Annotated in this window: 57 protein-coding genes, 1 other RNA gene and 1 pseudogene (2 of these 59 cut by a window edge); 31 read left to right on the top strand and 28 right to left on the bottom strand. The window is 40.1% G+C overall.

Annotation, left to right across the window (positions count from 1 at the left end; all coding sequences use genetic code 11):
- Positions 1-796 carry the 3' end of a phenylalanine--tRNA ligase subunit beta gene (gene pheT / locus ACQQ5U_RS01800; protein WP_437395230.1) on the top strand. 1619 nt of this gene lie to the left of the window's left edge, so 796 of the gene's 2415 nt are visible here — the last part of the coding sequence; the start codon falls outside the window, past its left edge; the stop codon is at positions 794-796.
- Here pheT and ACQQ5U_RS01795 read toward each other — a convergent pair whose 3' ends face one another.
- A complete protein-coding gene (locus tag ACQQ5U_RS01795; RefSeq protein ID WP_437395229.1) occupies positions 797-1327 on the bottom strand; it encodes a fasciclin domain-containing protein in 531 nt (176 codons plus the stop codon). It abuts the gene before it with no gap.
- A gap of 214 nt (positions 1328-1541) precedes the next feature.
- Here ACQQ5U_RS01795 and ACQQ5U_RS01790 point away from each other — a divergent pair, with 214 nt between their 5' ends.
- The gene (locus tag ACQQ5U_RS01790; RefSeq protein ID WP_437395228.1) at positions 1542-2261 is read left to right on the top strand and encodes a hypothetical protein; all 720 of its coding nucleotides are present in this window, start codon (positions 1542-1544) and stop codon (positions 2259-2261) included.
- On the opposite strand, the gene ACQQ5U_RS01785 is transcribed toward ACQQ5U_RS01790, so the two are convergent.
- On the bottom strand, positions 2258-3886 hold the full coding sequence (locus tag ACQQ5U_RS01785) for an ABC-F family ATP-binding cassette domain-containing protein (RefSeq protein WP_437395227.1): 1629 nt from the start codon (positions 3884-3886) through the stop codon (positions 2258-2260). The genes ACQQ5U_RS01790 and ACQQ5U_RS01785 overlap by 4 nt on opposite strands.
- Before the next feature lie 173 nt (positions 3887-4059).
- Between ACQQ5U_RS01785 and ACQQ5U_RS01780 the strand changes: the two genes are divergently transcribed.
- On the top strand, positions 4060-5448 hold the full coding sequence (locus ACQQ5U_RS01780; RefSeq protein WP_437395226.1) for a TlpA family protein disulfide reductase: 1389 nt from the start codon (positions 4060-4062) through the stop codon (positions 5446-5448).
- A 54-nt stretch (positions 5449-5502) separates the two neighbouring features.
- Here the strand turns inward: ACQQ5U_RS01780 and fsa are convergent, their stop codons facing one another.
- From fsa to ffs, 3 genes are all read right to left on the bottom strand, one after another.
- Entirely contained in the window at positions 5503-6159 is a 657-nt protein-coding gene (gene fsa, locus ACQQ5U_RS01775) for a fructose-6-phosphate aldolase (RefSeq protein WP_437395225.1), read from the bottom strand.
- Between the two features lie 38 nt (positions 6160-6197).
- A complete protein-coding gene (locus ACQQ5U_RS01770; protein ID WP_437395224.1) occupies positions 6198-7007 on the bottom strand; it encodes an SDR family oxidoreductase in 810 nt (269 codons plus the stop codon).
- A gap of 24 nt (positions 7008-7031) precedes the next feature.
- Positions 7032-7130: signal recognition particle sRNA small type (gene ffs, locus ACQQ5U_RS01765), an RNA gene on the bottom strand.
- Positions 7131-7228: 98 nt separating this feature from the next.
- Here ffs and ACQQ5U_RS01760 point away from each other — a divergent pair.
- The 8 genes from ACQQ5U_RS01760 (at position 7229) to ACQQ5U_RS01725 (ending at position 14144) form a co-directional block, all read left to right on the top strand.
- Positions 7229-8272 (top strand): glutaminyl-peptide cyclotransferase, encoded by a 1044-nt coding sequence (locus ACQQ5U_RS01760; protein WP_437395223.1) that lies wholly within the window; start codon positions 7229-7231, stop codon positions 8270-8272.
- Positions 8272-8661, top strand: coding sequence for an acyl-CoA thioesterase (locus ACQQ5U_RS01755; protein WP_437395222.1), 390 nt, complete (start codon positions 8272-8274; stop codon positions 8659-8661). Before ACQQ5U_RS01760 ends, ACQQ5U_RS01755 begins: the two co-directional genes overlap by 1 nt.
- Before the next feature lie 467 nt (positions 8662-9128).
- Positions 9129-9863 (top strand): LytR/AlgR family response regulator transcription factor, encoded by a 735-nt coding sequence (locus tag ACQQ5U_RS01750; protein WP_437395221.1) that lies wholly within the window; start codon positions 9129-9131, stop codon positions 9861-9863.
- A gap of 135 nt (positions 9864-9998) precedes the next feature.
- Positions 9999-10175, top strand: a complete 177-nt coding sequence (locus ACQQ5U_RS01745) for a hypothetical protein (protein ID WP_437395220.1) — start codon at positions 9999-10001, stop codon at positions 10173-10175.
- Positions 10176-10297: 122 nt separating this feature from the next.
- Positions 10298-10423, top strand: a complete 126-nt coding sequence (locus ACQQ5U_RS01740; RefSeq protein WP_437395219.1) for a hypothetical protein — start codon at positions 10298-10300, stop codon at positions 10421-10423.
- Positions 10424-10514: 91 nt separating this feature from the next.
- A complete protein-coding gene (locus tag ACQQ5U_RS01735; RefSeq protein ID WP_437395218.1) occupies positions 10515-12599 on the top strand; it encodes a tetratricopeptide repeat-containing sensor histidine kinase in 2085 nt (694 codons plus the stop codon).
- A 34-nt stretch (positions 12600-12633) separates the two neighbouring features.
- On the top strand, positions 12634-13302 hold the full coding sequence (locus ACQQ5U_RS01730; protein WP_437395217.1) for a histidine kinase: 669 nt from the start codon (positions 12634-12636) through the stop codon (positions 13300-13302).
- 179 nt (positions 13303-13481) lie between these two features.
- Complete coding sequence (locus tag ACQQ5U_RS01725; protein ID WP_437395216.1) at positions 13482-14144, top strand: hypothetical protein; 663 nt, start codon at positions 13482-13484, stop codon at positions 14142-14144.
- An 18-nt stretch (positions 14145-14162) separates the two neighbouring features.
- Here the strand turns inward: ACQQ5U_RS01725 and glyA are convergent, their stop codons facing one another.
- The gene (gene glyA / locus ACQQ5U_RS01720; RefSeq protein ID WP_437395215.1) at positions 14163-15437 is read right to left on the bottom strand and encodes a serine hydroxymethyltransferase; all 1275 of its coding nucleotides are present in this window, start codon (positions 15435-15437) and stop codon (positions 14163-14165) included.
- A 250-nt stretch (positions 15438-15687) separates the two neighbouring features.
- Between glyA and ACQQ5U_RS01715 the strand changes: the two genes are divergently transcribed.
- A complete protein-coding gene (locus ACQQ5U_RS01715; RefSeq protein WP_437395214.1) occupies positions 15688-16872 on the top strand; it encodes a hypothetical protein in 1185 nt (394 codons plus the stop codon).
- Positions 16873-16950: 78 nt separating this feature from the next.
- On the opposite strand, the gene ytxJ is transcribed toward ACQQ5U_RS01715, so the two are convergent.
- Positions 16951-17340: a bacillithiol system redox-active protein YtxJ gene (ytxJ, locus tag ACQQ5U_RS01710; protein ID WP_437395213.1), complete on the bottom strand. Its 390-nt coding sequence runs from the start codon at positions 17338-17340 to the stop codon at positions 16951-16953.
- Between the two features lie 142 nt (positions 17341-17482).
- Here ytxJ and clpB point away from each other — a divergent pair, with 142 nt between their 5' ends.
- The 5 genes from clpB (at position 17483) to ACQQ5U_RS01685 (ending at position 23883) form a co-directional block, all read left to right on the top strand.
- Entirely contained in the window at positions 17483-20083 is a 2601-nt protein-coding gene (gene clpB / locus ACQQ5U_RS01705) for an ATP-dependent chaperone ClpB (RefSeq protein WP_437395212.1), read from the top strand.
- Positions 20084-20244: 161 nt separating this feature from the next.
- A complete protein-coding gene (locus tag ACQQ5U_RS01700) occupies positions 20245-21558 on the top strand; it encodes a gluconate:H+ symporter (RefSeq protein ID WP_437395211.1) in 1314 nt (437 codons plus the stop codon).
- Positions 21559-21570: 12 nt separating this feature from the next.
- On the top strand, positions 21571-22038 hold the full coding sequence (locus tag ACQQ5U_RS01695) for a RidA family protein (RefSeq protein WP_437395210.1): 468 nt from the start codon (positions 21571-21573) through the stop codon (positions 22036-22038).
- Between the two features lie 8 nt (positions 22039-22046).
- A complete protein-coding gene (locus ACQQ5U_RS01690; RefSeq protein ID WP_437395208.1) occupies positions 22047-23111 on the top strand; it encodes a dipeptidase in 1065 nt (354 codons plus the stop codon).
- Positions 23112-23286: 175 nt separating this feature from the next.
- A complete protein-coding gene (locus ACQQ5U_RS01685; protein ID WP_437395206.1) occupies positions 23287-23883 on the top strand; it encodes a TetR/AcrR family transcriptional regulator in 597 nt (198 codons plus the stop codon).
- Between the two features lies 1 nt (position 23884).
- On the opposite strand, the gene ACQQ5U_RS01680 is transcribed toward ACQQ5U_RS01685, so the two are convergent.
- Positions 23885-25336 (bottom strand): PorP/SprF family type IX secretion system membrane protein, encoded by a 1452-nt coding sequence (locus ACQQ5U_RS01680; protein WP_437395204.1) that lies wholly within the window; start codon positions 25334-25336, stop codon positions 23885-23887.
- 71 nt (positions 25337-25407) lie between these two features.
- On the opposite strand from ACQQ5U_RS01680, the gene ACQQ5U_RS01675 reads away from it, so the two are divergent.
- Positions 25408-25932, top strand: coding sequence for a SixA phosphatase family protein (locus tag ACQQ5U_RS01675; RefSeq protein WP_437395202.1), 525 nt, complete (start codon positions 25408-25410; stop codon positions 25930-25932).
- Here the strand turns inward: ACQQ5U_RS01675 and ACQQ5U_RS01670 are convergent.
- Positions 25929-26672, bottom strand: coding sequence for a DUF6503 family protein (locus ACQQ5U_RS01670; RefSeq protein ID WP_437395200.1), 744 nt, complete (start codon positions 26670-26672; stop codon positions 25929-25931). The two genes, ACQQ5U_RS01675 and ACQQ5U_RS01670, sit on opposite strands and share 4 nt — an antisense overlap.
- A gap of 80 nt (positions 26673-26752) precedes the next feature.
- Here ACQQ5U_RS01670 and smpB point away from each other — a divergent pair, with 80 nt between their 5' ends.
- Positions 26753-27214, top strand: a complete 462-nt coding sequence (gene smpB, locus ACQQ5U_RS01665; protein WP_437395198.1) for an SsrA-binding protein SmpB — start codon at positions 26753-26755, stop codon at positions 27212-27214.
- Here smpB and ACQQ5U_RS01660 read toward each other — a convergent pair.
- Positions 27211-27852, bottom strand: coding sequence for a protein-L-isoaspartate(D-aspartate) O-methyltransferase (locus tag ACQQ5U_RS01660; RefSeq protein WP_437395196.1), 642 nt, complete (start codon positions 27850-27852; stop codon positions 27211-27213). The genes smpB and ACQQ5U_RS01660 overlap by 4 nt on opposite strands.
- Positions 27853-27966: 114 nt before the next feature.
- Here ACQQ5U_RS01660 and ACQQ5U_RS01655 point away from each other — a divergent pair, with 114 nt between their 5' ends.
- From ACQQ5U_RS01655 to ACQQ5U_RS01610, 10 genes and pseudogenes are all read left to right on the top strand, one after another.
- On the top strand, positions 27967-28932 hold the full coding sequence (locus ACQQ5U_RS01655; protein WP_437395888.1) for a Gfo/Idh/MocA family protein: 966 nt from the start codon (positions 27967-27969) through the stop codon (positions 28930-28932).
- Between the two features lie 54 nt (positions 28933-28986).
- Complete coding sequence (locus tag ACQQ5U_RS01650; RefSeq protein WP_437395194.1) at positions 28987-29874, top strand: 3-hydroxyacyl-CoA dehydrogenase family protein; 888 nt, start codon at positions 28987-28989, stop codon at positions 29872-29874.
- 6 nt (positions 29875-29880) lie between these two features.
- Positions 29881-31116: a DUF1015 domain-containing protein gene (locus tag ACQQ5U_RS01645; RefSeq protein ID WP_437395192.1), complete on the top strand. Its 1236-nt coding sequence runs from the start codon at positions 29881-29883 to the stop codon at positions 31114-31116.
- Positions 31117-31122: 6 nt separating this feature from the next.
- The gene (locus ACQQ5U_RS01640) at positions 31123-31782 is read left to right on the top strand and encodes a YggS family pyridoxal phosphate-dependent enzyme (protein ID WP_437395190.1); all 660 of its coding nucleotides are present in this window, start codon (positions 31123-31125) and stop codon (positions 31780-31782) included.
- 13 nt (positions 31783-31795) lie between these two features.
- Positions 31796-33127, top strand: coding sequence for an exonuclease domain-containing protein (locus tag ACQQ5U_RS01635; protein WP_437395188.1), 1332 nt, complete (start codon positions 31796-31798; stop codon positions 33125-33127).
- 3 nt (positions 33128-33130) lie between these two features.
- A complete protein-coding gene (locus ACQQ5U_RS01630) occupies positions 33131-33985 on the top strand; it encodes an ion transporter (protein ID WP_437395186.1) in 855 nt (284 codons plus the stop codon).
- Positions 33982-34911 carry a tRNA (adenosine(37)-N6)-dimethylallyltransferase MiaA gene (gene miaA / locus ACQQ5U_RS01625; protein ID WP_437395184.1) on the top strand — a complete coding sequence of 310 codons (930 nt, stop codon included), beginning with the start codon at positions 33982-33984 and terminating at the stop codon, positions 34909-34911. Before ACQQ5U_RS01630 ends, miaA begins: the two co-directional genes overlap by 4 nt.
- Positions 34898-35389: a gluconokinase gene (locus ACQQ5U_RS01620; protein WP_437395182.1), complete on the top strand. Its 492-nt coding sequence runs from the start codon at positions 34898-34900 to the stop codon at positions 35387-35389. Before miaA ends, ACQQ5U_RS01620 begins: the two co-directional genes overlap by 14 nt.
- Before the next feature lie 6 nt (positions 35390-35395).
- A pseudogene (locus tag ACQQ5U_RS01615) lies at positions 35396-35916 on the top strand (GntP family permease).
- Between the two features lie 14 nt (positions 35917-35930).
- Positions 35931-36686 carry a GntP family permease gene (locus ACQQ5U_RS01610; RefSeq protein WP_437395180.1) on the top strand — a complete coding sequence of 252 codons (756 nt, stop codon included), beginning with the start codon at positions 35931-35933 and terminating at the stop codon, positions 36684-36686.
- 46 nt (positions 36687-36732) lie between these two features.
- Here the strand turns inward: ACQQ5U_RS01610 and ACQQ5U_RS01605 are convergent, their stop codons facing one another.
- The 13 genes from ACQQ5U_RS01605 to ACQQ5U_RS01545 all read right to left on the bottom strand — a co-directional run bounded on the left by ACQQ5U_RS01605 (position 36733) and on the right by ACQQ5U_RS01545 (position 49125).
- Complete coding sequence (locus ACQQ5U_RS01605; protein ID WP_437395178.1) at positions 36733-37449, bottom strand: response regulator transcription factor; 717 nt, start codon at positions 37447-37449, stop codon at positions 36733-36735.
- A gap of 10 nt (positions 37450-37459) precedes the next feature.
- Complete coding sequence (locus tag ACQQ5U_RS01600) at positions 37460-39049, bottom strand: sensor histidine kinase (RefSeq protein ID WP_437395176.1); 1590 nt, start codon at positions 39047-39049, stop codon at positions 37460-37462.
- Positions 39050-39113: 64 nt separating this feature from the next.
- On the bottom strand, positions 39114-39707 hold the full coding sequence (gene coaE / locus ACQQ5U_RS01595; protein ID WP_437395174.1) for a dephospho-CoA kinase: 594 nt from the start codon (positions 39705-39707) through the stop codon (positions 39114-39116).
- Positions 39704-40621 carry a CdaR family protein gene (locus tag ACQQ5U_RS01590; protein ID WP_437395172.1) on the bottom strand — a complete coding sequence of 306 codons (918 nt, stop codon included), beginning with the start codon at positions 40619-40621 and terminating at the stop codon, positions 39704-39706. The genes coaE and ACQQ5U_RS01590 overlap by 4 nt, the downstream gene beginning before the upstream one ends.
- Before the next feature lie 42 nt (positions 40622-40663).
- Positions 40664-41671, bottom strand: coding sequence for a glycosyltransferase (locus tag ACQQ5U_RS01585; protein WP_437395170.1), 1008 nt, complete (start codon positions 41669-41671; stop codon positions 40664-40666).
- A gap of 55 nt (positions 41672-41726) precedes the next feature.
- The gene (locus tag ACQQ5U_RS01580) at positions 41727-42539 is read right to left on the bottom strand and encodes an enoyl-ACP reductase FabI (RefSeq protein ID WP_437395168.1); all 813 of its coding nucleotides are present in this window, start codon (positions 42537-42539) and stop codon (positions 41727-41729) included.
- A gap of 73 nt (positions 42540-42612) precedes the next feature.
- A complete protein-coding gene (gene recN, locus ACQQ5U_RS01575; protein WP_437395166.1) occupies positions 42613-44265 on the bottom strand; it encodes a DNA repair protein RecN in 1653 nt (550 codons plus the stop codon).
- Between the two features lie 46 nt (positions 44266-44311).
- Positions 44312-45202 (bottom strand): DUF4835 family protein, encoded by an 891-nt coding sequence (locus ACQQ5U_RS01570; RefSeq protein WP_437395165.1) that lies wholly within the window; start codon positions 45200-45202, stop codon positions 44312-44314.
- On the bottom strand, positions 45195-46400 hold the full coding sequence (coaBC, locus tag ACQQ5U_RS01565; RefSeq protein ID WP_437395164.1) for a bifunctional phosphopantothenoylcysteine decarboxylase/phosphopantothenate--cysteine ligase CoaBC: 1206 nt from the start codon (positions 46398-46400) through the stop codon (positions 45195-45197). The genes ACQQ5U_RS01570 and coaBC overlap by 8 nt, the downstream gene beginning before the upstream one ends.
- 3 nt (positions 46401-46403) lie before the next feature.
- Complete coding sequence (locus tag ACQQ5U_RS01560; RefSeq protein ID WP_014034748.1) at positions 46404-46730, bottom strand: DNA-directed RNA polymerase subunit omega; 327 nt, start codon at positions 46728-46730, stop codon at positions 46404-46406.
- A 24-nt stretch (positions 46731-46754) separates the two neighbouring features.
- Complete coding sequence (locus tag ACQQ5U_RS01555) at positions 46755-47588, bottom strand: outer membrane protein assembly factor BamD (RefSeq protein WP_437395163.1); 834 nt, start codon at positions 47586-47588, stop codon at positions 46755-46757.
- Positions 47589-47696: 108 nt separating this feature from the next.
- Positions 47697-48587 (bottom strand): 4-hydroxy-tetrahydrodipicolinate synthase, encoded by an 891-nt coding sequence (gene dapA / locus ACQQ5U_RS01550; RefSeq protein ID WP_437395162.1) that lies wholly within the window; start codon positions 48585-48587, stop codon positions 47697-47699.
- Positions 48588-48591: 4 nt separating this feature from the next.
- Positions 48592-49125 (bottom strand): DUF6913 domain-containing protein, encoded by a 534-nt coding sequence (locus tag ACQQ5U_RS01545; RefSeq protein ID WP_437395161.1) that lies wholly within the window; start codon positions 49123-49125, stop codon positions 48592-48594.
- Between the two features lie 112 nt (positions 49126-49237).
- Here ACQQ5U_RS01545 and ACQQ5U_RS01540 point away from each other — a divergent pair, with 112 nt between their 5' ends.
- Positions 49238-49954, top strand: a complete 717-nt coding sequence (locus ACQQ5U_RS01540; RefSeq protein ID WP_437395160.1) for a 5'-nucleotidase C-terminal domain-containing protein — start codon at positions 49238-49240, stop codon at positions 49952-49954.
- Positions 49955-50866, top strand: coding sequence for a metallophosphatase (locus tag ACQQ5U_RS01535; RefSeq protein ID WP_437395159.1), 912 nt, complete (start codon positions 49955-49957; stop codon positions 50864-50866).
- 123 nt (positions 50867-50989) lie between these two features.
- Here the strand turns inward: ACQQ5U_RS01535 and ACQQ5U_RS01530 are convergent, their stop codons facing one another.
- From ACQQ5U_RS01530 to prmC, 5 genes are all read right to left on the bottom strand, one after another.
- The gene (locus ACQQ5U_RS01530) at positions 50990-52426 is read right to left on the bottom strand and encodes a BspA family leucine-rich repeat surface protein (RefSeq protein WP_437395158.1); all 1437 of its coding nucleotides are present in this window, start codon (positions 52424-52426) and stop codon (positions 50990-50992) included.
- Between the two features lie 295 nt (positions 52427-52721).
- The gene (locus ACQQ5U_RS01525; protein WP_437395157.1) at positions 52722-54638 is read right to left on the bottom strand and encodes a BspA family leucine-rich repeat surface protein; all 1917 of its coding nucleotides are present in this window, start codon (positions 54636-54638) and stop codon (positions 52722-52724) included.
- 215 nt (positions 54639-54853) lie between these two features.
- Complete coding sequence (locus ACQQ5U_RS01520) at positions 54854-55147, bottom strand: hypothetical protein (protein WP_437395156.1); 294 nt, start codon at positions 55145-55147, stop codon at positions 54854-54856.
- Positions 55144-57144 (bottom strand): NAD-dependent DNA ligase LigA, encoded by a 2001-nt coding sequence (gene ligA, locus ACQQ5U_RS01515; protein ID WP_437395155.1) that lies wholly within the window; start codon positions 57142-57144, stop codon positions 55144-55146. The genes ACQQ5U_RS01520 and ligA overlap by 4 nt, the downstream gene beginning before the upstream one ends.
- A protein-coding gene (gene prmC / locus ACQQ5U_RS01510) for a peptide chain release factor N(5)-glutamine methyltransferase (protein ID WP_437395154.1) crosses the window boundary here: on the bottom strand, positions 57141-57671 show its 3' portion. It continues 387 nt past the right edge of the window; 531 of the gene's 918 nt are visible here — the last part of the coding sequence; the start codon falls outside the window, past its right edge; the stop codon is at positions 57141-57143. The genes ligA and prmC overlap by 4 nt, the downstream gene beginning before the upstream one ends.

The following is a 57671-nucleotide window of genomic DNA, read 5'->3' as shown; positions in this document are numbered from 1 at the left end:
AAGTGCTGTACAGATGCTGAATCCATTGAGTTCGGATTTGTCCGTTTTAAGGACCTCCATGTTGCATTCTGGTCTACAGACCGTAAGCTATAACCACAACAGACAAAAAACGGACCTTAAACTGTTTGAGTTTGGGAAAACGTACCACAAGATTGATGGCAAACACAAAGAAAAACAACATTTAGCGATTTTCATTTCCGGGGAACGCACCCAGAGTAGTTGGGCCGTAGCCTCAAGAAAATCTGATTTCTTTTACTTAAAAGGAATTGTAGCCAATGTTTTCGAACGCTTGGGTGTTCAAGGTATAGATACAAAACCTCTAACATCGGATATCGATTATGCCGAAGGGATTTCCTATGTTAAAGACAATAAGGAATTGGCTTCTTTGGGATTGGTTGGCAAAAGTTCCCTAAAGCGCTTTGATATTAAACAGGAAGTTTTTTATGCCGATTTGGACTGGGATGCTATTTTGGAGTCCATTAACACTAAGAATATGGTATTCCAAGAAATTCCAAAATTCCCAGAGGTAACAAGGGATTTTGCTTTGTTGCTAGATGATTCTATTTCTTTCCAAAAAGTGTATGACATTGCATGGAAAACAGAGAAAAAACTACTTAAAAAGGTAAACTTGTTTGATGTCTATACGGGTAAAAACCTTCCTGAAGGTAAAAAATCCTATGCGGTAAGCTTTACTTTAATGGACGAAAAGAAAACGTTGACTGATAAGCAAATCGATAAGATAATGGGCAAATTATTGGCTCAATATCAGAAGGAATTGGGAGCGGAACTTCGCTAATCACATTTGAGTGGGCAAAATAACACTATCAATTTCGTGAATCACACCATTATTTTTTAAGTTCAGGTCGGCGGTTGTGATTCTTGCCGTATTACCCACAGGGTCGGTAAGTACAATATCGGAACCATCCAAATGGGCATTTAATTTCTTACCCTGGACCGTTGTAAAGCTTGCTGTTCCATTGCCCCTGGACATGGCTCGCAATATTCGAGAGGCAGTTAATTGACCAGCAACAATATGGTAAGTCAATAAGGATTTCAACGCACTTTTGTCCTTGGCGTTGAGCAACTCAGTAATTTTATTGTTTGAAAACTTTTCAAAAGCCGCATCAGACGGAGCAAAAATGGTGAAAGGACCCGATTTCTCGAGCAAAGCACCAAGTTCTGTAGCATTTACAGCATTCAACAATATACTATGATTATCTAATTTACCTGAATTATACGATAAAGAGTTAGACGAGTTTTGAGCAGTTAAGTAAACGGAAAAGACCAAACAAAGGCCAAGTAGGATTTTAGTTATGGGGGTTCTCATTATGCTATGGTCAACTTTTGGGACTTTTCTTTAAAGTATAATTATACGATTAACTGCCAAAAACGTCGATAAGATACATCTTTTTTGTAGACATGTCTCCATTTTTTATGGGGCCAATTTTCATTTAACATAATCTTAACATCTGGTTTTTATGACAAATGTCATAATCAAGAATTCAAATCCTTAAATTTGAGTGGTTTACTAAGAATGCAACATGATTTTAAAAGGAACAAACATTGAACTCAAGCTTCAAAAAATTAAAAAAAAGAAGTCTAATAGTGAACATATTCTAGCTGAAGTCCAACAAATATTAAATGAAGATTCCTTAAAAGAAGAGAGAATTGCCGATCAATTGGGTTCAAAAAAGAGCTTTTCGGGCAATGATTTCAATTTTGAGCTGCTCGAAACCGATAATATCTTTCATATTGATCAAATAAAAGAGATTTGTATCGATTACCGGTTGCGCTTCTTGAACAGTTCTTTTTTTAAGGGTGAAATTCCCCAAGAGGCCATTTCCAAAATCAAACATTTGGAAGCTGCCCACAAAACAGAACTCAAGGGATTTAAAGTAATGGCACCCTCCAAGCTATTCAAATTGGAGGATAAGGATGACCCCTTGCTCTTTGCCCCTATCGGAAACGATTACTACTACTTGATCCATAAATGGGGCAACGACCTTCACCCCTTACGAAAACTCCTTGCATGGCCTTTTAAAAATGTGGCTAACTTGGTTTTCGTGGTTCTCCTGATCAGTTACTTTGTAACACTTATGGTTCCCGAAGGCTTGTTCTCCAAAAAAAGCTCTACTGCGGAGTTTTGGATCATCTACTTTTTTATGTTCAAATGCTTAGCATCCATTGTTATTTTCTATGGATTTGCATTGGGCAAAAACTTTAATCCAGCCATCTGGAAAAGCAAATACTTTAACGCTTAAGCGGTAACGGCGTACATTTTTTCGCGCTGCTCCTTAATGGACTTATCGGACATATAATCGTCAAAGCTCAAATAGCGGTCAATGGCACCGTTCGGCGTTAGCTCAATGATTCGATTAGCTACCGTATTTACAAATTCATGATCGTGGGTAGTTAGTAGAATGGTGCCCTTAAAGTTTTTCAATGAATTGTTGAAAGCCGTGATACTTTCCAAATCCAAGTGGTTGGTAGGTTCATCCAACATTAAAACATTGGCTCTGAGCATCATCATACGACTGAGCATACAACGTACTTTTTCTCCTCCAGAAAGCACGGTACATTTTTTAAGAGCCTCTTCACCGCTAAAAAGCATTTTTCCCAAGAAACCTCTGATGTAAACCTCTTCTCTTTCCTCTTCAGTTTTGGCCCATTGGCGTAACCAATCCACTAGATTAATGTCATCTTTAAAAAATTCCGAATTATCCGCGGGCAAATAAGATTGTGTGGTGGTTACTCCCCATTGAAACTTGCCACTATCGGGTTTAACTTTATCGGCAATAATATCGTAAAAAGCTGTTGTAGCTCTGGAGTCTTTCGAAAGGATGGCTACTTTATCACCTTTGGCCAAGTTGATGTTCACATCTTTGAACAGCAAATCACCATCTTCTGAAGTTGCAGATAGTTTTTCGACATTCAAAATTTGATCCCCTGCTTCGCGCTCACGGTCAAAAATAATCGCCGGATATCTTCTACTTGAAGGTTTTATATCCTCGATTTTTAATTTGTCCAACATCTTTTTACGGGAAGTGGCCTGTTTACTTTTCGCAACGTTCGCGCTAAAACGCTGTATGAATTCATTGAGTTCCTTGGCCTTTTCTTCTGCCTTTTTGTTCTGCTGGGCTCTTTGTCGGGCAGCCAATTGGCTACTCTCGTACCAGAACGTATAGTTTCCTGAGAACAAGTTGATTTTTCCAAAGTCGATATCTGCAATACTGGTACAAACGGCATCCAAGAAGTGTCTGTCGTGAGAAACCACGATTACCGTATTATCGTAGTTGGCCAAGAAATTTTCCAACCAGTTTATGGTGTCATAATCCAAATCGTTGGTAGGCTCATCCATGATCAACACATCGGGACTACCGAACAAGGCTTGTGCCAAAAGTACCCGAACCTTTAGTTTGGAGTCCAAATCGGCCATATGGGTATAGTGAAGGTCTTCTGTAATCCCAAGATTGGATAACATCGCTGCAGCATCACTATCTGCATTCCAACCGTTCATTTCTTCGAACTTCACCTGTAACTCCCCTATTTTTTCTGCATTTTCATCAGTATAATCAGCATACAGGGCATCAATCTCCTTTTTTATTTCAAACAAAGGCTTGTTCCCCATAACCACGGTTTCCAAAACAGGATACTCATCGTAAGCATTGTGGTTCTGTTCCAAAATGGACATTCGTTTGCCTGGTTCCAAATGCACATGGCCCGAAGTAGCATCAATCTGTCCAGATAATATTTTTAAAAACGTGGATTTTCCCGCTCCATTAGCGCCAATGATGCCGTAACAATTCCCTTGAGCAAAGGTTACATTAACCTCATCGAACAAAACTCTTTTGCCAAACTGTACGGATAAATTCGATACTGATAACATGCAACTATCTTTATTTTTTTTGCAAAAATAGTTAAATACGATTCGTAATTCTAATTTAATAGTGCATATTTAAACGATGGAAAAACACGGTTTAACAACATTTAACTACACCTTAACAAGTTTAGCTTTAGGGGTTGCTTATTTTTGGTAGACAAATGAATCGTTCCCTTTATATGGTAAGATTTTTACTCGGCCTCACCTTATTATCATCTCTTGTATCGTGTTCTGATTCTTCGAACAAGGGTTCTTCTGTATTTTTTGGTGGTGAAATTGTAAATCCGACTAGCGATTATGTGGTGCTCTATCACAATGATTCCTATGTGGACTCCGTAAAGCTCGATAATAAAAATCGTTTTTCTTTTCAACTTGATGCTATTCCGGATGGCCTTTATCACTTTGACCACACTCCTGAACTACAATATGTATACTTGAGCCAAGGAGACAGCCTTCTGGTGCGCCTGAATACGGTTGAATTTGATGAATCTTTGGTTTATTCGGGAAAAGGAAGTGAAATCAATAACTTTTTAATGGAGGTTTTCTTGGAGAATGAAAAGGAAGAGGTCATTATTGATGACTTTTACGAACTTCCCCCAGAAGATTTTAGCAAGAAAATAGATTCTTTACACGCTCTAAAAGTTGAAAATCTTAAAGAGCTTGCTATGGATATTGTTTTTACACCTAGAGCATTGGCCATGGCGGAAGCATCCATAGATTACAACACCTACATCAATAAAGAAAAATATCCGTTTTACCACAAGAAGCAAACAGGCGAGGAAACTATTCATAAACTTGGAGATGATTTTTATGGCTATCGTAAAAACATAGACCTTGATAATAAAGATCTAACCTACTTTAGGCCATACTTCGATTTTATGAAGTGGCACTTTGGGAACATGTCTTATATGGCCTGTTTGGAAAATTGCGCCAACGATAAGAAACCGGTAACTGACCGATTGCATTTTAACAAGCACAAACTCGCTCTTGTAGACAGCATAGTGAAACAAACAGAGCTTAGGGACATACTTTTTAGAAACATAGCCATGGATTATTTACTAAGGGAACATAACCCAAGTGAAGAGGCCTCCGTTTTTATCGATAAGTTTAAATCGCTCTCCACCAACAAGGAGCACCAAGAGGAGATCGACCTTTTATATAGCGGCATAAAAAACCTACAACCAAATACCACGGTTCCCAATATTTCGGTTAAGAATTTTGATGATGAAGAGGTTTCTTTAAAAGATCTGGCCAACAACAAAAAAAGTACCGTGTTCTATTTTTGGACTGCTGATCAGAAGAGACATTTCATCAACGTTAACAAACACATTACCTCTCTAGAAGAAAAATATCCGCACTACAACTTTGTGGGCATCAATTTGAGGACCAATTTCACGCAATGGAAGCAACTCATGGATGAGTACAAATTGGACAAGAACAAGCAGTTTTTCGGAGAAAACTTTAAAGAGCTACAAATGGCCATGATTATTGATGGACTCAACAAGTGTGTTATCGCAAAAGACACTATTGTAGTTGATGGTTTTGCCAATCTTTACACTTCTCTATAAAAAAAGCCCCGAATTTACATTCAGGGCCTTTCCAAAATTATATCTATTCTTTCTTTAAGAATTTCCTTTTTTGTAATCTTCCAAGAATTTGGCAAGACCAATATCCGTTAATGGGTGCTTTAAAAGTCCTTCAATAGATGACAAAGGTCCAGTCATCACATCGGCACCGAGCTTAGCACAATCAATCACGTGCATGGTGTGACGGATTGATGCAGCCAATATTTCTGTTTCAAATCCGTAGTTATCATAAATCAAGCGGATTTCTGAGATAAGGTTAAGACCATCTGTGGAAATATCGTCCAATCTTCCCAAGAAAGGGGAAACATAAGTGGCTCCTGCTTTGGCTGCCAAAAGTGCCTGACCTGGCGAAAACACCAAAGTACAGTTGGTACGGATACCGTTATCTGAGAAATATTTTAATGCTTTTACACCATCCTTGATCATGGGGACCTTCACTACAATTTGCTCATGCAGCTCGGCCAATTCCTCTCCTTCTTTTATCATTCCGGCAAAATCGGTGGCTACAACTTCGGCAGAAACATCACCGTCAACAATATTGCAAATATCCACGTAGTGCTTTAAAATATTATCCTTTCCTGTAATACCTTCTTTGGCCATAAGGGAAGGGTTGGTGGTAACACCATCCAACACGCCCAATTCCTGGGCTTCCTTAATTTGGTCAAGATTGGCAGTATCAATAAAAAACTTCATTTCTAAGTATTTATAATTGGTTTGTAAGAAGTGTAAAATTACAACTTATAATGGTTGAGCAGTAATTTTTCGTAGACTTTGTCTGGTAATATTTTCTTCAACCTGAGGGAAAATTTTTGCAAAAATGCCCCTACCGGGTTGTGTACTTTGGGATTTTTTTGATTGATAATTTTATGTACTGCCTCGGCCACTTGAATAGGGTCTCCCCCACTGTCCACATCGTCATTAATGGCTTTAAGGGTCTGTGAATACTTTTCCTCGTAAGCCGAACCTTCAATTACTGGGGAGTGATATCTACCTGAAGCTATATTGGTGGCAAAATCACCAGGGGCAACATTGGTTATAGTTACACCAAAATCTTTGGTTTCCATACGCAAGGCCTCCGTAATGAGGCCCAGAGCACCTTTGGTGGCAGAATAAAAACCACGGTATGGCAATCCCATATACCCTGCAATGGAGGTAATATTGATTATGGCTCCACCGCCCTGCTTCCGCATTTGGGGCAAAACCGCCTTCATTACATGTATGGGGCCATGGAAATTGGTATCGAACACATGGAGGATTTCCTCGTGAGGGGTTTCCTCAATAGGCCCGGTAATCCCAACTCCAGCATTATTGATCAACACATCCAATCTTCCTTCGTGAGCAATTACTTGGGATACAGCATTTTGAATGCTATCAACATCCTTAACATCCAATGGAACAAGTTCAAAGTTGTCGAAATCGGGATAGTTTTGTGGGTTTCGTGCAGTACCGTAGACGGTAAATCCCTTTGTGGTCAAATACGTTCCGATGGATTTACCAATACCTGAAGAACCACCGGTGATCAGTACAATTTTTTTATCCATGATCATCTGATTTTTGGGTACAAAAAAAGGCAAGCTACCTACATCGCACCGCTACGACCACATACCCTTGCTGCGTTCCCGCCCTGGGGGATTCTGCAGGAGCTGGTCGTGTAGGACTTGCCGACTGCAAATATACGACCTTTTAAATTTGTGACAATCCCAATTCATTCTTAATTTCGGTGTTTTAGGATTAACAATTTATGATACAAGCAATAAGAACAATGGGCAAACTTTTTTCTATAACCGGGGCTTTGCTCTTTTTTTTGGGCTGCGGGGGAAGTGCCGACCCGGCCAAGCATTTTTCCATTCAATTGGAAAACAAAGCCATACAACAAAATCAACAAGTGGGTGTGGCGTTAAAAAACAAAAAAGACATTGGGATTTCGGATCTTCATTATTATTTGGATGGAAAGGAATTGCCCGTAGAAAATGGAAAAATTACCATGGATGTGCCCACGTTGGGAAACAAAACCTTGGTGGCCAAGTTCAATATTGAAGAGCAAACTGTGGAAGTTGAGAAAAAAATACGTGTTTTGGCCCCTTCTTCGCCAGAAGTGTACACCTATGAGATTATCAATAGCTATCCACATGATACAGGCGCTTACACCCAGGGATTGGAGTTCCACGGTGGGACACTTTATGAGAGCACTGGAAAGCGAGGCGCTTCAACAGTACGAAAGGTGAATTTTGAGACCGGCGAGGTCCTTCAACAAATTGACATGGACGATTCTGTGTTCGGTGAAGGTATCACTATTATGAATGGTAAACTTTACCAACTCACCTGGCAAAGCGATATGGGGTATGTTTACGATATTTCCAATATGGAAAAGATAAAAAACTTTACCTATGGTGAAAGCCGAGAAGGCTGGGGGCTCTGCAATGATGGTAAAAAAATATTCAAGAGTGATGGTACCGAAAAAATATGGTTCCTAAATCCAGAGACCTTGGAAGAACAAGGTCATATTGAAATCGCAACGAACAAATCCATCTTTAATAATGCGAACGAATTGGAATATGTGGAGGGAAAAATCTATGCCAACGTATACCAAAAAGAAAGTATGATGATCATTGATGCAACTTCCGGGGCAATTGAGGGGGTCATCAACTTTGGGGGATTAAAAAGCAAGATAAACAAAGGTCCTGAATGGGACGAAAGCAATTCCGTGCTTAATGGAGTGGCCTATCATCCAGAAAGAGAAACCTTTTTTGTTACCGGTAAAAACTGGGACAAACTCTTTGAAGTGAAAATCCTAAAAAAGGACTAATGAAAACCTACTCGGAAGTTTTTGATGTCGTCCCGGATGATTTGGATGACCTAAATCATGTAAATAATATTAGATATGTAGAATGGATTCAGGATATATCTAAAAAGCATTGGACACATGTTACCTCCGAAAACATTAAAAAATCTATGATTTGGGTAGTTCGGAACCATAATATTACTTACCACAAATCAGCCGTATTGGGAAATACCATCCTAATAAACACCTATATAAAAAGTAATAAAGGACCTATTTCTACCCGGGTGGTAGAAATCAAAAACAAAGAGACCGACGAGCTTTTGGTCAAATCCGTTACCGAATGGTGCTTATTGGATGCTATAACCTTCCGCCCTAAAAGAGTACCCGCAGAAATACAAGCTCTTTTTCTATAAACAACCCTTATCAAGGTTTTGATTATTTCATAAAAATCGGCGTTTTATTGGCTATTCATCTCATTTTCAATAACAAAATAATGTATTTCATCGAATTTTAGGCCATTTTTTGAAATACCCGTATTCAAAATTTTGATGACCGTTCAACAAATTGTAATATAGTAGTGAACCAAACACAAACTGAACCTATTTGTCTAACCATCAAAACGCAAAAACATCCCCTATCAACATTTTATATTTCCCTTGATTCGATTCCACTGAAAATAGTTTCATTGTAAGCAACTAAATCGGACACGGAATAGACATAGAAAATCTTCCAATTTGTTATAGTTATTTCTGTTTTAACGATTTTTTATGGAAAATTGTAGGAAAATAACCCGTTTTAGGGAGAAACCCATAGTTTTTTTAAGGGAAAACTGCAATGAGTTTTTTGCGTGCGTTAGTAACTTGCAATCAGCAATTTGCACATGGAATACAGCTATAACATTATCGACTCGGATGCCTCCTCAAAGCTTCAGTTACAGCTTTATTTGGAGGAATACGACGATTTGGTTTGTGCAGGAGCGGATACCAATGCTTCGGCCGGGCTCAATTCCATTTTAAAATACAATCCAGATCTGGTACTTATCAATTTGGGGGAAGATGGTATGGATTACTTCCAAATGGTTACGGAATTGAGCCAGTACATGCAAAACCTTCCTATAATAATAGGATATGCCAAGTCCAAAAAATATGCGTACAATGCCATTAAAAGTGGTTTTTTTGATTATTGGATCCTACCTCACAATGAGTTTGATATCAGAAAAACTTTGCTGCGTTTAAGAAAGTTGCACCCACAAAACGATACCTCCTCCACTATTTGTTTAAAATCCTATAAAGATTACCGGTATTTGGACACCGATAATATCCTTTACCTAAAATCGGACAACAATACCACCGATTTCTTTATGAAGGACGGTAGCGTAATAAGCGCTTTTAAAACTTTAAAGTCTTTCGAGGAAAAGCTCCCCAAAGATTTTATCCGAGTGCACCAAAGCTACATCCTTAACAGTAGGTATGTGTCCCGTATTAATTATGGTAAATCCATTTGCAGCCTTAAACATGCGGAGGCAGAAGAGCTTCCATTTTCCAAGACCTATAAGGACAAAGTAGACGGATTAAAGGAAATGCTCTCCAAAACGGCTTCAAAAGCACTTAATTAATAGAATTCTTGCAGATTCCCTTAGAATTCTAACAGATTCCAGTAAAATACTACACCCTTCCCAAAAGTACCCCGCCCACTTAAAATGCCACATACTTTAGCGGCACATACCTAATATTTATTCCTAAAAACAAACATGATGAAAAAAGTACTTAGCATTTTAGCATTGGCATTATTAACAGTTGGTTTTTACTCTTGTGAAACCGAAACCGATGTACAGGAAACCGAAGCTATGTTCCAACAACTACAAGTAGATCAGAATGCTACGGATGGCGAAGATTTAGATCCTGATGGTCGTGGAGATGGTGAATAATTACTCAAATGATTGAAAACAATACAACCAATATAGTACGAAATAGTTGCTTTTCATTGATTTTAATGGTAATACTATTTTATCAAAAGGATGAATCTTTTAATGATGATAAAATCAGTTACATGAAACGTACCGATTTAATGGAAAATCGTCAGGAAGAATCTCTAAAAAGTCGAATCAATATTGGCATCTCCAAGCAAAGATTAATGCGATTACAGCAAAGTACCAGCGATATTCGCGAACTTTGATTGGTGTTAAACATAAAACTCAGCCCCAAACCTTAATTAGATTTGGGGCTTTTTTTGTTACCTTGGATTTATCAATAACTATTTTAAGCTTTTGAAAAATTTAACCTACATATTTTTACTTATCATTTTTTGGGGATGCTCAAAGAAATCCCCAGAACAAGAAGTTGTTTCCTACCCAAGGGTGGATTCCATTCAAGAATTGGTGAACATTGCCAAGACGGCCAAAGAATTACCGTTGGGAGATCGCAAGGTCTATCTTGAGGAAGCTGAGACCAAGGCTTTGAAATTGACTGCCGACACCATACAACTGGAGCAGCTTTCCCAAATTTCCTTGGCTTATTTAAAACTTGAAGACTCCCTTGGATTTAGAAAATCGAACAGTATACTATTAAAAATGGCCGAGGAAGCGAATGCATACAAAATATTGGGCGATTCGTATTGGGACCTCGCCTTATTTATGGAAAATAAGGGTGTTACCGACAGTGCTTTTTACCATTATAAAGAAGCATTAAAAAGTTTTGAGCAATTACCTGTAGATTCCACATCAAAATCGCTAAGAGCCCGAATGTATTATAATATGGCACGGCTACAAGATTCCTATAAAGACTATTTGGGCGGGGAAATCAGTGCCACGACAGCCATTAAAATTTTTGATGAATTAGGAGATAATTACAGGCTTTATAATAGTTATTCAGCTCTTGGAATGTTAGCCAATGGCATGGGTGATAGCGAAAAAGCCCTAAAATCTTACGAAAAAGCGCGAGAGTATTTGGATAAATCTACAAGAAAAAACAAAGCCGATTTAATCCTGCAAAACCAAAATAATATTGCAAGCGTTTACTTGAACATCGAAAATTTTGACAGGGCCAAACAAGCTTATCAAAAGCTACTTTCCAGCCCAAATTTAAAAGAGGAAAAACCAGAAACCTACGAAAAAGCTCTTGGAAGTTTAGCCTATTCCATTCTAAAGGTAGACAACGACACAGAAAAGGCCAATGAGCTTCTTCACGAGGCATTCATGCTCAATGTCGAATCTGGTGATAAATACGATAGGGCTCGACTACATTATTATAATGCTGAACTATCGGCTGCAAAAGGAAATACCAAAGAAGCTATAGATGAAGCCAAAGAAGCATATGCCATTGCCAAGGAAACCTACAACAACGACCGTTCCTTGGATGCTTTAAGGTTACTGAATAGGCTAGACCCCGCTAATTCACAATCCTATTTTGAGGAATACAACCAACTGGACGAGACCATAAGTGAGGAAGAGCGCACCAAAAGGGACAAATTTGCCCGTATTCGGATGGAAACCGATGATATTATAGAGGAAAACCAACTCCTGACCAAAGAAAAACAATTATGGATCGGAGCTTCCTTATTACTTATTGTATTTGGGATAATCATCTTGGTCATTATCTCTTTGTACGTAAGCAACAGCCGATTAAAATTTAAACAACGTCAGCAAGAAAGTAACCAAGAAATTTACAATCTTATGCTTTCCCAGCAAGGAAAATTGGAGGAAGGGAAACAATTGGAGCAAAAGCGTATTTCCGAAGAACTACATGATGGCATTTTGGGCGAAATGCTAGGAATCCGGTTGATTCTGAGTGGTCTTAACGAACGGGATGACCAAGCTTCCATTGAACAACGGGCCTCCCTTATTGAAAAACTACAAGGGGTGGAGGAAGAAATACGCACCATTTCCCATGAGCTCAACCATGCTTCGTATGAAAAATTTCATAATTTTATTGTTTCGTTGGAAGACATGATCAATGATATTCAAAAATCGTCCGGTATGTTATGTTCCTTCACCTACGACAATAAGATACCTTGGGACAATTTACTGGGCGACATTAAGATCAATGCCTATAGGATTATTCAAGAATCGTTGAAAAACTGTGTGAAACACGCAAAAAGTAAAAACGTGTCCATTTGCTTTCAAGCCGTGGATGACAATTTAAAACTCACCATTGCAGACGATGGTGTCGGATTTGATACAAGCAGGAGAAAGAAAGGAATAGGACTTAGAAATATTATTTCTAGAGCAAAAAAGATAAAAGGAGTACTGGATATCGACAGTAAGCCAGGAAGTGGAACCACTATAAATATGAGCATACCGATAAAATACGTGGAACTGGAAGTTCCCGAGAAAGTTAATGTATTGAACGCTTAAATCCCCCAATTCAAAAAAAAAGAAACGACCTACAATGAAAACACTGAGAATACTAGCAATTGATGATCATGAAATGACGATGCTCGGATATAAATTTATACTCGAGGGCATCGAACTTGAAGGCCATAATATAATTGTTGATACTGCTACAACGTACCACACTGGCAAAAAGCTTATTGAGGATTCTGTAAAATCCTTTCAATACGATATTTTGTTCTTGGATGTTCAGTTATTTGCCCCGAACGAAGAGCAACCCTATACCGGAGAAGACTTGGGAAAACTGGCTCGCAAGATAGTTCCAGAAAGTAAAATTGTTTTCATGTCTTCTTTCAGTGACAATTTTAGGATCAACAGCATCCTAAAATCCGTGGATCCAGATGGGTATCTGGTAAAAACGGACATTGACCCAAAAACCCTTGAAGACGCAGTTAAAACAATTATGGTCGACCCTCCCTATTATTCTTCAAAAGCCCTTGGAGCCATTAGAAAGAAAATGGCCAACGACATCGAAATAGACGAGAAGGACAAACAGATACTTTACCACCTTTCCAAAGGAACCAAGAACAAAGACCTTGAAAAATTCATTAGACTTTCACCCTCTTCCATTGAAAATAGGAAGCGACATCTAAAAACGTTGTTCGGTACGGAAAATGAAAATGATCTAGCCCTTATATTGGCCGCAAAAAACAGAGGTTTTATTTAGTATTTTGGATGAAGAATCAAGTTGATATGTTATTTTGTGGTCTGTTTGAAAGGTTTACTTCATAAAAATCTTACAAATAAGAGAAAAACCCCAGAATTTTTAAGGATTATCTGTAATCCAATGCAAAAGATTCATTCTAACTTTATGTTGAAAGAATATTGAAATTCAATCAACATCAAATGTCATCATCCAACAAATCGAATAATCAACATAAAAACCTTGGCCCAAAAACCTATATGGCCACCGATGGATTGGACGATTTTCTTCGGGTCCTTGAAAAGTACTTTTTTGCCACCGCCAAGGTTCAGTTTAAGCACGACGCTAAAAACAACAGCACTGATTTGGTAATAGATCTTTACCACAATTTTGGAATTGGGGAATGCATTCGCCATTTCAACAATGGTGATTGGGGTAATTATAATTTTGCCGAAGAAAGTCGTTCCAATATCTCAAAATCTTTGGAGAATGCCTTGGAATCACTTAACGAAAAAAGTTCTTACCCCACCGATATTTTAGAGCTCTCTTTGCACTTTAAAGACACATCCATAATCGTGACTAGATTGTTCGAGAAAAGTATTCCCGAGCAGGCAAGTAAAATTCTAACCGCAATCGGCAAGCATTTTGTTTATTTCACCAAAGGATTGACCATAATGCCCTATGAAATTTTTGTTCCCGTTTTTGAAGACACCTCAATGAATTCCAAACAATCAAAAATGAGCAATGAATGCGGATATTTTGATTATTGGGGCCTATACTTTGAAAAGGACCAAGAACATGAGGCCTTTATTTACTCCCTCAGCAAAAAGAAACTTTACGAAGAGAGTATTTTTCTCTTCGAATAGTATTTTTATTAGCAAATACTAAGCACTGAACAAAGGTCGCGATTTCATTAAATCGTTGACCTTTTGTTTTATTTCGGCTACTTTTTTGTCATTCTCGGCATCAGTGATGATTTCATCAATAAACCCAACAATGGTTTCCATATCAGCTTCTTTGAGACCTCTTGTTGTAATTGCCGATGTTCCAAAACGAATTCCCGAAGTAATAAACGGTGATTTATCATCAAAAGGAACCATATTCTTATTGGCAGTAATATCCGCTTTAACCAAAACTTGTTCGGCCTCCTTGCCTGAAATATCCTTGTTTCTAAGGTCAATCAACATCATATGGTTGTCCGTTCCACCAGAAATTACTTTGTAATCTTTGTCCATAAAGGCTTTGGCCATGGCTGCTGCATTTTTCTTCACCTGAACCATATAGTGTAAGTATTCGTCGGTAAGTGCTTCTCCAAAAGCAATGGCCTTGGCAGCTATAATATGCTCCAACGGCCCTCCTTGGTTACCTGGAAATACCGCCAAATCCAACAGACCTGACATTTTTCTCAAGTTTCCGTTCTTTAGCTTTATACCAAATGGGTTTTCAAAGTTTTCGCCCATTAAAATAAGACCACCTCGAGGGCCGCGCAAGGTTTTATGGGTTGTTGTGGTAACAATATGGCAATGTGGAATTGGATCGTTCAAAATTCCTTTGGCGATCAAACCAGCAGGATGCGAAATATCGGCCAACAACAAGGCTCCTACACTATCCGCAATTTCTCTGAAACGTTTAAAATCCATATCTCTGGAATAGGCAGATGCACCAGCGATAATCAATTTGGGCTTTTCCTTATCAGCGACTTCCTGGATTTTATCATAATTCAACATTCCCGTTTCTTCGTCCACTCCATAGAAAACAGGGTTGTATAATTTTCCGGAGAAGTTAACCGGCGAACCATGGGTCAAGTGACCACCATGGGACAAATCGAAACCTAAAATAGTATCGCCAGGATTTAGGCAAGCATGGTAAACCGATGCATTGGCCTGCGATCCTGAATGCGGCTGAACGTTGGCGTAAACAGCTCCAAATAATTCCTTGGCACGGTCAATGGCCAACTGCTCCACTTGGTCAACCACTTCGCAACCACCGTAATAACGCTTTCCTGGGTATCCTTCCGCATATTTGTTTGTAAGTACGGAGCCTGCGGCTTCCATTACCTGTGGACTTACAAAGTTTTCAGAAGCTATCAATTCAATACCTTCCAACTGTCTGTCTTTCTCTTGCGCTATCAGTTCAAAAATCTTATGGTCTCGTTGCATTTGCCCTTTGTTTAATTAAGGGGCTAAAATTACGAATTGAAAGGGGATTTTCATTCATAAAAAAACAATTGGGGCGTAATTTTATCAAACGGCAATTAACAATTTTAAAAAAGGGAGAATAACCCCCAAGACTACCATTTTTTAAGCTTTTTATCCAAAATATACTACCGTTCATCCTTTTGCGTTTATAGTTTGAGGATTTTTGGCACAGCTATTGAATTCCCAATCACAACCAATAAAGTTGATCAGTATGAAAAAAATTATACTCTTAACCGCAATTATAGTTTTAAGCGCTTGTAGTGGCGTAAAGAAAACACAGGAAGCCCTGAACACTGGCAACTATTCCACTGCCATGAACAAGGCCATTAAAAACCTGGCCGAAAACAAGACCAAGAAGGGAAATCAGGAATATATTGTTTTGCTGGAAGAAGCATTTGCAAAGAATACTGCAAGAGAGCAACAAGAAATTGCCTTTCTTCAAAACGATGGAAATCCAGCCAATTTGGAAACCATTTATAATAAATACTTGCATTTAAAGCAGGTTCAACAACGTATTAGACCATTGTTGCCTTTGTACATTACCGTTGAGGGAAGAAATGCAAATTTCAATTTTGTGAACTACGACAACAAAATATTGAACACCAAGGACGACCTTTCCGAGCATTTGTACCAAAACGCTTTGAATTTGCTGGCTTCTGCCAAGTATAAAGTAGATTATAGAAATGCGTACGAAGATTTAAAATATCTACAAGAGATAAATCCGGGCTACAGGGAAACTGTGGCAAAAATGGATGAAGCCTATAACAAGGGATTGGAGTTTGTAAGAGTCGATATTGCAAATCAGACACAGCAAATCATACCTGAGCGTTTAGAATCTGAACTTTTGGACTTCAACGCTTTCGGCATTGATAACTTTTGGTTGCAATACCACACTAATCCGCTTAAAAGTGTAAAGTATGATTACGCGATGAACTTGGATTTCATGGAAATCAATATATCACCAGAACGTATTAATGAGACCCAAGTGATCAAGGAAAGACAAATTAAAGATGGATGGCAATATCTGTTGGATAATGATGGGAATGTTGTAAAAGATAGCTTGGGCAACAAAATAAAAGTGGATAAGATGCGAACGGTTACTTGTAAATTGTTTCAATTTACCCAGACTAAAAGTGCCCAAATTGGCGCCAAAATTAGTTTCACTGACTTGAGAAACGGACAGGAAATCAACTCCTATCCCCTATCCAGTGAATTTATATTTGAACACATTTTTGCTAATTACCAAGGTGATAAAAGAGCATTGGAAGATGATTTAATGTTGTACTTAAATGCCAGGGAAGTTCCCTTTCCTTCCAATGAACAAATGGTATACGATGCAGGGGAAGACCTCAAAGCACGTCTTAAGAGCATTGTCTCACAATATCAGTTCAATTAAAATAGTGTTACACTAGGGCAGTCGAGATGCTTTAAGTTCTCGACTGCCCTCGAACTGACATGAACTCTTTCAATTCTTTTACAGATACTTTGTAAAGTCGGTATCCGCAATGGCGCCATGAGAAGTGTGAAAAACCACTGCTTCATTTTTAACGACCAACAATTGCGGCGATTCATGCCTAACTGCAAATTTATCTTCTATTGCGTTGGACACATCTCTATGGTTCTGAATCGTCAGAAAATACAGGTCAATGTCTAAATCTGTATCATACGTATCAGTAAACATACCCAAAACCATCCTACTTATTCCGCAGGTACTGGAATGTTTGTATACGACTTGAGTCTTGTTATTTGAGTTTTCAGTAATTGTTTCCAACTGCTTAATGGATTCCAATTGAATCCATGGTAATTCTCTCTTTTCCTTAACGGTTTTGTCCTTCTTTCCGAAGACACTGTCAAATATTCCCATATTGCAAATTTATGTGATAAGTCGTGAGCAAGCAAAAAGCTTACAACTGACTAAATGTCTTGCTATTCCTGATTTTATCGGACATTTTGACGGTGTACATGTAATGGTAAGGTTGTTGACTTATTAGAGAAAAACGAAGACTATGAACTTTAATAATTTTACCATAAAATCGCAGGAAGCCGTTCAAAGGGCTCAACAAATGGCCCAAGAATTGGGGCATCAACAAATTGAAAACGAACACCTGTTCAAAGCCATTGCGGAAGTGGATGAAAATGTGCTACCTTTCATTTTAAAGAAATTAAACGTCAACACAACACTTCTGGATCAAATTTTGGACAAGGAACTCCAAAGCTTTTCCAAAGTTTCGGGTGGGGACATTATGCTTTCCAGAGAAGCTGGGAAAACCCTGAACGAAGCCGGTATTGTTGCAAAAAACATGGATGACGAATACGTTTCCGTAGAGCATCTATTGCTGGCTATTTTCAAATCCAAAAGCAAGATTGCACAAATCCTCAAGGATCAAGGGGTAACAGAAAAAGACCTAAAAGCAGCTATACAAGAACTTCGCAAAGGTGGAAAGGTAACTTCCCAAAGTGCAGAAGACACCTATAATGCTTTGAACAAATATGCCAAAAACCTAAACGAATTGGCCGATAGCGGCAAATTGGACCCGGTAATCGGTCGGGATGAAGAAATTCGAAGGGTTTTACAGATTCTTTCTAGGCGTACCAAAAACAACCCTATGTTGGTAGGTGAACCCGGTGTTGGTAAAACAGCCATTGCCGAAGGTTTGGCCCACAGAATCGTGCAAGGTGACATCCCAGAAAACCTTAGGGATAAAGTGATTTATTCTTTGGATATGGGAGCGTTGATCGCCGGCGCAAAATACAAAGGCGAGTTCGAAGAACGCCTAAAGTCCGTTATCAAAGAGGTAACCTCATCCGATGGTGACATTGTTCTCTTTATTGATGAAATCCACACCTTGGTAGGGGCCGGGGGCGGACAAGGAGCCATGGATGCAGCCAATATCTTAAAACCTGCATTGGCGCGAGGTGAACTCAGAGCCATTGGAGCCACCACTTTGGACGAATACCAGAAATACTTTGAAAAAGACAAGGCCTTGGAGCGTAGGTTCCAAAAAGTTATTGTGGATGAACCCGATACTGAAAGCGCCATTTCTATCCTTAGGGGTATCAAGGAAAAATATGAGGCACACCATAAAGTACGCATCAAAGATGAGGCGGTTATCGGTGCCGTGGAACTTTCACAGCGCTATATTACCAATAGGTTTTTGCCTGACAAGGCTATTGACCTAATGGACGAGGCTGCTTCCAAACTTCGTATGGAAATCAACTCCAAACCCGAAGAATTGGATGTAATGGATAGAAAAATAATGCAGCTGGAAATTGAGATAGAGGCTATTAAAAGGGAAAATGACAAGGCTAAATTAAAAACCTTGAACTTGGATTTGGCCAACCTCAAAGAAGAACGAAACGAAATCTTTGCCAAATGGGAAAGCGAAAAGACTGTTGTGGACAATATCCAAAAGACAAAAGAGGATATTGAAAACTACAAGCTTGAGGCCGAACGGGCAGAGCGAAATGGTGACTACGGAAAAGTAGCCGAATTGCGTTACGGCAAAATCAAGGAAGCTCAGGAGAAACTGGAAGAACTTCAGGATGAACTTGCAGAACAACAATCCGCAGGCACTTTAATCAAAGAAGAAGTGACCTATGAGGATATTGCAGAAGTTGTTGCCAAATGGACAGGTATTCCAGTAAATAAGATGCTCCAGAGCGAAAGGGAAAAGCTATTGAAACTGGAAGATGTACTGCACAAACGTGTCGTAGGTCAAGATGAAGCTATAGTGGCGGTATCGGATGCCATTAGAAGAAGTCGCGCTGGATTGCAGGATGCTAAAAAACCTATTGGTTCATTCTTGTTCCTCGGAACTACAGGGGTTGGTAAAACCGAGTTGGCCAAAACTTTGGCCGCCTATCTGTTCGATGATGAAAATGCCATCACACGGATTGATATGAGTGAATACCAAGAACGTCACTCTGTGAGCCGATTGGTAGGTGCGCCTCCAGGATATGTGGGTTATGATGAAGGCGGACAATTGACCGAAGCGGTGCGAAGGAAACCCTATTCCGTGATATTATTGGATGAAATTGAAAAAGCACACCCAGATACCTTCAACATACTTTTACAGGTGTTGGATGAAGGTAGATTGACAGACAACAAAGGTCGCTTGGCAGATTTCAAAAACTCCATCATTATCATGACCAGTAATATGGGTAGCCATATCATCCAAGAGAAGTTTGAAGATGCCATAGATGTGGAAAGTGCGTCCGAAGCAGCTCGAGTAGAAGTATTGGGATTGCTGCGCAAAACCATCAGGCCAGAGTTTTTGAACCGGATAGATGATATTATCATGTTCACTCCATTGAGCAAATCGGACATCAAAGATATTGTGGGATTGCAATTGGACAACTTGAAGAAAATGTTGGCCCAACAGAACATCACACTAGATGCTACCGAAGAAGCGATAGACTATTTGGCAGCAAAAGGATACGACCCTCAATATGGGGCTAGGCCAGTAAAAAGATTGATTCAAAAAGAAGTTTTGAACAACCTGTCCAAAGAGTTGCTATCAGGAAGAATTACTTCAGACAGTATTGTACTCTTGGATTCCTTTGATGATCAATTGGTATTCAGAAATCAAGACGAACTTGTAGAGTAAGTTCTCAAAATAAATTTCAGTCAGGAAAACCTCTCCCAAAAAGTTATGGGAGAGGTTTTTTTATTTCTTTCACAATCTTCAACCATATCCTTAGAAATTCGCAATAATCAATGCCCATTCTATTTAAATCCTTATTTTAGCTTCAAAACCAAACCCTAAATATGCCACTAATCATAGCCGTTCTAGGTATTTTACTGCTCTTCATACTTATCGCTAAATTTAAACTCAATGCCTTTCTATCCTTCATTATCGTATGCCTGTTCGTAGGCATTTTTCAAGGGATGGAACTGGGCAATTTGGTACAATCCATTCAACGGGGTATAGGAAACACTTTAGGTTTTCTAGTCTTGATTCTAGGACTCGGCGCCATGTTGGGAAAGTTGGTAGCCGATAGCGGAGCTGCACAACAGATAACCACGCAACTGGTTGCCAAGTTTGGCATTAAACACGTACAATGGGCCATGGTGGTAACTGGTTTTATTGTGGGTATCCCGATGTTCTACTCTGTAGGCTTCGTTATTTTGATTCCCTTGGTATTTACCGTAGCCTTTTCCACAGGATTGCCCTTACTCTACGTGGGATTGCCCATGCTTACCTCCTTATCGGTTACGCACGGGTACCTTCCGCCCCACCCCGCTCCTACGGCCATTGCAGCCATGTTCAATGCAGATATTGGAAAAACATTGTTGTACGGACTTATGGTAGCTGTTCCCGCCATTATAGTGGCAGGTCCTCTATTTGCTCGCACCATCAAAAAAATTGAGGCCAAACCCTTGAAAGAATTTTACAATACCGAACCCATTCCAGAGGAAAAACTACCATCGACTTCGGTTAGTATTTTAACGGCACTCTCCCCTATCATCTTTATCGGGGTAGGCATCGCAGCCGAACAATTTCTAGAAGAAGGGCTGTTACAGAACATACTTACTTTTATCGGCAATCCCGTGATTGCTTTGCTCATTTCCGTATTGATTGCGATTTACTCTTTAGGATTGGCCAAAGGCAAGGAAATGAGCACCATAATGGATTCCCTGTCTTCTTCCGTTTCCAGTATTACAATGATTTTGTTGATTATAGCTGGAGCTGGAGCATTAAAAGAAGTTTTGATAGATAGTCAAGTAAGTGAATATATTGCCGACAGCCTTATAGAATCAAGCGTGTCACCCTTGATATTGGCTTGGCTTATAGCTACCGCCATTCGCGTAAGTGTAGGGTCGGCTACCGTAGCTGGACTCACCGCAGCTGGAATTGTACTCCCACTGGCTTCGGGCACGGGAACAAGTCCAGAATTGATGGTATTGGCCATCGGTTCCGGAAGTTTAATGCTCTCCCATGTCAACGATACAGGCTTCTGGATGTTCAAGGAATACTTCAATCTATCCGTTAAGGAAACACTTTCCACTTGGACCGTAATGGAAACCTTGGTCGGCATTATGGGGCTTATCGGAGTTCTGGTAATCAACAGTATAATTTAACAATATAACCCTATGGATAAATTACCATCCCAACGAATGAAGGATTTAAACCTTCTATTACCACCCGCTCCACCGCCTGCGGGAGTATACCGACCTGTTTTAGTGGTCGATAACTTTTTGTACGTATCAGGTCAGGGGCCAGTTAATCTCGATGGTTCCCTGATGAAGGGGCGTGCTGGGGACGACCTTGATGAAGAACAAGCCAAATTAGCCGCCAGACAAGTCGGGTTAACGATGTTGTCCACCATTACCACCCATTTTGGAAGCTTGGACAAAATCAAAAGAATGGTCAAAGTATTGGGCATGGTAAATTGTACTCCAGATTTCGGACAACATCCCTATGTCATCAACGGATTTAGTGAATTGATGGCTGATGTTTTTGGAAAAGAAAATGGAATTGGAGCACGGAGTGCCGTTGGCATGATGCTCCCCGGTAATATTCCCGTCGAAATTGAAGCTATTTTTGAACTTCATCCTTAAAAAAACATATGTTCATATTTGATGCGCATTTAGACTTGGCCATGAATGCCTTGGAATGGAACCGCGACCTTACCCTGCCCGTATCCGAAATTAGAGAGCGTGAGGAAGGGATAACGGACAAACCCGACCGCGGCAAGAACACTGTTTCACTCGCTGCCATGCGAAAAGGCAATATTGGGCTTTGCATGGCTACACAAATCGCGCGTTTCGTGAAAAAAGGCAGTCCAATTCCCGGTTGGAATTCCCAGCATCAAGCATGGGCTCAGACCCAAGGACAGTTGGCGTGGTACAAAACCATGGAAGAGGCCAGTGAGATGGTTCAAATCAAGGATATTAAAAGCCTGGAAGCCCACCTCAAACTTTGGAAAAGTGATGAGCCCAAGAAGCCTATCGGATATATTTTAAGTTTGGAGGGCGCCGACTCGATCGTAGACGTAAGCTACTTGGAAAAATCGTATGAATCAGGTCTTCGGGCCATTGGACCTGCCCATTATGGTCCTGGAATTTACGCCCACGGAACAGATTCCGTAGGCGGGATTGGCCAGAAGGGTCGTGAGTTGCTCAAAAAAGTGGAGGAACTCAATCTTATTTTGGACGCCACCCATCTTTGCGACAAGAGCTTTTGGGAAACTATGGAGGTGTACAACGGTCCCGTTTGGGCCAGCCATAACAATTGCAGAGCATTGGTGAATCATAACCGCCAATTTTCCGATGAGCAAATTAAGGAACTCATCAACAGGAATGCTGTAATCGGCGTTGCTTTGGATGCTTGGATGATGGTGCCCCACTGGGTCCGTGGCAAATCCACCCCAAAAGAAATGAATGTGACCCTAGAAATCGCCGTTGATAACATAGACCACATTTGCCAATTGGCAGGTAACTGTGATCACGTCGGTATTGGCACCGACTTGGACGGCGCTTTTGGAAAAGAACAGAGCCCTTATGATTTGGACACCATTGCCGACCTTCAAAAAATTCCACATATATTGAGCAAAAGAGGCTACAGTGTCTTGGATATTGAAAAAATCATGCATCAAAATTTTATCAGCTTCTTGAAAAGCGTTTGGACATAAAAAGGTGGAAAAGATTTGATTTGTTTATTGTAGAATTTCAAAATCAACCTTGAATATTTTAGCATTCAGTCAAAAAATATAAAGAAACCTGTTAAAATACAGGCTTTTGCCTTTTTTAATACCAAACAGTATTTGATTTTTTATATCTTAGTTTCGACCAACAGCAACCTGAAAAATGACCAAGAAAGCAGAAAGAACCACCGCTTACATTATCGAGACCGTAGCCCCTATTTTCAATAAACATGGCTATGTTGGCACCAGTATGAGCGACCTTACCGAAGCTACAGGCCTCACAAAAGGTGCCATATACGGTAATTTTGAAAATAAGGAAGCTTTGGCGCTTTCCGCTTTTGAATACAATAGGAACTTATTGCTCGAAGCTATCGACAATAAATTGGAAATTGGCATTGAAGCACTTGATAAATTGTTTTCCCTGTTGAGTTTTTATAAACAGTATGATATTTTCACACTTCCATTAGGTGGATGCCCCATATTAAATGTTGGTGTAGATGCGCATGCCAATAATAAATTATTGGCTGCTGCCGTCAAGGAAACCATCAAGGAAATTGAAGGCAAAATTGCACTTGTTTTGGAAAATGGCGCCAATAAAGAAGAGATTCGCCTTCCTGTACCTCCACTACAATTTGCAAAGCAATTATTTACCATGATTCAGGGGGCCGTTGCCATGAGTACCATGACCCAAGACCGAAAATATTTAATGAATACCGTTACCTATCTGGAACATTTGGTGAAACAGGAACTTAAAAAATAAATCAATTCCCTTTTACCCTAAATATCCAGGTCTTGTCCGCATATTTTCCAAAAAACTTACTATCTCGAGCCTTTCTGGCTTCGTCCATGGTATTGTAGCGCTCCAAATACACATAATTGTACTTGTTGAAACTTCTGTAGAATGATTTGGGCTCCAAACCTTTTTCCTTAAGTGTCTTCATAAAATTATCGAAGTACTTTTTGGTACCGTATACATTGGCAATCAAATAGAATCCAGGTTCCAGACCATCTTCGTTTTCAACCTCCTCATATCGTTCATTGGGTTTCACCTCCACTTTTTGATTTTGAAGACGTTCAATGCTATCCTTTTTTCGCTGAAGTTCCAATTGCTCTTTAATTCTTTGCACTTCGGCCAAAGAATCCTTTTCCCGCTGAGCTTGTCTCCTCGCTTCAAGCTCCCTTTGCTCCCGCTCTAATCTTTGCTGCTCAATTTCTTCTTCCAGTCTATTTGGCTCCTCTTCCTCAACCTCTTTTTCTGGCAACAAAGTTTCTGGTTCTTCGGGCAATATTTCTTTCTCCTTCAATTTTGTTTTTCCAAAGTGATATGAAGCAATAATTTCTATGGTGGAATCTTCATCACTCAATAATGTATCCGTTCCAAACTCCATGAGTCCACCTATAGAAAAAGCATTGGAAACCGTAATCCCTAACCCGCCGGAAACTCCATAAAAACTATTATATCCGCCCTGAAGCCAAAATTTTGAAGTGGAAAACAATCCATTCAATCCAAATTGAGTGTCTCCATTCGGAATTGATTTAACATAAAGCACGGGGCGTATGTAGCTATCTCCCAAGCCATTTGAAATTATAACGGGAAAATCATTGCTCAAGGTTCCTAAAACACTCTGAAAGTTTTCCATGCTTTCCCCATTATTGCCGGAAACATTAAAACCTATGGCATTCTCGAATGCCAAACCTACACTAAAACGGTTGACGAGCAAACGTAGTCCGGGGGAAAACTGAACCTTAAAACCCTCAAAATCCTCCAATGCAGCCGGGTCAATCCCATCCCCTTGCATATACCGTTCATCGGCAACGGTTTGTTGAAATGCAAAAGTGTTGAGTCCTGCCATTAGGCTAATACCTTCATCCAGTTGAAAAGTTTGGGCGAAAGTTAGGTTTCCACCAGTGTAGAGAAATATCCCTGTATTGTGCTGTAAAAAGCCTGCAGATGCCACCGAAGCCTCATTAAGTTGATGCGTATAATTGGCAAAAATGGACGTGGGGTCACCATCTATGGTTTGCCATTGCCAGCGGGTCCAAACCGAGAGAGAGTTAGGGTTGTTCCAATCCAAAGCATAGGTCGGATTCAACAAACTGACGTTAAACTGAATCAATGAATGTTGCCTAAAATCAGATGGCAAAACAAGTTCTTGCCCCCAACTTAGCGAACAAATTACCATACCGAATAAACAAACCAGAAACTTACGCATGCGAGAAAATAAAAATTAAACGTTACTTTTAAACTGATTAACTATAATACACGGGAACTTTGAATAGAACTATGCGAACCATCAAACCTCTAATTGTCCTTGCAATTATACTCGTTGGAAGTATCGGCTGCAAAAAAGATACGAAAATTGCAGAAGACCCTGTCATTTCCACCTTCTATTTTATTAGACATGCCGAAAAGGACAGGACCGACCCAGAAAACCCAGACCCTGAACTCAACCAAAATGGATTGGACAGAGCCATCCGATGGGCCGAAGTGTTCGACCCAATTCCTTTGGACAAGGTTTACTCCACCAATTATGAGCGTACTTCGATGACGGCAGCCCCCACATCAATAAAAAAAGACATCGATATCGAGTACTATGACCCACGTGCCATAGATATGGAAGAGTTTAAATTGGTAAATGAAGGTAAAAATGTTTTAGTGGTAGGGCATAGTAATACCACCCCTATGATGGTAAACAAAGTAATAGGACTAGAAAAGTACGACCAAATGGATGATACAGATAATAGCAGCCTTTTTATTGTTCGGATAATTGATGGAGTGCCAACAGATATCCGCTTAAAAATGGACTAATATTTTTCTACAGCGATATTTTCGAGTTCAATTTTGCTCAATAGCTCCAAGTCATCTTTATCGTACAATTGTCCAATTTCTAGAATGTCCGAACCTTCTTCTTTGGACTTGTAATTCTCGTAATCCACAAATCGGATACCGTTCACATAGCGTTCGTTATATGCTTTACGAAAGCGTTGCCCACCTCCATTTACATGGAAGTTGTATGCTAGGTAATCCGGTTTAAACGACTCTATATCAAACCAATACACATAAACATCATCAAAATCATCTCCCCCTCCTTGTTGATCAAAAGTCACCTTTACTTTGTAATATTCTTTACCTGCTATAGTCTCTTTGCCTAAAAGCTCTTTGTTTACAGCTCCGTCGTTTAATCCATAAGGTAAGCGCACAAAATAGTGTACGGAATTTATAGAGTTGGCATATTTAACAGCCATGGTATCGGGAACCATCACAAGGGAGTCGTTCATATATCTTTCAAAATCACCTCCCCGTCTCACATCGGTAATGGTGGTGGAGTCCAAATTGGATATTCGTTTAAAAACACGTTGACCATCCATGTTTTCGGAAACATAATGCTTGTCCCTAAAATCAAAAGAAACCTTATGGTTATCAAAACCTTTTCCTCCACTATCAGAAATAGATTGGTCTACGATTTCTTGGACAGTAATTGTTTTCTTGGGTTCTTGTTTACAACCAATAACAAACACTAAGGTCAAGGCTACTAAAAGTCTTTTCATAAGTTGGTTTTTGTACTTATTCGTAAAATCTAGCATAACATTACGATTTTCTTGGCAAAGAGTTCATATTTTTGTACACGATGCAGCAAAATATCAACATAAAAAATAAAAGAGCTCGATTTGATTACGAGATTTTGGATACCTACACGGCAGGCATCGTTTTGGGTGGTACCGAAATAAAATCGCTCCGATTGGGCAAAGCTTCCATTTCCCAGAGTTTTTGTGAGTTCAATGACAAAGGCGAACTTTTTGTGGTCAACATGCAGATCGATGAATATAGCCACGGAGGCCATTACAACCATGCCCCAAAGGCTGTACGTAAATTGTTGCTCAACAAACGAGAACTAAAAAAGCTTCAAAAAGAAGTTGTGACCACAGGACTGACCATCGTCCCGCTCAAGGTTTTTATCAATGATAGAGGTTTGGCCAAGATGAACATTGGACTGGCCAAGGGTAAAAAGCTCTACGACAAGAGAGAAACTATTAAAGATAGGGACAACAAGCGAAACCTATCCCGAATCAAAAAGAGCTTTAACAACTAGTTTTTATCTTCCAACAAAGGAACAAATCGAAAAGAGCCAAACTCCTTTTTTTCAAATTCCTTTTCAGATTTTCGGACGAACAAGGTCATAATTTGCTCATCCACTCCAACAGGAATTACCAACCTACCCCCTACTTTTAACTGGGACAAAAGTGGTCTAGGTACTTCGGGTGCGCCCGCGGTTACAATAATTCCATCAAAAGGAGCCTCTTCTGGCAATCCTTTATACCCATCGCCGAAAATCATTTTTTTGGGTCGGTAATGCATTTTATTGAAGAACAATCGGGTTGTCTTGAACAATTCCAACTGACGCTCAATGGTGTAGACCTTTGCTCTTAAATGCAACAATACCGCTGTTTGATATCCACTTCCCGTGCCAATCTCCAATATTTTGGCATTGGGCTTAACTTCCAACAACTCGGTTTGAAAAGCAACGGTGTAAGGCTGTGATATGGTCTGATCTGCACCAATGGGAAACGCCTTGTCCTGATAAGCATGGTCTTCAAAGCCACTGTCCAAAAACAAGTGTCTTGGAATGGTCTTTATGGCTTCCAATACTTTTTTATCTGTAACTCCCTTGGCGGCAACAATCTCGGCCAAGTTATTGCGCATTCCCCTATGCTTGTGCGTATCCTTCATGGTCTTTGGTCTGGTGGCACGAATTTATAAAGTTCCCCCAAATATCCCCGTAGTTCCGTTCAAATTTTTATGGAAACTGACATCATATCCGTATTTTTGACAAAAACAGGTAATATGCTAAAAGTTGGTGTCCTGGGAGCAGGACATTTAGGGAAAATTCACCTAAGGCTCTTAAACCAATCGGACAAATATGAACTCGTTGGATTTTATGATCCTGATGAGATCAATGCTAAAAAAGTAGCCGCCGAATTTGGTTATTCCTATTTCGAAAACATCAACAATTTGATAGATGCGGTAGATGTTGTTGATATTGTTACCCCAACATTGTCACATTTTGATTGTGCCAAAAAAGCCATTGAAAAAGGGAGGCATATCTTCATAGAAAAGCCTATTACCAATACACTTGAAGAAGCGGAGGAATTATTGCAATTGTCCAAAAAAAACGGTGTAAAGGGCCAAGTTGGCCATGTGGAACGCTTTAACCCTGCATTTTTGGCGGTAAAGGACAAAATCGAGAACCCCATGTTCATCGAAACGCACCGATTGGCGGAATTCAATCCCAGAGGCACGGATGTTCCCGTGGTTTTAGACCTCATGATTCATGATATTGATGCGATTTTAAGTGTGGTTCCTTCCGAAGTGGAAAAAATAAATGCGAGTGGCGTTTCCGTAATCAGTAAGTCGCCCGATATTGCCAACGCACGTATCGAATTTAAAAACGGTTGTGTTGCCAACCTTACCTCCAGTCGTATTTCTTTGAAAAACATGCGCAAGTCACGTTTCTTTCAGCGTGATGCCTACATTTCGGTTGATTTTTTGGAGAAAAAAGTGGAAGTGGTAAAAATGAAGGATGCTCCTGAAAAGCCTGGTGATTTTGATATGATTCTTCAGAATGCTGAAGGAGAAAAAAAGCAAATCTATTTTGAAAACCCTGAAATAGACGTCAACAATGCCATTTTGGACGAGTTGGAAACCTTTGCCGATGCCATAAACAACAATACTACCCCAATCGTGAGTTTGGAGCAGGGCACCAATGCACTCCGTGTAGCCCTTCAGATAATCGAGTCTTTTAAAAATTAATAAGCCGTCACTTTCGACTACGCTCGAATTGACAACAATTTTAAACAACATACTATGGAAAAAATAGCAGTTATCGGTGCTGGAACCATGGGAAATGGAATTGCCCACGTTTTCGCCCAAAATGGATATAACGTTAATCTGGTGGACATTGCACAGGCGTCTTTGGACAAAGGCTTGGCCACCATCACCAAAAATTTAGACCGAATGATTGCCAAAGGGGTAATCGACGAAGCCAAAAAGGATGCAACCCTTGCAAACATTACAACATACACCGATTTAAAAGATGGCGTTTCCAATACCGATTTGGTTGTTGAAGCCGCAACGGAGAACTTGGACATCAAATTAAAGATTTTTGAAGATTTGGATGCAATCTGCAAAGCAGAGACCATTTTGGCCACCAACACTTCCTCTATTTCCATCACGCAAATTGGCGCAGCCACAAAACGTCCAGAGAAAGTAATCGGAATGCACTTTATGAATCCTGTACCTATCATGAAGTTGGTGGAGATTATTCGCGGTTACAGCACATCAGATGAGGTAACCGATACCATAATGGATTTATCCAAAAAATTGGGCAAGACCCCGACCGAGGTGAACGATTATCCTGGATTTGTGGCCAATCGCATTTTAATGCCGATGATCAACGAATCCATAGAGACACTTTACAATGGCGTAGCTGGGGTTGAGGAAATTGATACCGTAATGAAGTTGGGCATGGCCCACCCCATGGGACCACTTCAATTAGCGGATTTTATTGGTTTGGATGTATGCCTTTCCATTTTGAACGTAATGTACGATGGATTCAAAAACCCGAAATACGCCCCGTGCCCCCTACTCGTCAACATGGTGATGGCTGGCAAATTGGGAGTTAAATCAGGTGAAGGTTTTTATGACTATTCCGAATCCAAAAAAGCTGAAAAAGTTTCTGCACAATTCAAATAAAAATTCATGGCTATTGTAAAGCCTTTTAAGGCCATTCGCCCCACAAAGGATAAAGCTTTTTTTGTTGCATCGCGCTCCTACGAAGAGTATTCCAAAGAGGAGCTGAAGGCCGTACTTCAGTACAATCCTTTCTCCTTTTTGCACATCATCAACCCGGGGTTCAAGTTTGAAAAGAACATCAAGGGAAAAGAACGCTTTGGGTTGGTTCACAATCGGTATTTGGAGTTTTTGGAGGAAAGCATCTTTCAAAAAGACGATGAGCCCAGCTTTTATCTCTATCAAATAGAAAAGGACGCCTTTAAAAGTCTCGGATTCTTTTGTGCCTGCAGTGTTGATGATTACAGGAATAACGTCATCAAAAAGCACGAAGATACCATTCAAGACCGGGAGGAGCTTTTTGCAGATTACCTCCATACCGTAGGTTTTAATGCGGAGCCCGTTTTAATGACCTATGAGGACAATGCGCTGGTGGATGAAATCTTTCAACGTAAAATAGAACGAAAACCTGAGTACGATTTTACCACAACCGATAGGGTAAACCACAAGCTCTGGAAGATTTCTTATCCGGAGGGCATCGAAAAATTGGAGCAGGCGTTTGGTAACCTCAATGCTCTGTATATTGCCGATGGACATCACCGTAGTGCTTCATCCAGTTTATTGGCTGACCTTAAAAAGTCAGAAAACGACAATCATACGGGTGAGGAAGCCTACAACTATTTTATGGCCTATCTTATTCCTGAATCGCAGATGAGGGTTTTTGAGTTCAATCGAATGGTGAAAGATTTGAACGGATTTTCCAAAAAAGAGTTCTTGATTCAATTGGACGCGCATTTCAGAATCGAAAAAAGGGAAGACGGACTGTCCAAACCATCCAAAAAGCACGAATTCAGTATGTATTTGGATGGAGAGTTCTATACGCTGCATTTCCGAAAAACCAACCACGAATTCACCGATGCCCTAAGTCGATTGGACACTCAAATCCTTTACAAAACTATTCTAGAGCCCATTTTAGGCATCACAGACCTTAGAAACGACAAACGGATTTGTTATGGTTATGGAAAAAACAACCTCATTCAAATGAAAGATTGGGTGGACTCCGGCGAATACGCGGTCGGTTTTAGCATGGTTCCCACCACCATTGAAGAAATCAAGGCAATTGCCGATGCTGGTTTGGTAATGCCCCCAAAAAGCACGTATATTGAACCTAAGCTCCGTAGTGGGCTGGCTATTTATGAATTGTAATACACTATGTCCGTAAAAGATAACCTTGCTAAAATAAAATCCGAACTCCCCAATGGAGTCATCTTGGTCGCTGTGTCCAAAACCAAGCCCAAAGAGGATATTTTGGAAGCCTACGAAGCTGGGCAACGGGTGTTTGGGGAAAATAAAGTGCAGGAGATGGTCCAAAAATGGGAAGATTTGCCCAAGGACATCGAATGGCACATGATTGGCCACGTGCAGCGTAACAAGGTCAAATATATGGCCGAATTTGTTTCCTTGATTCATGGGGTGGACAGTCCCCGCCTATTGAAAGAAGTCAACAAGCAAGCCAAAAAGCACGACCGTGTGATTCCCTGCCTACTACAAATACACATTGCCGAGGAGGATACCAAATTTGGCCTGGATGAAAAAGAATTGAACGAATTTGTCAATTCTGATGCTTTCAAGGCTATGGAAAACATCAAAATTGTTGGGTTGATGGGTATGGCCACTTTTACTGATGATAAAAATCAGGTCCGTAGGGAGTTTGCCCAACTTAAATCCATGTTTGACGAGCTTAAAACTAAATTGAACGACATTACCATTCTTTCTATGGGCATGAGTGGCGATTATACCATTGCCATTGAGGAAGGTAGCACCATGGTACGAATTGGAAGCAGTATATTTGGGGCTAGAAACTATTCATAACCAGTAATTTTCCATGTACGCGATACTCGACATTGAAAGCACGGGAGGAAAATATAATGAGGAAGGCATCACCGAAATTGCCATCCACAAGTATGATGGGCATCAGGTAGTTGATAAATTCATCTGTTTAATCAACCCTGAAAGGGAAATACAGCCTTTTGTGGCAAAATTGACGGGCATCAACAATAAAATGTTGCGTTCGGCACCCAAATTTCACGAAGTGGCCAAACGTATCGTGGAAATAACCGAAGGAACGGTTTTGGTAGCACACAATGCCCAGTTTGATTATCGCATTCTTCGTACAGAGTTTAGACGACTTGGGTACGATTTTCAACGAAAAACCCTATGTACGGTGGATTTATCCAAACAATTGATTCCAGAAGCTGAATCACATAGTTTGGGAAAATTGGCGCGTTCCCTTGGAATCCCGATGAGTGACAGACACCGTGCCAACGGAGACGCTCTAGCTACTTTGAAACTATTCAAGTTGTTGTTGAACAAGGATTCGGACAAAAGAATCATCACCGAGGTTATTCGAGAGGAAACGCACGGGGAACTTTCGCCAAATCAATTGGATATGGTTTTCAGCTTACCATCCGAAACAGGCGTGTACTATATGCACGACAAAGATGGGGAAATCATCTTTTTGGGCAAGACCAAGGATATCAAAAAAAGAGTAAATCAGCATTTTACCAATGTAGGTAAATTGGCAAGGAAACTTCAAAAGGAAACAAAAAAAGTTACCTACGAAACAACTGGAAGTGAGCTAATTGCTATTTTGAAGGCTTACTTGGAACAGCAAAAAAACAAACCCCGATACAACCACGTTTCAAATAAAAAACTATTTACCCACACCGTGGATTTTAGCCAAAACGGAACTGAACATATTGTTTTGGACGTAGAAAAAAACAGAGCACTCGAATATAAAAAAATGGCTTTCAACGGAATGAGTGCGGCCAAAAGCTTTATAAACAAACTATCCGATGAATTTGAACTTTGCCCTTGCTCATTGGAGGAAGGTGAAGTGTGCATGCACCAAGAAAGCGAACTTTCCGCATCAGATTGCAATCAAAAAGTGCTTTCTGCTTTTGAAAAATACAGCATCCAAGAGAAGAGCATTGCATTGACCGATCGTGGCAGAGAAACTGGGGAGCGAAGTTTTATTTTAATTAAAAATGGTAGGATTCAAGGGTTTGGCTATGTGGAACTCAACCATCAAATCAATAATATCCCTATCTTAGAATCAATAATGACTCCTATAAGGGGTGATGAGAATACCACTTTTATTGTTGAAACCTATTTAAGAAAAAATAATCGGATTAAAACCATACCGCTAACCTCTTGATCATTGAAAGATAACAAACCACTTCCCGGATGGAAAAACAAGCTTCATGAAGTTATTTATGAAGCGGACACCCCATCGGGCAAGTTTTTTGACATTGTTCTTTTTATCCTGATTATTTTCAGTGTCATTTTGGTGATGCTGGAAAGTATTGACGATTTTGATGAGCACTATCACGGTACGCTCCTGACCCTTGAATGGATTGTCACAATTTTCTTTACCCTAGAGTATATCGCGCGCTTGATAAGTATTAAAAAGCCATGGAGATATGTTTTTAGTTTTTATGGCATTATTGATTTTTTGTCCACAATCCCATTATACCTCTCCTATCTTTTAGCCGGCTCTCAAGTTTTATTGGCGGTAAGGGCGTTCCGATTACTAAGGATATTCAGGATATTAAAATTGGTAAAGTTTATTGGCGAAGCTTCCCAACTACAATCAGCTCTTAGGGCCAGTCGAGCCAAAATAGCTGTTTTTATCTACGTAGTTTTAATCTTATCTGTGATTTTGGGCACCCTAATGTATATTGTGGAAGGCGACGAAGCTGGGTTTACCAGTATACCCAGGAGTATTTATTGGACCATTGTGACCCTTACCACTGTAGGGTATGGGGATATTGCACCGGTTACTAATCTGGGGCAGTTTATTGCCACAGCGATTATGATATTAGGTTATGGAATTATAGCAGTACCCACTGGAATTGTCACTGCTGAATTTACCCGAAACAAAAAGGATAAAAATAATGAAGATAATGATGAAGGGTATTTGGTTCACGTTAACACCCAAGCCTGTCCCAGTTGTGGAATAGAAGGCCATAGGGACGATGCCACCCATTGTTTTAATTGTGGACATCCTTTATGAGTTCAAAAGTTTTACTAGCAGTTGTTGGGCCCACTGCCATTGGAAAAACCGCTTTAGGTATTCAATTGGCAAAACATTTTGATTCTGAAATATTGTCGGCAGACTCCAGACAGTTTTTTAAGGAAATGAAAATAGGAACCGCGGTTCCATCTGCCGAGGAGTTGAACCAGGCACCTCATCATTTTATACAACACAAAAGTATTTTTGACCCCTATTCCGTAGGTGAATTTGAGAAAGATGCCATTGCTCTTTTAGATCGTCTGTATCAAAAAAAGGATATTGCCATCATGGTAGGAGGCAGTGGACTTTATGTGGATGCCGTTATATCGGGTTTGGATGAGTTTCCAGAGGTTGACCCCCAAATACGGGAAACGCTAAATAAAGAACTGGAGGATAATGGATTGGAAAGTCTTCAGAAAGAATTAAAGCAGCGTGACCCGGAATATTATAAAAAGGTCGATTTAGAAAATCCGCATCGATTAATTCGGGCCTTAGAAGTTTGCAGAGCTGCCGATAAACCTTATTCATCATTCTTGAATCAGCAAAAACCGGAGAGGCTATTTAAATCGCTTTATGTAGGTATAGATGCCCCTAGAGAGGTTGTTTACGAGCGGATAAATGCCCGCGTGGACCTCATGATGGATGCAGGACTATTGAACGAAGCAAAAAGACTTTATCCCCATAGAAAACTGAACGCGCTGCAAACAGTTGGTTACAAAGAACTTTTTGAATATATTGACGGGCATTGCACCTTGGAATTTGCTGTTTCGGAAATCAAAAAGAATACAAGACGATTTGCAAAACGGCAAATTACATGGCTGCGAAAGAATGAAGCTATTTTGTGGGTGCCTTATGATGGCAAACCAGAAAAGGTGCTGCAAATGGTCACAGACCGACTAAAAACCAACCAAAATGCCCAACGGTAAGACTGTAATAGTGGTTATGGGAGTCAGTGGTTCCGGTAAAACCAAAATCGGAAAACTACTTTCAGAAAAATTGTCCCGCCCCTTTTATGACGGGGATGACTTTCATCCCGAAGGAAACATTAAAAAAATGAGTTCAGGAACTCCCTTGAACGATGAAGACCGCAAGGAGTGGCTGATTTCCCTCAACAAATTAGCTGTGGATCATAGAGATAAAGGCGCCATAATAGCATGTTCCGCTCTGAAAAAAAACTACAGAAGCTTGCTTAGAGCTGGAATGGGCAATTGTATGGCATTTGTTTATTTGAATGGCTCGTTTGAATTGATAAAATCTCGATTAGAAAAAAGAAAAGAACATTTTATGCCCATAGACCTTTTAAAGTCACAATTTGCCGCCCTCGAGCCCCCTTCCAAAGAAATTACGGTTTCCATCGAAAAAAAACCAGAAGATATTGTCAAGGAAATTGTAAAACAACTCTAATCAATAATGGAAATTAGTTTGTTCTTGGCCGTTATCATAGGCATTGCCATACTGTTATTTCTTATCTTAAAGCTACGAATCCATGCTTTTATCGCTTTACTTATTGGTAGTATTGCCGTTGGCCTTATAGCTGGGTTAGATGCAAATCAAATAATAAGTACCGTACAAAAAGGCATGGGTGGCACCTTGGGCTTTGTGGCTACTGTTGTTGGTCTAGGTGCGATTTTGGTGGAATTTTAGAGGCTTCTGGAGGAGCCAAGACCATTGCCAACTTTATGGTATCCAAGTTTGGTTTGAAAAGAGCACCATTGGCCATGGTAATTTCAGGTTTTTTGATTGCAATACCCGTGTTTTTTGATGTCGCCTTTATCATATTGGTTCCCATGATGTATGCCCTTCAGCGAAGAACAGGTAAATCATTGCTGTTATATGTCATTCCACTTTTGGCAGGATTGGCCATTACACACGCCTTTATACCCCTACTCCTGGACCCATTGCCGTTGCGGATATTATTTGAGTTGACTTAGGCTGGGTTATTTTGATGGGTTTCGTTGCTGGTATTCCGACCGCCTTGATAGCCGGGCTTTGGTTCGGAAAGCGTATTTCAAAAAAGATTTTTATTGCTGCTCCTGAGGAAATTGAAGAGGAAAACCATCCTGAACTACCACCCATAGCACAAACCTTATTGATTATAGGATTACCGATAGTGTTGATTTTATTGAACACCATTATTGCCGCAGGAACATTTGGAATAACAAATCCTATGGTCTTAAATATAATTGCACTGATAGGTCATCCGTTTTCCGCTTTGATCATTGCCAACCTACTCGCATGGTACTTTTTTGGACTACGAAAAGGATTCACCAAAGATCAACTCCTTAAAATTTCCACCAAATCTTTAGCGCCTGCTGGAACAATTATTTTACTGACGGGTGCTGGTGGTGTTTTTAAACAGGTTTTAACGGATACAGGTGCCGGTGAGCTTTTGGCTACCTCACTGAGCAACGCAGGGGTTTCTATTTTGGCTTTTGCTTTTATTAGTGCTGCCATTGTACGGATAGTTCAAGGTTCATCCACTGTGGCCATGATAACAGCGGCAGGATTGGTTTCCCCGCTATTAGCGAGTACCAGTTTAAATTCCATAGAACTGGCCTGTATGGTAATTGCCATTGCTTCCGGAGCCAGTATCTTTTCGCACGTAAACGATAGTGGTTTTTGGCTGGTCGGTCAATACTTAGGAATTACGGAAAAACAGACATTCCGTTCATGGACCGTAATGACCACCATATTGGCATAAAAAAGCCACCTCAAAAGGTGGCTCTCCATATTAAATTACAAGTCTTTTATTGCTCGTTTTCGGCTTTTACAACAAGTCTGAATCCTTCTCCGTGAATGTTCAGTATTTCCACCAAATCATCTTTTTTAAGATATTTTCTCAACTTGGCAATATAAACATCCATACTTCGGGAAGTGAAATAGTTATCATCTCTCCAAATTTTGGTCAACGCCAATTCTCTTGGCATCAAATCATTTTCGTGAAGTGCCAATAAACGTAACAGCTCGTTTTCTTTTGGTGAAAGTTTGATGGGTTCCTCTTCTTTGTATTTTAGGAAACGTAGTTTTGAGTTCAAGTGGAAGTTTCCAATCTCAAATTCAAATTGCTTACTATCGGCCAAAGAGCCTGAAGCTTTCCTTTGAAGGATTGCCTTAAGTTTCATCAACAAAACTTCGGAATCGAAAGGCTTGTTCAGATAATCATCAGCACCTGCTTTGTAGCCTTTTAGAACATCTTCTTTCATGGTCTTTGCGGTAAGAAAGATAATCGGAACGTTCTCATTCTTCTCACGGATTTCTTTTGCCAAGGTGAATCCGTCCTTATACGGCATCATTACATCCAAAATACACACATCGTAGTTGTCTTTTTTGAACTTCTCAAAACCCTCCATTCCGTTTTTGGCCAGAACAACATCAAAATCGTTCATAGTCAAGTAATCTTTCAGGACAATTCCAAAATTTGGATCATCCTCTACCAATAGTATCTTCTTGTTCTCTGTTTCCATAGTTCGCTTTTTAAATTAAAGGGAGTTTTATGAAGAAAGTGCTTCCTTTTCCTTTTTCACTCTCGGCATAAACTTCACCTTGATGATCATCTATAATCCGTTTTACGTAGGCCAAACCTAATCCATGGCCTTTAACGTTATGTATATCGCCGGTATGTTCCCGGTAAAATTTTTCAAATACTTTTTTAAGTACAACCTTGCTCATACCTGCTCCTTGATCCTGTACTTTTATAACGATACTGTTCTTTACCACCTCGGTGTACACATCAATTTTTGGGGTTTCAGGTGAATATTTTACCGCATTGTCCAAAATGTTCACTACAACATTCGTCATATGCATTTCGTTTGCCAATACTTCTGACCGTTCCGCATTAAGGTGTGCATTTACATAACCTCCTCTATCCTGCACAATCAGTTCAATATGGGCAATGGCATCGGTAATTATGTCATGCATGTTAACCCGATCCTTATTGATATCCAACTGATTTTTTTCCAGTTTTGATATTCTTAGCACATTTTCCACCTGAGCGTGCATTCGTTTATTCTCGTCTCGAATCATACCCAAATAACGCAGCACTTTCTCTTTGTCCTCAATGGATTTTGGATTTCGTATCGCCTCGACCGCTAAATTTATGGTTGCAATCGGCGTTTTAAATTCGTGCGTCATATTATTTATGAAATCTGACTTAATCTCTGAAATACGCTTTTGTTTGAGCAACTGGTAAATAGCACTGGAATAGGCCAGCATAATCACCAAAGTAAAAATAAAAGACAATATTGCCATTCCCATTACCGAGCTGAAGATATATCTCTTCACACTGGGAAATGTTAGCAAAAGTGAAAAATTGGACACACCTTCACTATCCTTAAAAATTGGCGCCTTATACATTTTGGAACCTGAAAACTTGAATTTTCTGGACCTTATTTTAGTAGGGTAACCTTGGCTATAAACACCATATTCATAGTCGATATCAATATTTCTATTGCTGAGTTCTTGACTGAGTAGCAGTTCCAATTCTTGTTTGGAAACCCTTTTATGTATAGGCTGACTTTTAGCATATTCCATAAAAACATCTTCCCATGCTGCTCTTTCAATACTGCTAAGGTTACCTATACTAGTAACTTTTTCTATTGGTGTTAAGCTATAACTTTGACCGTCGAGTCCTGTTTCCCGCTTAAAGACCTGTTTGGTTCTTCTGCTGGTAAAGTTCTTCAGCGTTGTGCTGTCCTCTCCACCTAAAGTATTATTTATATCAAAGAACGCCGAGGTTATATTATAATCTTCTTCAAGGATTCCATGGGAGTAAAAAAGGATTTCGTCAGAATCCAGATCCCTCTCCATAAACATGAAATTTTTGAACTGAGCACTTTTAGGTTTACCAACACTATCTGCCATAGAAGCCAAACGATCGGAGTATTCCTTCATCTCGCGCTTCTCCACCCTACTCGCCACTTTATCCAGAATGTCCGTAACTGTTCTTGAGAATTGCTCTTCTTTGTCGTTTATGGAAGTACGTATCCAGTAAACTTGCACGAAAATTATCCCTAAAAGGGATAAGCTCATAAGAACAACCAGAAGAACGAATAGCTTCTTGTTCATTGTTGTAAAATTAAAAATTTAACATTTAGTAATTTTAGCGTTTAACCAAAACTTAACATAAATGTTAAAATTTAGATGATAATGCTAATAGTTTGAGATGTAGTTCTTTAACCTTTTCCTTGGTTTTGTCCAAGTCTAGGTTTTCTAATAAATAATGAGCTAAATCTTGTTTATGCTCATCATTCAATTGATTTTTCATGCGATCAACAACCGCTTGCTGTGAAACCATGTCCCTATCCCTTACTCTTTGGATTCGTGTTTCGACGGGAGCGGTAACCAAAATAGTGCAATCATAGTTATCTTGGGCATTATTTTCAAAAATCAACGCAGTTTCCTGAATTACATAAGGTGATTCTTGTTTATGTACCCAATCCAAAAAATGTTCTCTAACCGCTGGGTGCACAATACCATTGAGCTTTTCCAATAAAACTGGGTCTTTAAATACCCTGCCAGCGATATACGATTTGTTCAAAGTACCATGTCTATAGGCCTCTTTTCCAAGTAAATCCATGATAGCTGCTTTTACCTCCTCTGACTCAGCCATTAACTTTTTGGCCTCCATATCGGAATCATATACAGGAACTCCAAGTTCTGTGAACATTTTGGCCACAGTACTTTTTCCACTACCAATCCCTCCGGTGAGTCCGACTATCATCATTGTTGTTCCAAAACAAAATTTACTGTATTCTCCTCCAACCTAACATCGTAAACCTTTTGGGGACTTTCCTTTATCTCCAAAAATAGCGTACTGCTTTCAGTTCCTTTTAATTGACCATAATCTGCTACAATATCAAAATCCGAGACCGAAATTTCCTTCAACCGCTCTATAGTTGCTTTGCAAAGTATAGTAACTGAATTTGGAAATGTCCTTACTTGGTAACCTTCAGGGATATTTATCACCTGAACAGGCACTTCGAATATTTTTTCGGAAAATTTAGAAACCTTCCCAGAAATCGTCACACGTCCAATTGAAAAAATACTGTTATCCAATCCTTTTGGAAAGACCAAGCTGACTTCATTGGAAAAATCGGCATTGACATTGTTTAATTGTATGCGTGATGTCTTAATGGATTTTATAGTATCAATTTCATTGTTTGGTCCTTTTACCTCTATCGAATCCGGTGAAATTTTAATCTTCCCGTCCAAAATATAGTTCTGTTCAAGTTGTAAATCGAGCTTTGCTTTAATCGGTATTTTTTTAGAATCAACTTGGTAAAGGTCTACTTCTAACCTATTTCGGTCCAAATCCAGTAGTGAAATATTCTGTGATAGTTGTTGGTCCATCTGTCGTTTCAAAATTTCCTCACTCAGCACATAACCGCCATTTTGAAACTCAACTTCTGAGACATCAATATCGATGCGGCTTTTAAAAATCTTATAATACAAAAATTGAAAGCCACTGGTTCTTAGTTTGGCCTCGATTAGATTATCTGAATTCTTACCCAACAGCAATGAATCAGGAAGATTGCGGTAGTTAAGCGTAAAGTGTGCCCTTGACTCATACGTATCGGATAGGTTACTAATAAACCACGCCAAAAAAGAGCATAACAAGAACAGTGAAAAAACTTTCACTTTCTTTCTATTTAGGCCATGCAATACCTTTTTGAGCACTTTTTATTTTTTCTTGAAAAATAGTTTTGGGAAAAGCTCTTCTGCTTCCTTATTATTAAAGTTAAGCAACATTGTGGACTTGAAAAAACCAATTCCATATCCGGTGAACTGGGTCAAAGCGGCATAAATAGCCAAAAACGCTACCATTACGTTCTTATTCTTTATCAATGCATCCAAAAATAGTATAGAAAAATAGAATGCATATAACAGTAAAGGTAACCAAAGCCCTATTATAGCCAAGATTATAGCGACGCACAATCCCAGCATAAACAAAGTTGGAAACCAATAAGTGGGCTTGGCCGTACCCGGATGCCATTTATTTAGTATGGGGCGCACCATGCCAAACTTATTGACCTGAATATAAAATTTATTCCAGTCGATTCGCCTTTTATGGTAAACAAAAGCCTTGGGAAACAATCTAGTATTGAATCCTGCATTCCAAATTCGAAACGTAAGGTCGGGGTCTTCTCCCGGGTGTATCCGGCCAAAACCTCCTGCTTTTTCAAATGCATCTCTGGAAATCCCCATATTAAAACTACGTGGTTGAAACTTACCGACGGCCTTTTCACCACCCCTTATTCCTCCAGTTGTCAAAAAAGAGGTCATTACATAATTAATGGCCTTTTGTACAGTGGTAAAAGAAGCATCGGCAGCATCGGGTCCTCCAAAACAATGCACGAACTCTTTCTTTAGTTCCTTATCAACTTCCGATAAGTATTGCTTTGGCAGGATACAATCAGAGTCCAAAATGATAAAATAATTCCCTTTGGCTTTTTGCATCCCAAAGTTCCTGGAATCACCTGGTCCTGAATTTTCTTTGTAGTAGTATGAGATTTGCAGGTTATCTTGAAACAATTTTACAATATCCTCCGAACTTTCCAAAGAACCATCTTCAACAATAACCACTTCAAAATCTTCTGAAAAATCTTGCTTTTGAAGACTTTCCAATAGCTCCCGAACTTCTTCCGGTCTATTATATACCGGAACCACTATGGAAAAAAATGTGTTCATTTGAAACAGAAAAGCCACCCCAAAAAAGGATGGCTTCCCTTATATTTTTTAAGGTTTATTCCGAAAATTCATCGATTACCTCTTGGCTTACACCTGTATTGGAGAATCCTCCATCGTGAAAGAGATTTTGCATCGTCACCTTTTTGGTCAAATCTGAGAAAAGTGATACCGTATAGTTCGCGCAATCGTCTGCTGTAGCATTGCCTAGTGGCGACATTTTTTCCGCGTAGTTAATGAATCCATCAAACCCTTTTACGCCCTGCCCTGCTGTAGTTGGGGTTGGGGATTGGGAAATGGTGTTCACTCTTACTTTATGCTCCTTTCCAAAGAAATAACCAAAACTTCTGGCTACTGACTCCAAATACGCTTTATTGTCCGCCATATCGTTATAGTCCGGGAAGGTTCTTTGTGCTGCCATATACGTTAGGGCCACAATACTTCCCCACTGGTTCATGGCTTCTGCCTTATAAAGCGATTGCATTACCTTGTGGAAGGATAATGCTGATACATCCCAACCTTTCTCTGTAAAACTGTAATTCTCATCAGTGTATTGTCTTCCTTTTCTAACGTTTACGGACATTCCAATGGAATGAAGCACGAAATCCAATTTTCCACCCAATATCTCCATGGACTTCTCCACTAAGTTTTTAAGGTCTTCTTCGTTTGTGGCATCTGCGGGAATAATCTCAGAATTGGTTTTTTCCGCTAGTTCGTTGATTTGCCCCATTCGCATGGCAATGGGTGCATTGGTAAGCACAAATGTACCTCCCTCTTCATGAACGCGTTCTGCGGTTTTCCAAGCAATGGAATTTGCATCCAAAGCACCAAAAATGATTCCTTTCTTACCTTTTAAAAGATTGTATGCCATAATTTCTTGCAATTGTTGATTCTGCGACAAAGATATTTAAACTAATTGAAGTTTGGGATTCAGTTTTGCTGTTTTATTGCAACAACTCTTTGGCGTGGGCCAGAGCAGATTCGGACAAGGACTTGCCACCCAACATTTCGGCCAGCTCTTGGATACGTTCATCCGTGCTCAACTGTTTAATATGCGTACTTGTGCCTTCTGCTCCCTCTTCTTTGTATACCTTGAATTGGTAGCGTCCTTTTGATGCGACCTGAGGTAGATGCGTGATGGAGAATACCTGCATGGTGTCGCTCATTTGTTGCATGATTTCCCCCATTCGGTTGGATATCTCACCTGATACCCCTGTGTCAATCTCATCGAACATCATCGTGGGTAGATTTTCGTACTCCGCCAAAATAGATTTTATCGTCAGCATAATACGGGAGAGTTCACCTCCAGATGCCACTTTTTTTAATTCCCCATAATTGGACCCCTTATTTGCGGAAAATAAAAATTCCAAATCATCATTTCCATTGACTTTAAATGATTTGGATGGGCTTACTTCAATTTTAAAAGTAGCAGAAGGCATTCCCAAGGATGCCAGGTTTGCCTGAAGCCTTTCGTTTAACTTAGGAATAACAGCCTTTCTACCATTGCTTATTTTTTTGGCCCATGCAGTCACTTTTTTGGTGATGGTTTCGACTTCTTCTTGTTTTTGTTTGATTTTAGACTCAATATTGGCAACTTCATCTACTTTTTGAGCTAATTCTTCACGAATCACAATTAAATCTGAAACTGAATCGGTATGATGTTTTTTTTGTAGATCATACAATTGCTGCAATTGTCCATTCACCACTTCCAGTCTAACAGGGTTGGCTTCTACTCCGTCCTTTAACTGTTCTAATTCGGAAGCAATATCGTCTGTTTCAATCAAAACCGATTGAATCCTATCACTCAATGATTTATAGTCGGTACCAAAATCCGTCAGATCATGAAATGCTCTTTTTAAATCGGTAAGTCGGCCCACAATGCCCAATTGTTCATCATTCAACAACTGATGACCGGCAGATAATTGCTCCATAATCTGCTCCACATTGCTCAATTGCTCATATTCTTCTTCCAACTCCTCCTGCATGCCTTCTTTGAGCTTTGCATCTTCCAATTCCTTTAGCAAAAAACTGTTATAGTCGTGTTCTTTATCGGCATCAGCCTGAAAATCCTCCAATTCCCGAAGCTCTTTGGATGCAGTTCGCAACTTCTCAAGTTCCGCGGTATATGCAGAAAGATTATTCGTGTTATCTGCCAAAGCATCGAGCACCTTCATTTGAAAATCATTCTCAGTCAGGCGCATAGTTTGGTGTTGTGAGTGGACATCCACCAACTGGTCTCCCAATGCTCGCATAACATCCAAAGTAACGGGAGAATCGTTTACAAACGCTCTGGATTTTCCACTCGGCAGGATTTCTCGACGAAGAATTGTGGTATCGTCATAATCCAAATCGTTCTCCTTAAAAAACGGCTGGAGCTGATATTTGGAAATATTGAACTCCGCCTCTATAACACACTTTTGCTCTTTGTTTTTAAGGGATGATAAATCGGCACGCTTACCCAATACCATGGACAGGCCTCCCAAGAGTATCGATTTCCCAGCTCCAGTTTCACCGGTTATGGTAGTGAATCCGTTTAAAAACGAAACACTTACATCGTCAATCAGTGCGTAATTTTGGATAGATAGATTTACTAGCAATATTGAAGATTTTACCCGTAAAGATAAACCTCTTTAGAGAACTGCACTAGTAATTTATTTCATTCCATGTGCCGGAATAAAATGGAGCCACTTTGTTCAGGGTTTCCTTAAGTTTTACAATGTCCACCTTGGGGCCATCGGAGAAGATGTTCTGTATTTCTTCTGACTTGGCATCAAAAAAGGTCTGAATCAAAAAGGCATTGGGCCTACGGCTGATCAAGGTTTCAAATAAACGAAGGCTACCGGCAATGATTTGCTTGCCCGTACTGTTGTTGTCCGCCAAAATATCGAGTCCTTTTCTGTGGTAATTGTACATGGCGATGCGATATTCCCTAAAAGAGTTGCTCAAAAGATTGTCCACCAATTCAAAACGACTTCGTTCGCCAGTTTCTTGGCTCCACCCACTGTAACTGGAACTCTGCGCCTGCGTTACAATATTCTGGGCTTGTCGATAAAAATCGTTTCCGCCTTCCAATGAAAAGGTATCAGCATCCAAACCTAAAATAACATACACGTAATATGAAATGACCCCGACCAAATTGGAATCGAAGGAATTAGGGTTGTACACCAATGGTTGAAATTCTTGGTACAGAAAGTTGAATGAATTGTCTTTATAATTGAACACTGGACTCTCGTAGGTGGTGTTGAAAACGGGTCGAGTGGACTGAATCTGGATATTAGCTTCAAATCGGTCCGATTCATATTGGGTAACGGTGATAAACATCCGTGCATTCACCCGTTCATTTTCGCGATATACCCTATTTGTCCATTTACTCTTGTTCACAAAATCGTTAAGTGAACGCTCCAGAGTCTTAAATATCTGCTGGTTGGTTTGTCCAACTTGGTCAGAGTTTACCGTTATCTGACAGTTCAGCTCCTGTGCGGAAACCTCAAGGGCAATAAGTAATAGAAAAACGGAAAAAAGTATTTTACGCATGGATTCTGGAGATGATTTCTTCCCAAATATCGGAAGCCACTTCGGGCTTCGTCTTCAAACCAAACGTTTTTATCTCCGAATTCTTATCTATGAAGGTGATTTTATTGGTAGTTCCTCCAAACCCAGCACCATCATCTTTTAAAGAGTTGAGAACAATGCCGTCCAAATGTTTTCTCTTGAGCTTGCCCATGGCGTTCTCGAGCTCTTTTTGGGTTTCCAAAGCAAATCCGACCAAGAATTGATTTTTCTTAATCTCACCAAGCGACATTAAAATATCAGGAGTTCGCTCCAATTCAATGTTCATATCACCTTCCTTCTTCTTCACTTTTTCCGTTGCGATAGCTTTAGGTCGATAATCAGCTACGGCAGCTGCACAAATGGCAACATCCATTTCGCCGTAATGTTCGTGGCAAGCTTCATACATTTCTTGTGCAGAAGTAACCCGAATCAGTTGGACGTTGTTATGATCTACGCTCAAATGGGTTGGACCTGATACCAAAATTACGTTCGCCCCTAAGCTGGCGGCCTTCTTGGCCAGTTCAAAACCCATAGTACCTGTGGAACGGTTCCCCAAAAAACGGACAGGGTCAATAGCTTCATGGGTGGGCCCTGCAGTGATCAATATTTTTTTTCCTGATAACGGCAAACCTTTGGCCAAATCATCCACGATAAATGAAACAATATTTTCAGGTTCTGCCATACGCCCTTCTCCATGCAAACCGCTGGCCAATTCGCCAGATTCGGCCGGAATCATGGTATTGCCAAAAGATTCCAGTTTTTCCAAAGAGTTTTTAGTAGATGGGTGCTTGTACATATCCAAATCCATTGCCGGGGCAAAATAAACTGGACACTTTGCAGATAAATAGGTGGCCAAAAGTAAATTATCACAGGTTCCGTTGGCCATTTTGGACAAAGTATTGGCAGTCGCCGGGGAAATCAGCATAACGTCTGCCCAAAGTCCAAGCTCCACATGATTATTCCAAGAAAGACTTCCATCTTCCTTGTTCACAAAATCCATCAAAACTGGATTTTTAGAGAGTGTGGACAAGGTAAGGGGGGAAACAAAAGAGCTGGCGCTCTGGGTCATTACAACTTTGACCTTGGCACCAGCTTTAATCAGTAAACGAACAAGAAACGTAGTCTTGTACGCGGCAATTCCCCCGGAAATTCCCAAAAGGATATTTTTACCGCTTAGCATTTCTTAAGCGTCTTTCTCTGTATTCCTGTAGTAGATTTTATCTTCCAACCACTCTTGTACTGCCAAAGCATGTGGTTTTGGTAATTTTTCGTAGAACTTGGAAACTTCTATTTGTTCTTTGTTCTCGAACACCTCTTCTAAGCTATCGCTGTATGTTGCGAACTCTTCAAGCTTCTCCAACAATTCCTTTTTTATTTCGGAATTGATTTGGATGGCTCTTTTTGAAGCTATGGAAATAGCTTCGTAAATGTTTTCGGTTTTTTCATCGAACTCATTTCTATTGAGTGTAACTGTGGAAACCGGTGCCTTGGTGTTTTTCAAATCTTGCATATGCAGTGGTTTAAAAACTAATTCTTATTTAGATAAAGTAGTAGTGTACGCATTTAATTCCTCCTGAAGGGATTCGGCCATTTTATCTGCCTCTTTCTTAAATTCCGTCTCTGGAAAATAACGCATTAAATTATTATACGAGTCAAGAGCATCTTCCAATCGCTCTTTCCTTTTATCCTCTGTACTGTTCATTGCCAATTCTGAAGCCGCTTCAATTCGGTAGTAAAGAGCTTCCTCCCTAAACACCGACCCAGGATTGTCCGTAATAAAATTATCAAACGCCGTTATGGCTGATATCAATACAGGTAAATTAAACTTTCCTAGCTTATTGAATTGCTTCGCAATTTCAATTTGTTTCTTTTCTTTTTTGGTAGTCAATTCCTTGGCCATGGTATTGGCCTCCTCAAAATATTCCGACTCGGAATAATTATTGATAAAGGTTTGCAACTTCAACAAGGCTTTGTCAGTTTCCGTTTGGTCCAAGGAATATCTTGGTGAGAGCATATAATAACTTTTAGCTCCCAAAAAGCTCGCTTCTTGGATTTTATCACTCCGAGGATAAGACTTTATAAAACGCTCAAACTGATATCCGGATAAATAGTAATCGCCATTTTTGAAATAACTATCCGCAAAGAAGAACATCACCCGCTCTCCTTGAGGCTTGCCCACATATTTTGGTGCAATTTGTTCGAACAAACGCACCGCTCTTTTGTAATCCCCTTCGTTATAGAGTTTTTCGGCCATATCGTATTTAGCCTTAACATCGGTTTTCTTAAGCACCTTTTGGTACTCACTACAGGATACTAGAAGCGCTGCTGCACAACAAAAAAGGAGTATTGACCTCATTTTCAAAAACATTTTGCAAAATTAGTGATATTGAATGGATATAAAAAAAGAATTTTTACCACTCAAATGTAAAGGGTACTGCGACCAATCCCCAAGAATTTGTACAACATTTAACGAATTTTAAACATGTGCTTTGTCCAACGTCTTCAATGAACTGGCAATTTTCTCTTTTAAACCAGGGGTTGCTTCCACCAATGGCAACCTAACCGTGGCTCTAGAAATATTCTTGCATTCAAAAATACTTTTGATGCCCGCTGGGTTACCTTCTTCAAAAATAAGGGACATTAATGCAGATATTTTGTGATGAATTACATAAGCATCTTTTGCATTTCCTTCCAGACCAGACTTGATCATCTCAGAGAATAGTGCGGGTAATCCTTGCCCCAGAACCGAGATGACTCCTGCTCCACCTGCCAAAACAGTTGGCAAAGCGGTTGCATCATCGCCGGAAATCACCAAAAAGCTTTCAGGCTTGCCCTTGATTATTTTATCTATTTGCACCGAATCCCCACAAGCTTCTTTTATTGCCACAATGTTGGAAAAATCATGGGCCAATCTCAAAGTGGTATCTGGCAACATGTTACTCCCTGTTCTTGATGGTACATTATAAAGGACTATAGGAATTGGCGATACTTCCGAAATCATCTTAAAATGCTGGTATATTCCTTCTTGTGTAGGCTTGTTGTAGTAAGGTGAAACAGAAAGAATGGCATCAAAATCGGACAAATCCAATGTTTTTAACTCATTGATCACAGCCATGGTATTGTTGCCTCCAACCCCAAGTACCAAAGGTAATCTTCCTGCATTGGCGCGCACCACAACATCGACTACCAGTTGCTTTTCGGTTTGTGAAAGTGTTGCAGATTCGGCAGTTGTTCCTAACACCACCAAATAGTCAACACCACCTTGAATGTTATATTCAACCACGCTCTCCAACGCATCCACGTCCACCGATAAATCTTCTCTGAACGGAGTTATCAATGCTACTCCTGTTCCGATCAATTGTTCCATTTGTTCAAATTTCTTTTAAGACTTTCAAATACTTTTTCAATTCACTCTTGAACAACTTAAAATCGTTCATGGGAGTATTTAAAATCAAATCGTTGACCTTGGGGTCTTGGGTACCTAAACCAACTTTGAGTCGAGCGGGAGTTTTTACTGAAAGTAATTTCATCATTAAATTATCTTCTTCATAATAATTGATCAACATATCATATTCCCTGCCCAAAAACTCCAGAACATAACCATTTTCAATCTGGCCCTTCCAGCCAAGGTCCCTATCGGAAAACATTTGGATGGCATAGGGAGAGTTTTTATCATATTCCCTTTTGTAGCCAATAATCTTTATGGCATTGGGTCGCAACTCAAACTCATCAATAAGTTCGTAAAAGGCTTCCGCTTTATGGAAATTATCAACATCAACAATACAACCGATACTGGTAATTCCTTTCTCCCTGATCACGGACTTTGGAGGCTTATTCATCTCCTCCTTTAAATATTTAAGCCCGGATTTAACCTTAAATTTGTCTTGGAGTCCTTTCAAAAACATATTTTTGATGATTTTTACAAAGGTAATTAATCTACCAAGACGACTTAACAAATATACGTACGTGAACAATCTAAAATTTAAACAATTTGTTGTATTTACAACTTTTTGTTTTATGATGTCCTGTAAAACCGATACAGGTAAACTCAGCAAAATAGAGGGCAAGCAAATTCCTATCGATTCCACGATAGCCCAAACCGATTCCATTGCCAAGTTTGTAGAACCTTACAAAAATAGAATCAATGAAGTATTGGACAGTACTTTGGCTTACGCTCCCAAACCCTTGTTGTTAAAAGATGGTGAGCGTACCTCTTCCATGGGCAACCTAATGGCCGATATTGTTTTTGAGCAGGCCGCCCCCATTTTTCACTCTAGGTCGGGTAAAGATTTGGATTTTGTAGTACTAAATGCTGGTGGTGTACGATCCGTAATTTCTGAAGGAAACGTAAGTGCGCGAAATGCCTACGAAGTAATGCCCTTTGAAAATTATATCGAAGTTGTTGAACTTAGTGGTTCGGCCGCAAGGCAACTCATTGATTTTGTGGCCAAGTCCTCGCGAAGACACCCAGTATCGGGTATACAGATTGTTACGGACAAAAACCGTTCGCTGGAATCTGTGAACATACAAGGGCAGCCTTTTGATGAAACCCGAAATTACTATGTGGCCACCTCTGATTATCTTGTAAATGGAGGCCCCAGCGCAGGTTTTTTTAACGAGATTATTTCAAGAACAGCAACCGATTACCTTTTACGAAATGCTATTATCGACTACCTTAAAAAAGTAGATACCATAAAGGCAGTTACAGATGATCGTATAAAACAATTGAACTAGATGAAAAGAAGGGATTTTATTACCAATACCACCGCCGCTTCGACCCTGATTGGTTTGGGAGGGCTAAGTTTAAGTTCGTGTTCCAATCTGGGAAAAAAGCAAATCACTATTCTGCACACCAACGATGTGCACAGTCATATTGATACCTTCCCCTCCTCCCACTCCAGATACCCCAATTTGGGTGGAGTTGCCCGAAGGGCAACGTTAGTAGAGCAGATTCGAAATGAGAATCCGAACACCCTCCTTTTTGATGCAGGTGATATTTTTCAAGGAACACCTTACTTCAATTTTTATGGCGGAGAATTGGAGTTTAAATTGATGAGCAAGTTGAAGTATGATGCCGCTACCATTGGAAACCATGATTTTGACAATGGAATTGAGGGTTTATTAGCTCAGATGCCGTATGCCACTTTTGAAATGATCAGTGCGAATTACGATTTTTCCAACACCGTGATGGACGGTTACGTAAAACCGTATAAAACCTATATGGTCGATGGTGTCAAAATCGGAGTATATGGCATTGGTATTGAATTGGACGGATTGGTGACCCAAAAATTGTACAAAGAAACCCAGTACCTGAACCCATACGAAATCGCTTTGGACATGGAAAAGCAATTAAAGGAAAAGGAACAGTGTGATTTGATTGTTTGTCTATCTCACTTAGGCTACGATTACAAAAATCCCGACAGACCCTGTGATACTCGACTGGCACAGCGCACCTTCCATACCGACTTGATTATTGGCGGGCACACCCATACTTTTTTGGATAAACCCGATATACGTACCAACCAAAATGGGAATTCGGTATTGGTTAATCAAGTTGGATGCTACGGAATCAATTTAGGAAGAATCGATTTCTATTTTGATTCGGACAAAAATGCTTCAGCAAAAGGAGTTAGCATTACTGTTTGATGTTTGATGTCTGATATCCGATTTCTGAGGTCGAAAAAAGAAAAACCACCAAAGGAAACAATGTTCCAATGGTGGCGAATCAAAAAATAAAACAAATCATCAAAGGTTATTAAACCTCTATTGCTAGTTACAATTTTGTGTATCCCCTACAATTTGCCATCCGTGGATATCCTTTAAATTGCCATGTGATAAAACTGCATCTTCCGAGCAATATTCCAACCCATCTGCACCTAATGTAATATTGTTTAAATTAGGGTTCATGTTATCTGCCAAGTTGGACCATCCGATCAAAGTAGCCTCGTAATTGGTTCTGGACATTCCAGAACCGTCCAACATATTTTCCAAATTGGTCACGCTTGCTATTTCCCAACCGCCCAAATCCTGATCAAAATCCGATGCGTTGTAGAACATGGCCCACATGGAACTTACATTGGTCACGTCCCATCCACTGATATCGGAATTGAAGGACGTTGCATTGGCAAAAGCCCCGGACATATCCAAAACATTGGTGACTGTCCATTGGCTCAGGTCTGCGTTGAATGCAGATGCTCCGTTAAACATATAATACATATTGCCGAGACTGTTCACATGCCAAGATGAAATATCTCCTGCAAAAGCCTCGGCATTGTAGAACATGTATGACATGTCTGCAACACCTATCACATCCCAATTGCTTATGTTTCCGTTGAAACTGCTGGCGGCTGCAAACATGCTACCCATATTGGTAATACCGCTTACATTCCAGCTGGAAAGGTCGGCGTTCATGGCCTTTGCATTGGCGAACATACTGTTCAAGTTGGTCACAAGTGAAAGATCAGGTTTATCTTGTGCCTTATATACCATGTTTTCGCACCCCATGAATGCACGTTTCATGGTTTGCCATTGTAGGGTACCCCATTGTTCTATGGAAACCAGGGCTTTCTTGGAAAAAGCATCCGTATTATCCATAACGATGGATGGGAACGTACCCTGAACTGCTACGGTAAAGGTACCTGCCTCTTCATATTGATGGCTCGGGTTTTGTGTGGTCAACTGTTCTTCGGCAGTACCATCTCCCCAATCCACGGTATAACTGTAGGCATACCCTGGATTGGTACCTATGGTGATAGTTTCGTTGGCATTGGTGGTTTTCCAAACCGTGATGAACGACGCAGGATCTTCCGCTAAGCTTTCTATTATGTTGCCCACCATAATGGTTACATTTACCTCAACTTCATTAACCCCGTCGCTTATGACCACCACGACCTGATGTTGTTGAGTTGTCTCATAATCAAGGTTTTTACCTTCAGCAAGGCCTAAATCACCTTCGACTGTAATTTCAAAAAGATCCTCACTGTTTGTTTTCATGAAGAAGGTAAGTTTATCATTTTCAGGGTCCGTGGCCTCAATGCTCATAATCACCTCCGTATCGGCCAAATCCTCAAAAACCTCCACGTTTTGGCTTAAACCTTCAACTGCTATTGGGGCACTGTTCTTCGCAGGCTCCGGGCCATCGTCCTTACCACAGGACCAAAGAACCAAAACGGTGACTAAAACAAGACTTAGTCTTTTGATTTTCATAACTTATTTTTTTAACATATTAAATATTAGGCAAGATGTCCAAATTTTGAAAAAGAATTGCGCACGATCTGACGGATGCCCTTTTTGGATTGACAGTTACACCTTGATATTTAACCATAGCCGGTTTGCATTATGAATGACAGGGAAACTCTTGTCATTTCGAACGAATGTGAGAAATCTTATTTCTGATTTCTAAGAACAGAACTCTGAGGACAAAAAAAGAAAAACCGTCGAAAACCTATTATGCCTTCGACGGTAAACAATCTAAATTAAGAGAAAATGAATCGCTTTTATATTAGGGGCACACAACCGCCGAATCACCTGAAATGTCCCAGCCAAAATCCGTGACCAAAAAATCTCGGGCAAGGGCAGCATTACTTCCCGAACAATATTCAAGTCCGATAGCGCCCAATTCAACATCTTGCTGCACCAATTGATTGGCCCAACCTTCTAAAGTTGCACCGTAATTTGAAGATAACATTCCACAACTATTCAACATAGATGCCATAGTGGTCACCTTACCGATGTTCCAATTTCCTAGGCTTTGATCAAATTTCTCTGCGCTTTTGAACATTAGGTTCATATTGGTCACGTTTTCAACATTCCAATTACTTAGGTCTTGATTAAATGATGTTGCACTATTGAACATAACAGCCATGTTGGTCACTTGCCCCACATCCCAACTGCCAATATCTTGATTAAAGGCTTCAGCACCATTGAACATGTAGCTCATATCGGTAACTTGGCTTACATCCCAACTACTTATATCTTGATTAAACGATGATGCTTCTGAGAACATTGCAGACATATCGGTTACTTTATTAACGGACCAACCACCAATATCTTGATTGAAATTAGTTACATAGCCAAACATTCCGCTCATGTTTTCTACATTGCTCACAACCCAATTGGATATATCTTGATTAAAAGATGTAAATCCAAACATGTTTTTCATGGAAATTACATTACCAACGTTCCATGCTCCAATATCTTTATTGAACATATTGGCCCCAAAGAACATTTCGGACATATCCGTTACTTGGGAAACGTTCCATGTAGTAATGGCACCATTAAAAGCATTTGCATTGTAGAACATCTGTGACATATTGGTAACATTGCCCACATCCCAAGGTTCCAGGTCGCCATTAAAGGCCAGTGCATTGTAGAACATGCCGGACATATTGGTTACTTGGGCTAGATCGGGTACATCGGTGGCGTTGTTTATCATATTTTCACAATTATAAAAGGCATGGTACATGGATTGCCAGTTAATCGCTCCCCATTGATCTATTGATGCAAGAGCTATTTGCGAGGGAACATCACTGTTCTCCATTTGCAATGCTGGGAAATTGCCTTGTATCGCAATGGAATAGACTCCTGCCGTAGTGTAGGTATGCGAAGGTTTGTCATCTGTGAGGTTTTCCAAGGTGCCATCTCCCCAATTTATGGCATAATCATAGACGTAGTCGGGGTTGATTCCCAAAGTGACTATCTGCCCATTGTCGACATTCCAGGTTGTAATGAATGATGTAAGGTCATTCAACTCGGCTACATTGATCACATTAATCGTTATTTCTTCGGATATCAATTGTTCCGCTCCCTGCGCTTCCACTGTAATCTTATGCCACTGGGCGGTTTCATAATCCAATGCCATACCAGGAGCTAAGCTCAGTTCACCCTTTTCGGTAATCTCGAACAAGTTGTTGTTGTTTACGGAAATGGAGAATGTATAGGTATCGTCATTGGGGTCGTTCACTCCCAATACACCTATAATTTCATCCGTAGTACTATTTTCCATGGCCTCTAGGGTATTTGGCCCAATGGCGAATTCTTTCACATCTGCAACATTGATTGAAATCGTTGCATATCTCCCCACAATACCATCGAATACCCTAACGGTAAAATTATGCTCCGTGGCAGTCTCAAAATCCAAGGACATGCCACTGGCCAATCTAAGATTTCCATCTTCAGATATTGAGAACAGTCCGCTAACATCCTCATAAATGGTATACGTCAATTTCTGATTGTTCACATCCGTAGCGGATACTTTACCTATTAGTTGTGTATCCGAAATATCCTCCGGAGCGGTGAAGGAATAATTTTTAATCGAAGGGGCCGTGTTCACATAAATTGAATCTGGTTCATTGGGGTCACAGGACCAATAAATACATATCAAAAGGAATGGAACCACCCATATCTTGCTTGTTTTCATAGTCTTAACTTGTTATAATTATGTAGCAAGATGTAGATTAAATCCAAAAAAATTAAGGCTCAATTGACCTATAGCCCATTTGGATTGATGGATGGAAGATTTCAATTTTTTGCCATCAAGGCATCATGACAAAATCAACGGTTAAATTTCGTTAAAATGTTACCGGTAAGTTTCTAAAAATATTGGCGCTCAAATCTGATTTGTGACATTGAATTTTACAGATTGGCTTCCACCAACACTTTCAACTCCTCCTCCAAACTATATTCTGGAAAAGGTTTTCCCGCTTGGCGGTACCAATAGCCCGCATTCCACTTATCACCTTCTTTTCGGTGCAGGTAAGCATGAATCCAACTGCCCATGGACGAATGGATATCTTGAGCAATGTTATGGGAAGATTCCCAATCCCCCATCGCATCGAACCATAGCGATTTTAAGGGTTCAGACCATCTGTTTGGCGGCCCCTTCTGTTCCAAGGCTGATTCAAATTCTTCGAAGGATTGAGGTATCATACTTCTAGTTTTTGTAAAAATTCCTGTTCCGATATGATGGGAACACCCAAACTTTCCGCTTTTGTTTTTTTACTGGGGCCCATTTTATCCCCAGCAATCAAAAAACTAGTTTTTGAAGATATGGATGAGGATACTTTGCCCCCATTGTCCTCAATTAATTTCTTTAGCTCATTTCTACTGACAGTCTCAAACACTCCAGAAACCACAAAAGTTTGTCCTTTTAGTATATCCGTTTGATTTTCCAATTGCTCCTCTGACAATGAAAATTGCAATCCGTAGGATTTTAACCGGTCAATAATCTCCATGTTGGCGGGCTCCGAGAAAAAATTGACTACGCTTTCCGCAATTCGCTCCCCTATTTCGTCTACAGCAACCAGTTGTTCTTGTGAAGCAGCTATTAACGCATCAATATTTTTAAAGGCTTTTGCCAATTTTTTGGCTACCGTTTCCCCAACATAACGAATTCCCAAAGCAAAAAGGACCCGTTCAAACGGGATTGTTTTCGATGCCTCAACACCTTTTACCAAATTTTCAGCGGATTTTTCAGCCATTCGCTCTAAAGGCAAGATTTGTTCCTTGGTTAAAATGTAGAGGTCTGCATAATTGCCTATCAAACCTTCTTTAAACAACAATTCCACCGTTTCGCCCCCCAAACCTTCAATGTCCATGGCCTTTCGAGAAATGAAATGCTGAATACGACCAGTTATCTGTGTTGGACAACCAATATCGTTAGGACAGAAATGTTGCGCCTCCCCTTCCTTACGAATTAGTTCGGTACCACATTCGGGACAGTGGGCAATATAGTTCGCTGGCTTTGAGTCTTTTGGTCGCTTAGTAAAATCAACCTTTACAATTTTAGGAATGATTTCCCCTCCTTTCTCCACAAAAACGGTATCCCCTTCGCGGACATCGAGCTTGGCTATTTGGTCGGCATTGTGCAAGGAGGCACGTTTTACCGTAGTTCCCGCCAATAAAACAGGCTCCAGATTGGCAACAGGGGTAATCGCACCTGTACGCCCAACTTGATAGGTGATTTTATTTAAGATTGTTGTTGCTTGCTCGGCCTTGAATTTGTAGGCCATTGCCCATCTTGGCGATTTGGCAGTGTACCCGAGTTCGTCTTGATGTTGGATACTATTTACCTTAACCACTACCCCATCTGTTTCGTATGGTAGATTGTGACGGTTTACCTCCCAGTAATCTGCAAACTGCATCACTTCCGTTGTGGATTTACAAAGCTTGGCCACGGTTGGCACCTTGAAGCCCCATGACCTAGCCTTTTCAAGAACCTCAAATTGAGATGTAACTCCAAGATTTTGACCGGCTATACTATACAACAGACATTCCAACGGGCGTTGAGCCACCAAGGCGCTATCTTGAAGCTTTAAACTGCCCGATGCCGTGTTCCTTGGATTCATATAAGGGTCTTCACCAGCTTCAACACGCTCTGCATTCATTTTTGCGAAGCCCTCAAGTGTTAAAATAATTTCGCCTCGAATATCAAATTTTGGAGGATAATCCCCCTTCAACTGTAAGGGAACCGATTTTATGGTCTTAATGTTATTGGTCACATCATCACCTTGAAAACCATCACCACGGGTAACGGCCTTCATCAATTGTCCGTTTTCATAGGTTAGACTTATGGAGGCCCCGTCATACTTTAACTCACAGGTAAACTCAACCTCAACATCACCCAAAATACGCTGAATACGTTTCTCCCAATCCTCCAAATCTTCCTTGGAATAGGAATTGTCCAAAGAATACATTCGATGCTCGTGGGGAACAGTCTCGAAATTTTTGGTGACCATTCCACCTACTCGCAATGTCGGCGAAGTCGGGTCACCAAATTCGGGATGCTCGGCTTCCAGTTTTTGAAGCTCCTTCAGCTTCATGTCAAATTCGTAATCGGAAATGGACGGCTCATCGAGCACGTAATATTTATAATTGTGGTCCCTCAACTCATCGCGGAGGGAGTTAATTTTTTCTTGGATGTTCATGTTCTCTTTGCTTTTAGCATTCTATCATTGCCAAAAATGTCTTTTCGCAGTTCAATTTCCGAAAAATTACGGGCATTGAAAAGTGCTTTGGTTTCCTCCCCCAAATATTGGTTGATTTCGAAGTAAAGACTTCCATTTTCGTTAAGATTGTTTTCCGAAAAATCAATGATGGCTTTGTAAAACAACAAAGGGTCTTCATCCGAGACAAACAAAGCTGTACCAGGTTCAAAATCTTTTACGTTTTTATTGATTGTATTCTTTTCCAACTCCCTGACATAAGGCGGATTGGATACAATGACATCAAAATGAAGTTTAAACTCGAGTTCGAGTTCAGGATTAAGAATGTCCTGATGCACAAACCCAATATTCACTCCATTTGATTTTGCATTTTTTTTAGCAACCTCCAGTGCTTCTTCAGAAACATCCAAGGCATAAATCTTCGCATCGGGTAGATTCTTTGCTAAAGCAATGGCAATACAACCGCTGCCTGTGCCGATATCCAGAATTTTCAACGAATGGTCATTGAG

Origin of the sequence: Flagellimonas lutimaris (assembly GCF_051494225.1) — a bacterium.
Taxonomy (GTDB): domain Bacteria; phylum Bacteroidota; class Bacteroidia; order Flavobacteriales; family Flavobacteriaceae; genus Flagellimonas; species Flagellimonas lutimaris_A.
The sequence above is the reverse complement of the archived record's forward strand: the minus strand, read 5'-3'. Positions and strand labels throughout refer to the sequence as shown.

Excerpts from the sequence above, each read along its gene's own strand:
- ACQQ5U_RS01795 (WP_437395229.1), bottom strand. The coding sequence starts at position 1,327 with ATGAGAACCCCCATAACTAAAATCCTACTTGGCCTTTGTTTGGTCTTT.
- ACQQ5U_RS01690 (WP_437395208.1), top strand. The coding sequence starts at position 22,047 with ATGTTCATATTTGATGCGCATTTAGACTTGGCCATGAATGCCTTGGAA.
- ACQQ5U_RS01530 (WP_437395158.1), bottom strand. The coding sequence starts at position 52,426 with ATGAAAATCAAAAGACTAAGTCTTGTTTTAGTCACCGTTTTGGTTCTT.
- ACQQ5U_RS01560 (WP_014034748.1), bottom strand. The coding sequence starts at position 46,730 with ATGCAAGATTTGAAAAACACCAAGGCACCGGTTTCCACAGTTACACTC.
- ACQQ5U_RS01685 (WP_437395206.1), top strand. The coding sequence starts at position 23,287 with ATGACCAAGAAAGCAGAAAGAACCACCGCTTACATTATCGAGACCGTA.
- ACQQ5U_RS01600 (WP_437395176.1), bottom strand. The coding sequence starts at position 39,049 with ATGAACAAGAAGCTATTCGTTCTTCTGGTTGTTCTTATGAGCTTATCC.
- ACQQ5U_RS01725 (WP_437395216.1), top strand. The coding sequence starts at position 13,482 with ATGTCATCATCCAACAAATCGAATAATCAACATAAAAACCTTGGCCCA.
- ACQQ5U_RS01770 (WP_437395224.1), bottom strand. The coding sequence starts at position 7,007 with ATGGATAAAAAAATTGTACTGATCACCGGTGGTTCTTCAGGTATTGGT.
- miaA (WP_437395184.1), top strand. The coding sequence starts at position 33,982 with ATGAGTTCAAAAGTTTTACTAGCAGTTGTTGGGCCCACTGCCATTGGA.
- ligA (WP_437395155.1), bottom strand. The coding sequence starts at position 57,144 with ATGAACATCCAAGAAAAAATTAACTCCCTCCGCGATGAGTTGAGGGAC.
- ACQQ5U_RS01670 (WP_437395200.1), bottom strand. The coding sequence starts at position 26,672 with ATGAAAAGACTTTTAGTAGCCTTGACCTTAGTGTTTGTTATTGGTTGT.
- fsa (WP_437395225.1), bottom strand. The coding sequence starts at position 6,159 with ATGAAGTTTTTTATTGATACTGCCAATCTTGACCAAATTAAGGAAGCC.
- ACQQ5U_RS01750 (WP_437395221.1), top strand. The coding sequence starts at position 9,129 with ATGGAATACAGCTATAACATTATCGACTCGGATGCCTCCTCAAAGCTT.
- ACQQ5U_RS01660 (WP_437395196.1), bottom strand. The coding sequence starts at position 27,852 with ATGAAGGATACGCACAAGCATAGGGGAATGCGCAATAACTTGGCCGAG.
- ACQQ5U_RS01755 (WP_437395222.1), top strand. The coding sequence starts at position 8,272 with ATGAAAACCTACTCGGAAGTTTTTGATGTCGTCCCGGATGATTTGGAT.
- ACQQ5U_RS01700 (WP_437395211.1), top strand. The coding sequence starts at position 20,245 with ATGCCACTAATCATAGCCGTTCTAGGTATTTTACTGCTCTTCATACTT.
- ACQQ5U_RS01525 (WP_437395157.1), bottom strand. The coding sequence starts at position 54,638 with ATGAAAACAAGCAAGATATGGGTGGTTCCATTCCTTTTGATATGTATT.
- ACQQ5U_RS01785 (WP_437395227.1), bottom strand. The coding sequence starts at position 3,886 with ATGTTATCAGTATCGAATTTATCCGTACAGTTTGGCAAAAGAGTTTTG.
- ACQQ5U_RS01605 (WP_437395178.1), bottom strand. The coding sequence starts at position 37,449 with ATGGAAACAGAGAACAAGAAGATACTATTGGTAGAGGATGATCCAAAT.
- ACQQ5U_RS01695 (WP_437395210.1), top strand. The coding sequence starts at position 21,571 with ATGGATAAATTACCATCCCAACGAATGAAGGATTTAAACCTTCTATTA.
- ACQQ5U_RS01540 (WP_437395160.1), top strand. The coding sequence starts at position 49,238 with ATGATGTCCTGTAAAACCGATACAGGTAAACTCAGCAAAATAGAGGGC.
- dapA (WP_437395162.1), bottom strand. The coding sequence starts at position 48,587 with ATGGAACAATTGATCGGAACAGGAGTAGCATTGATAACTCCGTTCAGA.
- smpB (WP_437395198.1), top strand. The coding sequence starts at position 26,753 with ATGCAGCAAAATATCAACATAAAAAATAAAAGAGCTCGATTTGATTAC.
- ACQQ5U_RS01730 (WP_437395217.1), top strand. The coding sequence starts at position 12,634 with ATGAAAACACTGAGAATACTAGCAATTGATGATCATGAAATGACGATG.
- ACQQ5U_RS01645 (WP_437395192.1), top strand. The coding sequence starts at position 29,881 with ATGGCTATTGTAAAGCCTTTTAAGGCCATTCGCCCCACAAAGGATAAA.
- ACQQ5U_RS01580 (WP_437395168.1), bottom strand. The coding sequence starts at position 42,539 with ATGGCATACAATCTTTTAAAAGGTAAGAAAGGAATCATTTTTGGTGCT.
- ACQQ5U_RS01635 (WP_437395188.1), top strand. The coding sequence starts at position 31,796 with ATGTACGCGATACTCGACATTGAAAGCACGGGAGGAAAATATAATGAG.
- ACQQ5U_RS01640 (WP_437395190.1), top strand. The coding sequence starts at position 31,123 with ATGTCCGTAAAAGATAACCTTGCTAAAATAAAATCCGAACTCCCCAAT.
- ACQQ5U_RS01585 (WP_437395170.1), bottom strand. The coding sequence starts at position 41,671 with ATGAACACATTTTTTTCCATAGTGGTTCCGGTATATAATAGACCGGAA.
- coaBC (WP_437395164.1), bottom strand. The coding sequence starts at position 46,400 with ATGCTAAGCGGTAAAAATATCCTTTTGGGAATTTCCGGGGGAATTGCC.
- ACQQ5U_RS01555 (WP_437395163.1), bottom strand. The coding sequence starts at position 47,588 with ATGTTTTTGAAAATGAGGTCAATACTCCTTTTTTGTTGTGCAGCAGCG.
- clpB (WP_437395212.1), top strand. The coding sequence starts at position 17,483 with ATGAACTTTAATAATTTTACCATAAAATCGCAGGAAGCCGTTCAAAGG.
- ACQQ5U_RS01745 (WP_437395220.1), top strand. The coding sequence starts at position 9,999 with ATGATGAAAAAAGTACTTAGCATTTTAGCATTGGCATTATTAACAGTT.
- ACQQ5U_RS01520 (WP_437395156.1), bottom strand. The coding sequence starts at position 55,147 with ATGATACCTCAATCCTTCGAAGAATTTGAATCAGCCTTGGAACAGAAG.
- ACQQ5U_RS01545 (WP_437395161.1), bottom strand. The coding sequence starts at position 49,125 with ATGTTTTTGAAAGGACTCCAAGACAAATTTAAGGTTAAATCCGGGCTT.
- ACQQ5U_RS01780 (WP_437395226.1), top strand. The coding sequence starts at position 4,060 with ATGGTAAGATTTTTACTCGGCCTCACCTTATTATCATCTCTTGTATCG.
- ACQQ5U_RS01680 (WP_437395204.1), bottom strand. The coding sequence starts at position 25,336 with ATGCGTAAGTTTCTGGTTTGTTTATTCGGTATGGTAATTTGTTCGCTA.
- ACQQ5U_RS01570 (WP_437395165.1), bottom strand. The coding sequence starts at position 45,202 with ATGCGTAAAATACTTTTTTCCGTTTTTCTATTACTTATTGCCCTTGAG.
- ACQQ5U_RS01790 (WP_437395228.1), top strand. The coding sequence starts at position 1,542 with ATGATTTTAAAAGGAACAAACATTGAACTCAAGCTTCAAAAAATTAAA.
- ACQQ5U_RS01620 (WP_437395182.1), top strand. The coding sequence starts at position 34,898 with ATGCCCAACGGTAAGACTGTAATAGTGGTTATGGGAGTCAGTGGTTCC.
- ACQQ5U_RS01655 (WP_437395888.1), top strand. The coding sequence starts at position 27,967 with ATGCTAAAAGTTGGTGTCCTGGGAGCAGGACATTTAGGGAAAATTCAC.
- ACQQ5U_RS01715 (WP_437395214.1), top strand. The coding sequence starts at position 15,688 with ATGAAAAAAATTATACTCTTAACCGCAATTATAGTTTTAAGCGCTTGT.
- coaE (WP_437395174.1), bottom strand. The coding sequence starts at position 39,707 with ATGATGATAGTCGGACTCACCGGAGGGATTGGTAGTGGAAAAAGTACT.
- ytxJ (WP_437395213.1), bottom strand. The coding sequence starts at position 17,340 with ATGGGAATATTTGACAGTGTCTTCGGAAAGAAGGACAAAACCGTTAAG.
- ACQQ5U_RS01760 (WP_437395223.1), top strand. The coding sequence starts at position 7,229 with ATGGGCAAACTTTTTTCTATAACCGGGGCTTTGCTCTTTTTTTTGGGC.
- ACQQ5U_RS01675 (WP_437395202.1), top strand. The coding sequence starts at position 25,408 with ATGCGAACCATCAAACCTCTAATTGTCCTTGCAATTATACTCGTTGGA.
- ACQQ5U_RS01740 (WP_437395219.1), top strand. The coding sequence starts at position 10,298 with ATGAAACGTACCGATTTAATGGAAAATCGTCAGGAAGAATCTCTAAAA.
- ACQQ5U_RS01535 (WP_437395159.1), top strand. The coding sequence starts at position 49,955 with ATGAAAAGAAGGGATTTTATTACCAATACCACCGCCGCTTCGACCCTG.
- ACQQ5U_RS01610 (WP_437395180.1), top strand. The coding sequence starts at position 35,931 with ATGGGTTTCGTTGCTGGTATTCCGACCGCCTTGATAGCCGGGCTTTGG.
- glyA (WP_437395215.1), bottom strand. The coding sequence starts at position 15,437 with ATGCAACGAGACCATAAGATTTTTGAACTGATAGCGCAAGAGAAAGAC.
- ACQQ5U_RS01650 (WP_437395194.1), top strand. The coding sequence starts at position 28,987 with ATGGAAAAAATAGCAGTTATCGGTGCTGGAACCATGGGAAATGGAATT.